General features: G+C 69.3%; 50 protein-coding genes, 4 pseudogenes and 2 CRISPR repeat arrays. Of the genes and pseudogenes, 28 read left to right on the top strand and 26 right to left on the bottom strand.

Going from position 1 to position 56,516, the window contains the following annotated elements:
• The 17 genes from IEY86_RS38265 to IEY86_RS31195 form a co-directional block, all read right to left on the bottom strand.
• Positions 1-210: DUF6545 domain-containing protein (locus IEY86_RS38265; RefSeq protein WP_373287115.1), on the bottom strand; the 210-nt coding region annotated here is incomplete at its 3' end.
• Positions 211-844: 634 nt separating this feature from the next.
• Positions 845-1,141, bottom strand: coding sequence for a DUF8839 family protein (locus IEY86_RS31270; RefSeq protein WP_189135292.1), 297 nt, complete (start codon positions 1,139-1,141; stop codon positions 845-847).
• Entirely contained in the window at positions 1,141-1,605 is a 465-nt protein-coding gene (locus IEY86_RS31265) for a hypothetical protein (protein WP_189135283.1), read from the bottom strand. The genes IEY86_RS31270 and IEY86_RS31265 overlap by 1 nt, the downstream gene beginning before the upstream one ends.
• Positions 1,605-2,477 carry an Lsr2 family DNA-binding protein gene (locus IEY86_RS31260; protein ID WP_189135282.1) on the bottom strand — a complete coding sequence of 291 codons (873 nt, stop codon included), beginning with the start codon at positions 2,475-2,477 and terminating at the stop codon, positions 1,605-1,607. Before IEY86_RS31260 ends, IEY86_RS31265 begins: the two co-directional genes overlap by 1 nt.
• A 10-nt stretch (positions 2,478-2,487) precedes the next feature.
• On the bottom strand, positions 2,488-3,018 hold the full coding sequence (locus IEY86_RS31255) for a WhiB family transcriptional regulator (protein ID WP_189135281.1): 531 nt from the start codon (positions 3,016-3,018) through the stop codon (positions 2,488-2,490).
• 290 nt (positions 3,019-3,308) lie between these two features.
• Positions 3,309-3,986, bottom strand: a complete 678-nt coding sequence (locus IEY86_RS31250) for a GGDEF domain-containing protein (protein ID WP_189135280.1) — start codon at positions 3,984-3,986, stop codon at positions 3,309-3,311.
• 365 nt (positions 3,987-4,351) lie between these two features.
• Positions 4,352-4,669 carry a hypothetical protein gene (locus IEY86_RS31245; RefSeq protein WP_189135279.1) on the bottom strand — a complete coding sequence of 106 codons (318 nt, stop codon included), beginning with the start codon at positions 4,667-4,669 and terminating at the stop codon, positions 4,352-4,354.
• Between the two features lie 125 nt (positions 4,670-4,794).
• Positions 4,795-7,587, bottom strand: a complete 2,793-nt coding sequence (locus tag IEY86_RS31235) for a DUF6197 family protein (protein ID WP_229698917.1) — start codon at positions 7,585-7,587, stop codon at positions 4,795-4,797.
• An 80-nt stretch (positions 7,588-7,667) separates the two neighbouring features.
• Complete coding sequence (locus IEY86_RS31230) at positions 7,668-8,090, bottom strand: conjugal transfer protein TraB (protein WP_189135277.1); 423 nt, start codon at positions 8,088-8,090, stop codon at positions 7,668-7,670.
• Between the two features lie 16 nt (positions 8,091-8,106).
• A complete protein-coding gene (locus tag IEY86_RS31225; protein WP_229698916.1) occupies positions 8,107-10,341 on the bottom strand; it encodes an ATP/GTP-binding protein in 2,235 nt (744 codons plus the stop codon).
• A 124-nt stretch (positions 10,342-10,465) separates the two neighbouring features.
• The gene (locus IEY86_RS31220; RefSeq protein WP_229698920.1) at positions 10,466-10,771 is read right to left on the bottom strand and encodes a hypothetical protein; all 306 of its coding nucleotides are present in this window, start codon (positions 10,769-10,771) and stop codon (positions 10,466-10,468) included.
• Complete coding sequence (locus IEY86_RS31215; protein WP_189135275.1) at positions 10,771-11,244, bottom strand: hypothetical protein; 474 nt, start codon at positions 11,242-11,244, stop codon at positions 10,771-10,773. The genes IEY86_RS31220 and IEY86_RS31215 overlap by 1 nt, the downstream gene beginning before the upstream one ends.
• Before the next feature lie 150 nt (positions 11,245-11,394).
• A complete protein-coding gene (locus IEY86_RS31210) occupies positions 11,395-13,164 on the bottom strand; it encodes a DUF2637 domain-containing protein (protein ID WP_189135274.1) in 1,770 nt (589 codons plus the stop codon).
• 370 nt (positions 13,165-13,534) lie between these two features.
• Positions 13,535-13,666 carry a hypothetical protein gene (locus IEY86_RS37690; protein ID WP_265805924.1) on the bottom strand — a complete coding sequence of 44 codons (132 nt, stop codon included), beginning with the start codon at positions 13,664-13,666 and terminating at the stop codon, positions 13,535-13,537.
• A complete protein-coding gene (locus IEY86_RS31205) occupies positions 13,663-13,827 on the bottom strand; it encodes a hypothetical protein (RefSeq protein WP_189135273.1) in 165 nt (54 codons plus the stop codon). The genes IEY86_RS37690 and IEY86_RS31205 overlap by 4 nt, the downstream gene beginning before the upstream one ends.
• Positions 13,824-14,006 (bottom strand): cupredoxin domain-containing protein, encoded by a 183-nt coding sequence (locus IEY86_RS31200; RefSeq protein WP_189135272.1) that lies wholly within the window; start codon positions 14,004-14,006, stop codon positions 13,824-13,826. Before IEY86_RS31200 ends, IEY86_RS31205 begins: the two co-directional genes overlap by 4 nt.
• A gap of 214 nt (positions 14,007-14,220) precedes the next feature.
• Positions 14,221-14,478: a WhiB family transcriptional regulator gene (locus tag IEY86_RS31195; RefSeq protein WP_189135271.1), complete on the bottom strand. Its 258-nt coding sequence runs from the start codon at positions 14,476-14,478 to the stop codon at positions 14,221-14,223.
• 160 nt (positions 14,479-14,638) lie between these two features.
• Here IEY86_RS31195 and IEY86_RS36980 point away from each other — a divergent pair.
• Positions 14,639-14,866, top strand: a pseudogene (locus IEY86_RS36980) (hypothetical protein); the annotation flags it as partial.
• Between the two features lie 102 nt (positions 14,867-14,968).
• A complete protein-coding gene (locus IEY86_RS31190) occupies positions 14,969-15,628 on the top strand; it encodes an HAD family hydrolase (protein WP_229698919.1) in 660 nt (219 codons plus the stop codon).
• 61 nt (positions 15,629-15,689) lie between these two features.
• Here IEY86_RS31190 and IEY86_RS31185 read toward each other — a convergent pair whose 3' ends face one another.
• Both IEY86_RS31185 and IEY86_RS31180 read right to left on the bottom strand, forming a co-directional pair.
• Complete coding sequence (locus IEY86_RS31185) at positions 15,690-15,863, bottom strand: DUF5999 family protein (RefSeq protein ID WP_189135269.1); 174 nt, start codon at positions 15,861-15,863, stop codon at positions 15,690-15,692.
• 60 nt (positions 15,864-15,923) lie between these two features.
• A complete protein-coding gene (locus IEY86_RS31180) occupies positions 15,924-16,532 on the bottom strand; it encodes a hypothetical protein (protein WP_189135268.1) in 609 nt (202 codons plus the stop codon).
• Between the two features lie 329 nt (positions 16,533-16,861).
• Here IEY86_RS31180 and IEY86_RS31175 point away from each other — a divergent pair, with 329 nt between their 5' ends.
• The 5 genes from IEY86_RS31175 to IEY86_RS31155 all read left to right on the top strand — a co-directional run bounded on the left by IEY86_RS31175 (position 16,862) and on the right by IEY86_RS31155 (position 20,738).
• Positions 16,862-17,623, top strand: a complete 762-nt coding sequence (locus IEY86_RS31175; protein WP_189135267.1) for a GntR family transcriptional regulator — start codon at positions 16,862-16,864, stop codon at positions 17,621-17,623.
• A complete protein-coding gene (locus IEY86_RS31170; RefSeq protein WP_189135266.1) occupies positions 17,620-17,937 on the top strand; it encodes a hypothetical protein in 318 nt (105 codons plus the stop codon). Before IEY86_RS31175 ends, IEY86_RS31170 begins: the two co-directional genes overlap by 4 nt.
• Before the next feature lie 267 nt (positions 17,938-18,204).
• Positions 18,205-18,957: a GntR family transcriptional regulator gene (locus IEY86_RS31165; RefSeq protein WP_189135265.1), complete on the top strand. Its 753-nt coding sequence runs from the start codon at positions 18,205-18,207 to the stop codon at positions 18,955-18,957.
• Between the two features lie 180 nt (positions 18,958-19,137).
• A complete protein-coding gene (locus IEY86_RS31160; protein ID WP_189135264.1) occupies positions 19,138-20,172 on the top strand; it encodes an AAA family ATPase in 1,035 nt (344 codons plus the stop codon).
• Entirely contained in the window at positions 20,169-20,738 is a 570-nt protein-coding gene (locus IEY86_RS31155; protein WP_189135263.1) for a phosphotransferase-like protein, read from the top strand. The genes IEY86_RS31160 and IEY86_RS31155 overlap by 4 nt, the downstream gene beginning before the upstream one ends.
• A gap of 7 nt (positions 20,739-20,745) precedes the next feature.
• Here the strand turns inward: IEY86_RS31155 and IEY86_RS31150 are convergent, their stop codons facing one another.
• Entirely contained in the window at positions 20,746-21,588 is an 843-nt protein-coding gene (locus IEY86_RS31150; RefSeq protein ID WP_189135262.1) for an NAD(P)-dependent oxidoreductase, read from the bottom strand.
• A gap of 4 nt (positions 21,589-21,592) precedes the next feature.
• A complete protein-coding gene (locus IEY86_RS31145) occupies positions 21,593-22,240 on the bottom strand; it encodes an HAD family hydrolase (RefSeq protein WP_189135261.1) in 648 nt (215 codons plus the stop codon).
• A gap of 258 nt (positions 22,241-22,498) precedes the next feature.
• On the opposite strand from IEY86_RS31145, the gene IEY86_RS31140 reads away from it, so the two are divergent.
• Positions 22,499-23,053, top strand: a complete 555-nt coding sequence (locus IEY86_RS31140; protein WP_229698915.1) for a GNAT family N-acetyltransferase — start codon at positions 22,499-22,501, stop codon at positions 23,051-23,053.
• A gap of 181 nt (positions 23,054-23,234) precedes the next feature.
• Positions 23,235-24,386, top strand: coding sequence for a damage-control phosphatase ARMT1 family protein (locus IEY86_RS31135; protein WP_308425188.1), 1,152 nt, complete (start codon positions 23,235-23,237; stop codon positions 24,384-24,386).
• A gap of 253 nt (positions 24,387-24,639) precedes the next feature.
• Here IEY86_RS31135 and IEY86_RS31130 read toward each other — a convergent pair whose 3' ends face one another.
• Positions 24,640-25,272 (bottom strand): hypothetical protein, encoded by a 633-nt coding sequence (locus IEY86_RS31130; RefSeq protein WP_189135259.1) that lies wholly within the window; start codon positions 25,270-25,272, stop codon positions 24,640-24,642.
• Positions 25,273-26,978: 1,706 nt separating this feature from the next.
• Here IEY86_RS31130 and IEY86_RS36975 point away from each other — a divergent pair.
• The 10 genes from IEY86_RS36975 (at position 26,979) to IEY86_RS31080 (ending at position 41,498) form a co-directional block, all read left to right on the top strand.
• Positions 26,979-27,611: a hypothetical protein gene (locus tag IEY86_RS36975; protein ID WP_229698914.1), complete on the top strand. Its 633-nt coding sequence runs from the start codon at positions 26,979-26,981 to the stop codon at positions 27,609-27,611.
• A 340-nt stretch (positions 27,612-27,951) separates the two neighbouring features.
• A CRISPR array of direct repeats spans positions 27,952-28,346; the repeat unit is 28 nt; unit sequence GGAACATCCCCGCACGCGCGGGGCCGAC.
• Between the two features lie 136 nt (positions 28,347-28,482).
• A complete protein-coding gene (gene cas3 / locus IEY86_RS31120; RefSeq protein WP_189135258.1) occupies positions 28,483-31,443 on the top strand; it encodes a CRISPR-associated helicase Cas3' in 2,961 nt (986 codons plus the stop codon).
• 237 nt (positions 31,444-31,680) lie between these two features.
• The gene (casA, locus tag IEY86_RS31115) at positions 31,681-33,414 is read left to right on the top strand and encodes a type I-E CRISPR-associated protein Cse1/CasA (RefSeq protein ID WP_189135257.1); all 1,734 of its coding nucleotides are present in this window, start codon (positions 31,681-31,683) and stop codon (positions 33,412-33,414) included.
• A 67-nt stretch (positions 33,415-33,481) separates the two neighbouring features.
• Positions 33,482-34,093: a type I-E CRISPR-associated protein Cse2/CasB gene (casB, locus tag IEY86_RS31110; RefSeq protein WP_229698913.1), complete on the top strand. Its 612-nt coding sequence runs from the start codon at positions 33,482-33,484 to the stop codon at positions 34,091-34,093.
• A gap of 140 nt (positions 34,094-34,233) precedes the next feature.
• Positions 34,234-35,388: a type I-E CRISPR-associated protein Cas7/Cse4/CasC gene (gene cas7e, locus IEY86_RS31105; RefSeq protein WP_189135256.1), complete on the top strand. Its 1,155-nt coding sequence runs from the start codon at positions 34,234-34,236 to the stop codon at positions 35,386-35,388.
• Entirely contained in the window at positions 35,385-36,254 is an 870-nt protein-coding gene (gene cas5e, locus IEY86_RS31100; protein WP_189135255.1) for a type I-E CRISPR-associated protein Cas5/CasD, read from the top strand. Before cas7e ends, cas5e begins: the two co-directional genes overlap by 4 nt.
• A gap of 5 nt (positions 36,255-36,259) precedes the next feature.
• On the top strand, positions 36,260-37,069 hold the full coding sequence (cas6e, locus tag IEY86_RS31095) for a type I-E CRISPR-associated protein Cas6/Cse3/CasE (RefSeq protein WP_189135254.1): 810 nt from the start codon (positions 36,260-36,262) through the stop codon (positions 37,067-37,069).
• 3 nt (positions 37,070-37,072) lie between these two features.
• The gene (gene cas1e / locus IEY86_RS31090) at positions 37,073-38,164 is read left to right on the top strand and encodes a type I-E CRISPR-associated endonuclease Cas1e (protein ID WP_189135253.1); all 1,092 of its coding nucleotides are present in this window, start codon (positions 37,073-37,075) and stop codon (positions 38,162-38,164) included.
• A complete protein-coding gene (gene cas2e, locus IEY86_RS31085) occupies positions 38,161-38,439 on the top strand; it encodes a type I-E CRISPR-associated endoribonuclease Cas2e (RefSeq protein ID WP_189135252.1) in 279 nt (92 codons plus the stop codon). The genes cas1e and cas2e overlap by 4 nt, the downstream gene beginning before the upstream one ends.
• 166 nt (positions 38,440-38,605) lie before the next feature.
• A CRISPR array of direct repeats spans positions 38,606-40,463; the repeat unit is 28 nt; unit sequence GTCGGCCCCGCGCCTGCGGGGATGTTCC.
• An 87-nt stretch (positions 40,464-40,550) separates the two neighbouring features.
• Positions 40,551-41,498 (top strand): IS481 family transposase, encoded by a 948-nt coding sequence (locus IEY86_RS31080; protein WP_189135251.1) that lies wholly within the window; start codon positions 40,551-40,553, stop codon positions 41,496-41,498.
• Between the two features lie 536 nt (positions 41,499-42,034).
• Here the strand turns inward: IEY86_RS31080 and IEY86_RS31075 are convergent.
• Positions 42,035-42,538: an HNH endonuclease family protein gene (locus IEY86_RS31075; RefSeq protein ID WP_373287114.1), complete on the bottom strand. Its 504-nt coding sequence runs from the start codon at positions 42,536-42,538 to the stop codon at positions 42,035-42,037.
• 104 nt (positions 42,539-42,642) lie between these two features.
• Between IEY86_RS31075 and IEY86_RS31070 the strand changes: the two genes are divergently transcribed.
• From IEY86_RS31070 to IEY86_RS36970, 4 genes and pseudogenes are all read left to right on the top strand, one after another.
• Entirely contained in the window at positions 42,643-43,446 is an 804-nt protein-coding gene (locus tag IEY86_RS31070) for a tetratricopeptide repeat protein (protein ID WP_189135249.1), read from the top strand.
• Positions 43,446-43,640, top strand: a complete 195-nt coding sequence (locus IEY86_RS31065; RefSeq protein ID WP_189135248.1) for a hypothetical protein — start codon at positions 43,446-43,448, stop codon at positions 43,638-43,640. The genes IEY86_RS31070 and IEY86_RS31065 overlap by 1 nt, the downstream gene beginning before the upstream one ends.
• The gene (grpE, locus tag IEY86_RS31060; RefSeq protein ID WP_189135247.1) at positions 43,634-44,023 is read left to right on the top strand and encodes a nucleotide exchange factor GrpE; all 390 of its coding nucleotides are present in this window, start codon (positions 43,634-43,636) and stop codon (positions 44,021-44,023) included. Before IEY86_RS31065 ends, grpE begins: the two co-directional genes overlap by 7 nt.
• A gap of 140 nt (positions 44,024-44,163) precedes the next feature.
• Positions 44,164-44,489: pseudogene (locus tag IEY86_RS36970) on the top strand (DUF6009 family protein); the annotation flags it as partial.
• A 21-nt stretch (positions 44,490-44,510) separates the two neighbouring features.
• Here IEY86_RS36970 and IEY86_RS31055 read toward each other — a convergent pair.
• Positions 44,511-49,879 (bottom strand): annotated as a pseudogene (locus tag IEY86_RS31055) (glycosyltransferase).
• Positions 49,880-50,841: 962 nt separating this feature from the next.
• Between IEY86_RS31055 and IEY86_RS31050 the strand changes: the two are divergent.
• Positions 50,842-51,339, top strand: a complete 498-nt coding sequence (locus tag IEY86_RS31050) for a hypothetical protein (RefSeq protein WP_229698910.1) — start codon at positions 50,842-50,844, stop codon at positions 51,337-51,339.
• A gap of 99 nt (positions 51,340-51,438) precedes the next feature.
• On the opposite strand, the gene IEY86_RS36960 is transcribed toward IEY86_RS31050, so the two are convergent.
• Positions 51,439-52,008, bottom strand: coding sequence for a hypothetical protein (locus IEY86_RS36960; protein ID WP_229698909.1), 570 nt, complete (start codon positions 52,006-52,008; stop codon positions 51,439-51,441).
• Positions 52,009-52,620: 612 nt separating this feature from the next.
• On the opposite strand from IEY86_RS36960, the gene IEY86_RS31040 reads away from it, so the two are divergent.
• The 4 genes and pseudogenes from IEY86_RS31040 to IEY86_RS31025 all read left to right on the top strand — a co-directional run bounded on the left by IEY86_RS31040 (position 52,621) and on the right by IEY86_RS31025 (position 55,283).
• Positions 52,621-53,349, top strand: coding sequence for a tyrosine-protein phosphatase (locus tag IEY86_RS31040; RefSeq protein WP_189135246.1), 729 nt, complete (start codon positions 52,621-52,623; stop codon positions 53,347-53,349).
• A 428-nt stretch (positions 53,350-53,777) separates the two neighbouring features.
• A pseudogene (locus IEY86_RS31035) lies at positions 53,778-53,939 on the top strand (phosphotransferase-like protein); the annotation flags it as partial.
• Between the two features lie 288 nt (positions 53,940-54,227).
• Positions 54,228-54,878: an HAD-IA family hydrolase gene (locus IEY86_RS31030; RefSeq protein WP_308425189.1), complete on the top strand. Its 651-nt coding sequence runs from the start codon at positions 54,228-54,230 to the stop codon at positions 54,876-54,878.
• A 201-nt stretch (positions 54,879-55,079) separates the two neighbouring features.
• Positions 55,080-55,283, top strand: coding sequence for a hypothetical protein (locus tag IEY86_RS31025; protein WP_189135245.1), 204 nt, complete (start codon positions 55,080-55,082; stop codon positions 55,281-55,283).
• A 376-nt stretch (positions 55,284-55,659) separates the two neighbouring features.
• On the opposite strand, the gene IEY86_RS31020 is transcribed toward IEY86_RS31025, so the two are convergent.
• The gene (locus IEY86_RS31020; RefSeq protein ID WP_189135244.1) at positions 55,660-55,884 is read right to left on the bottom strand and encodes a hypothetical protein; all 225 of its coding nucleotides are present in this window, start codon (positions 55,882-55,884) and stop codon (positions 55,660-55,662) included.
• Positions 55,885-56,516: the final 632 nt, after the last annotated feature.

Here is a 56,516-nt window from a genome sequence, read left to right as displayed (position 1 = left end):
TACGTGCTGCTCGGTCTTCGGGCTCATCCATCGCCGCAGTTCGCGCTGGGCGTCGCGGATCTCCACCATGCGCCGGTCCAGGTCGCGCATCGCGAGAGGATCAACCGCGGAGGCTCCGGGATTGCGAAAAGAGAGCTCCGTGACGGCCGAACCCGGACGGCCCGGCAGCGGGCGCAGTGTGCGCAGAACTTGCCACTGGTTGCAACACACCTGCAGGATAGCCAGCCAGTCAGATGAACACAGAGCGCCGAAGAAGGCGAAGGCCGGCTCCGCCTCACCGAAGATCACTCTGGAGGAGCCCGAGCAGATCGCCAGGGACCTCGCGCGGCACCTCACCCAGGAGCAGGTGGCCGAGGTTGCACAGCTCTTGCTGGAGCACGTCTCAACCAGATGAGGCCTTCGGCCAGGGCGCAGCGCATCCAGAAACACAGAAGGCCTCCGCCTCCCGGAATGTGATCCGGAGGACGGAGGCCTTGGTCTGTGCAGAACTGCTGCCGAGGGCAGGTGGTCGGGCAGTTGTACTGCCGGTGGCCGTCGGCACCCTCCTCTGCGCCGGAGTTGGCGACCGCGGTGCGTGCAGGGCCCGCAGACCGGCGACCGATTCAGAACCGGCGAAGACCTGGCTCACGAATCGGCTCAACGGCAGAGGGGAAGTCGGGCGTGTCCGCCGTTCTCGATCGCCACGGCCTCTCGGCGCCGATCGAAGAGTTCCCTTGACCGGAGGACCTGCGCAGGTTCGGACCCCATGCGGTTCGGATCCCGCACCCTGCCTCGCCTCTGAAGGCGTGTTGCCGCAGGGTCACGGGGCTTGCCGGACGGCTTCACCGCGTGGTCGCAGCGGCTGTTATCGGCGTGCCGGTTCGATTCCGACGGTGATGCGGGCCATCGAGGGCTCCTGTTCTCGAAAGGGGATGACGACGGAGCGCCGTGCGCGGGAGGCGGGCACGGCGCTCTGGGTGGGCGGTGTCAGTGGGTGGGAGTCGGTGACCGAGAGGGACTGGTCGGTGCGCAGGTCCATGACGACGCAGGTGTCCTGGTCCTGGGCGCGCTGCTGGGCGGCGTACTCCTCCGCCGGCCACGCGCCGCGAGGGCGACCAGGTGGGAAGCGCTCCAGCACGGTGCGCTGCGCGGTGGTGGACATCAGTTGTCACCGCCGTTCTCGTGGGCGTCGATCAGGTCGCCGATGGTGTCGGGGCTCGCGGCCTCGCCGACCCAGGCGCCGTTCTCGGTGAAGACCGGGACGGTGCCGGTGTCGGCGTCGAAGACCACGAGGTAGGGCCCGTACCGGTCGAGGACCATCTCGCGCAGCGTCCGAAGCGGGGCGGCGGCCAGGACCTCCAGGGCGTCGACGGTGGCCCGGGCGGGCTCGCCGGTGTCGCCGGGCTGGACCAGGGTGCCGGTGACTCGCAGCAGGTCCCCGGGGTGGATCTCGGTGAGCAGCGCGTATGCGATGCGGGGGTCTGCGGTGGTGCAGGAGAGCACCGTGTCGTCCGCGGCGTCGTCGGTGGGGGAGCAGATCAGCTCGAACCGGGCGGTTCCGCAGCGGGCGCCGGGGGTGGGGACGGCGTAGAGGTAGCCGTCGACCGCGAGGTGCTTGGTGTCCATCAGCGGGCCTGCGCGGGGGTGGTGGGGTGGGCGGCATCGTGCGCGTCCAGCACAGCCTGGGCGGGCAGGCCGCGGTCGGCGACCTGGTGGCCGCCTGCGCGGGCCCACGTCCGGATCGCGGCGAGTTCCTGCTTGGTCCGCCGCTTGAGGACCGGGGCGGGGGCGGCCGGGGCGGTGGGCTTACCGTTCTTCACTCGCCGCAGCGCCTCCCGGGCGAGTGCGAGCTCGCTCTCCAGCTGGCCGACCTTGGCTTCGGCGTCGGCGACGGCATGTTCGGTGTCGCGGCGCTGGGCGAGTTCGGCCAGGGCTGTGCGGGCCCGGGCGGTGCGGGCCCGGGCGGTGAGCGCCTGAACGCCCTTTGTTCGGTGTTGCTCGCCCCAGGTGAGCAGGGCTTCGATGCCGGAGTAGGCCGCGGGGCGGTGGGCGGCGGCGCCGGGGTCCGTCGCACTGACGGGCTCGAGTCCGGCCGCCTGCAAGGCGTCCGCGTCGGCGTCGGCGGTGCCGACATGCTCCAGGGCGTCGGTGAGTTCCTCCTCGGAGAGCCCGAGCGTGGTGCGGACGCTGTCGGGGTCGGTTCCCTCGTTGAGCATCGAGACCGCCACCGCGGTGTAGGCGTTGGTCGCGGGGGTGGAGGTAGTCATCGCATCTTCCGTCTGGTCGGGTTCGTCGGTGGGGGAGTTGAGGAGGGGCAGCAGCCGCACGAGGTCGTCCTCGGTGCGGGGCAGCCCCAGGACGCCGAGGAGGTGGGCCAGGTCGTCCTTGCCGTGTGCGTGGCGCGCGGTGACGCGGGCCGCGAGGCCGAACTGGTAGTTGGAGTTCGGTTCGAGGGGAAGGCCTTCGGGTTCGAGGGCCTTCGTCGAGTCGGCGGGCATGGGGCGCCTCCTACACGGTCTTGCCGGTGAGGCCGGCTGTGAGCCGCGCGCGATTGTGTTCCTGTTGCTCATGTGTGAGCGGCAGTCGGATCCGGGGCATCGGCCCGTTCAGCTCGCGGTCCAGGCGCACGAGCCTGGCGTCGCGGACGGTCAGCGGGGTGTGCCGGGCCGCGGTGGCGCGCTCGCGCCGGTTGCGGTCGGTTTCGGCGACGACGGCGACCCAGTTCTTCCCGAGCCGGTCGACCAGCCGCCGGCGCAGCACGGTGCGCTGCCGGGCGGTGGTGCCTGCCCAGATCCCGGTCGGCACCAGGGAGGGATTGGCCAGTGCCCATTTCAGGCAGTGCTTCGCGAGCGGGCAGGCGGCGCACAGGGTGCGGGCCTGCTCGATGCGCTTGTGTGCCTCGGGGCCGTTGTCGCCGTGTTCGTGGGCGAACAGGTCGGGCTTGTCCTGGCAGCTGGTCGGGGGCTGGGAGCGGGGGAAGGGGACGCGCGGGTCGGCCTCCTGGAGCGCGGAGGTGTTGGGGCTACCGGTGCGGCTCATGGCAGAGCCCTCCTTGCGGAGTGATCGAATAGGGGAGTGCCGCGAGGTCAGGCGTGGCCGTCGTCGCGCCTGCGCCTGGGCGCGCCGGAGACGAAGCGGACCTCGCCGGGGTGCTGGGCGATCCAGAGCTCCGCGCACGTTTTGTGAACGGGCTCGCCCTGGTGGGAGCGCAGCGGTGTGGGGGTGCGGCACAGCGCAGGGTTCGTCGCCCCAGTTGCAGAAGTGCGCTCCGTCGCGCCAGTCCAGGAGCTGGACGGGTACGGCGGGCGGCTCGGGCGCGGGAGGCCGGTTCATGCGGCGCGTCCCCAGGCGGCGGTGCCGGGGCGGCCTGCCCGGCGTCCGTTGATGGACGGCACGGTGGTGTGCTCCGCCGTGGCGAGGTGCGCGCGGCCGGTGTGCTTGCCGTCGTAGAGGGCGGCGTCGGCGGCGCGCTGGAGCTGCGCCAGGTCGCGGGTACCGAGCACGTCCGGGGCAGCGGCGCCGACCGATGCGGCGACGGCCACGGCCTGGCCGTTGTCGAGGGCGACCGGTGTGTGCAGCATCCGCACCAGCTGCGCGAGGCGGACCTCGCGGCGGTCCCGGGGCAGGGGCAGCAGGATCGCGAACTCGTCTCCGCCGAGGCGGCCGACGGCCGCCCGGGGCCCGGCCCATGCGGTGAGCCGGGCCGCGGTTGCCACGAGAACGGAGTCGCCGGCCGCGTGGCCCAAGGTGTCGTTCACGGCCTTGAAGTGGTCGGCGTCGACCATCACTAGGGCCGCGCTGTCGCCGTGGCGGGCGAGGATCTGGCGGGCCTTGGCGGTGTAGGCGTCGCGCCGCAGGAGCCCGGTGAGAGGGTCCTTCTTCGCGGCGGCGAGACGCCTGTGCAGCGCCAGGGCGTGGACGGTCCAGCCGGTCAACGGGATCGCTGCCGTGGTCAGTAGGAGAGCGCGCTGCCCGATCGGGGCCTGTACGCGCAGGGTGGACGCCATACTGATCTCTCCGTCTCGTCTCGTACGGGATGGATGGGCCCGGGACAGCCGTCGAAGCCGCCAAGCAGAGCGGCTGTCCCGGGGCGTAGCTGCAGCTCGAAGTGGCCGTCGTCGGCGCGGGTCTGGCTGCACGGGTCGTTCCGGTGGGCGGCCGGCGCGGTGTGAGCGCGCCGGCCGCCCTCGGGCTGTTACCGCCCGGCCGTCGCCCCAGGCGCGCAGGCGGCGGATGCTGGTGCAGTCGGGCCGGTCGCTGTCGTGCGGGAAGCGGCCGTCGGTGGAGCGCAGGTCGGTGAGGATCTGCAGTAAGTCGGACTCGCTGTCCAGCACGCGGTCGACGTAGCCGTGGCCGCAGGTGCAGGGTGCGATCAGGGTGAGGACGTCGCGGTCCTGGTCGCCGTCGGTGCAGTGGTGCAGCCTCCAGCCGCCGTCCGGTAGGCGACGGCGCTCGGCTCCAGAGCGGCCCCGGCCAGGGCGGCCCTGCCGCTCCAGTCGTCTTCGTCCAGGGCCTTGCCGAGGGTGTCGGGGTAGGCGTTCCACACGTGGTCCAGGGCGGCCGTCTTGGCGTCCTCGCGCTGGTCGTCCTCGGACACGGTGCCGATCTCGCGGGCGATGTCGAAGAGGAGGGCCAGCGGAGAGTCCGCACCGGCAACGGCGGCGGTGGGCGGGGTGAGGGTCTCGGTCATGTGCAGTTCAGCTCCTTCGTCTGGATGTTGGTCGCGATCGGGTGGTGTGCCGGCCGGGCGGCCTGTCCCGCGCCCGACCCGTGTGCGGGGGTTCGGGTGCGAGGCAGATGGTCCGGAAGGCGGGGTTACAGGCCGCGGGCGTCGGCGAGGCCGGCGGCCTGGTCGAGCATGCGCATCGGGATGCGGCCGTTGCCCCAGGAGTCGTTGAAGGCGGGCACGGAGTCCACGTGCTCGCCGAACGCGCGCCGGATGGCGTCCAGGAGTACGTCCATGGCTTGGCCTTCCATGCCTTGGTCGCCGCGGGCTTCGGCGTGGATGGCGCCGTACGAGCAGCGGGCGCCTTGTTCGTCGACCAGGACGTCCTTGCACCAGCCGCCGGTGGCCAGCCGGTGGTGCGCGCGCTGCAGCAGCGCGGCGACCGGCGTCGGGTACAGGTCCGGCAGCGGCTGGACGGCAGGGGCGGCCGGGACGGTGACGACGTCGGCCGGGTCGACGGGGGTGGTGGGGATGTGGGCGGTGTTGACCTCGTAGGCGACGGCCGCTTCGTCCAGCCGCACGGTCATCACCGCGTCGATGAGGGCGAGGCGTTCCTCGAGGGTCGGTTCCGCCGACGGCACGGCGGCCGCGCTGGCCGGGGTGGCCGGGGTGGGGTGGTCCATGGCGGGGGAGAGCGGGGTGTGGGACATCGGGGCTCCTGGCAGGCAACGCCGAAGGGGCGCCGCCGGGATCGCGTCCGGCGGCGCCCTTGGGCGTCGTGCAGCGGCCGGCCGTGCTCGGGCAGGCCGGCCCCTGGGGGATGGGGTGTGGGTGTTCAGGCGTTGTTGAGGCTCTTGATGGCCTCCAGCGCCTGGCGGGGCGAGGTGACCGCGTCGCGTCGCGGCGCGGGCTTCCCGCCGCTGCGGCGCTTGCCGCCGCCCTTCGTGGGTGCGTCGTCGTCCTCGTCTTCGCCGGGCTCGGGGCCGAACTCGCCGGGCCTGGGGGGCTCGGTCCAGTCGAACCACAGGTCCCGCGCTTCGAGCTCGCGGGTCTCGTGGTCGGTGAGCTGGGTGATTTCTTCGGGGAACAGGTCGGCGATGCCGGCGTCGAAGTCCATGTAGAGCGTGCGCAGGGTCTCGGGCCGCTTGCCCTCGATGATCCAGCCGACGCCGCCGGTGTTGGCGGCGGCCGGGGGCTCGGGCTCGCCGTTCATGACGCGCTCGATGCGTCCCTTCTCCGCCGGGGCGAAGGAAACGCGGCAGCGGGTCGGGGGTGTCCTCCGGGGGGACTCCCAGCGCCTTGAACATGTCCGAGATCTTCTTCGGTGCGACCCGGAGCACGACCGGGATGGACAGCTCCCGCAGGTTCTCGCAGAGCAGCTGCGTGAAGCCGTCCTGGACGTAGACGCTTTGGCCGGCGACCTTCTCGCCCACCGCGTACTTGCGGCCCTTGACCGAGACGATCTCGGCAAGCTCCATGATCTGCGTGCCGTGCTCGCCGTTGCGGGCTGCGGAGAGGAACTCGTCCAGGTAGAGGCTGAGCGGGGCGTAGGGGCAGCCTTGCGCGCCCGGGCTCCAGTCGTGGCGCTGGCCGTCGGCCCACTCCATCGCTGCGCGGATTTCCATCAGCGCGGCGGCGGCCCGCAGGGCGCGGATCATGTACAGGGCGCCGACGCCCTGCCGGTGAACGTGCGCACCGAGCTCGCTGGTCTTCTGGTCGGCGGCCTCCGAGGCGATCCACACGACCGCGCCGTAGTTCGCGTCGGCGCACACGGACAGGGCCATCAGCTGCGTCTTGCCGCCGCCGGACGGCGCGACGTACAGACCGTGCGCGGCACCCCGGTCGGTGTGGACGCGGTTGCGGGCGGGCTGGCCGTTGGCGAGGAAGCCGACGACCCAGCGCCCTTCGGCGTCCGGGGTCAGCAGCTCGCGGGTGGCCGGATAGACCTTCGCGAGCGGCGAGGTGTCCCACACCGACACGAGGATGTCCGCCCCGTCCATGGTGACGAAGACCCGGCCGTCGTCGAACGAGGCACCGAGCGCCTTGCACAGGGCGGGCAGGTTGATGCGCGGCTCGCCCATGGAGTCGGGCATGTGCGCCGTCCAGTACGTCACCTTGCGGTCGTTGTTGCGGACCTTGCGGACGAGCACCGAGCCGGGGACGGGACCTCCGTCGGCCCCGACGCGGTCGGCCCACCACTCGTGGTCGGTGGGGTCCTTGCGGAGCCGCTCGGACCTGTCGGGGGTTATGTGCACCTCCTTCCAGCCGGGGCCGCCCTCGCGCCCGTACTGCCGGGCCACGTCGTCGATACGCACATCCGCCACGTCGACACCGAACGCGGCCGCGACGGCCTCCTGCGTCAGGCCGGAGATCGGCCGCCCGGCCTCGCAGGCGCGCAGCAGCAGCGACAGGTCGTGTCGCATGCCGGGGTGGGGGGTGGCCGTCACGACGATGGTGCGGCCGGGCATGCCGCGGTTCTCCCACAGTCGGCGGACCTGGCGGGTGAACCGGTCGGCGCCTTCGTCCGGCGCCGGGGACAGCTCCGGCTCGGGGGCGGGCTGGAGCTGCGCAGTCGGGGTGGCGAGGGCGGGCCGGTGGTGGCGGCGGGCGTGCCGGGAGTACGGCAGCACCAGGTGGCCGGCCGCCGCCCATCCGGCGGCGAGCAGCCCGTCCAGCCACCACGGGCCCCAGCCGGGGGTGTGCTTGGCGGCGACGTCGACCGCGGCCGCGAGGACGAGCGGGGACCAGCGCAGGATCTTGCGTCCGGCGCCGGACGCCTCGCTCCTGGCGGCCAGGACCCAGCCGCCGATTCCGGCGGCGCCCGCCAGCTGGACGACCGTGTTCACCGGGCTGTCGGGGTAGAGGTTCGGGGCCGCGGCGAGGACCGGCGCGGCCAGGGTGTAGAGGGTGCGCTCCAGGGCGACGCTGCGCGGCACGGACACCGGTGGTTTCTCCTTCGGAAGTGGCAATGGGCGGCCCCGCCGGTGGCGGGGCCGCCCATCAGGGGGTTCGGTGGGTCGGATCAGTGGGCGAAGAAGCCCGGCTTGGGGGTGCGCTCCTTGCGGCTGGAGCGGATGTCGTCCAGTCCCTCGTACAGCCGCGCGTGCGTGCGCCGCGCGTCGTGGGCGAGGCCGCCGACTTCCTGGGCCGTGGCGTGGAGCTTTTGGACCTCCACGGCGGCGCCGCCCAGGGCGACGGACACCTGGTTCGTCATCTCCACGAACTTGCGGTCGAGCTCCGCGTTGGCGATGTCCGTGGCCAGGCCCTCGGCGCGCTGGGCGTTCAAGCGCATGCCACGCAGCAGCGCTTCGAGCTCGTTCCCGGCCGTGTCCATGGCCTGGCCCAGCGTCCTGAGCTTGTGCTGAACGGCCTTGTACCGGTTGTCGCCGTCCGTCGGCGCGGCGGCAGCGCCGCCGCCCGGGCGGGGCGCGAGGTTGCTGCTCATCAGCAGGTCCTTCTTCCTAGTCGTGGTGGGCGGCGGCGGAGGCCTGCGCGAGGCCCGCGTCGTCCATGGCCTTGATGTCCTCGCCGTAGGTTCGGCCGACCGCGACCGCGGCGATCCGGGCGGCTTCGCAGGCGACTTCGCACTCGGTGGCGCACCGCTCCGCCAGCAGCTTCATGCCGGTGGCAGCGTCGGCGAGGCCGCAGACCTGCTCGGTGACCTCGGTGGCGATGTTGTGGTCACCGATCAGATCGGCCGCCATCTCCCGCAGGGCGTCGGCGACGTTGCCGAGCGCTACGGCCAGGTCCTGGGCGCGGTCCTTGTCCAGTGCGGCGGCGATCGCGATGTTCACGATCTCCATCAGGTACTCGCCGAAGGTGATGTCGGTGCGGTGCTTGGCCTCCATGTCGGCCTGGCCCGACGCGGTTTTGTTGACCTGCGAGGTCACGGGGTTCTCCTGGGTATGGGGATCGGGGCGGGTGGTGCCGGGACGCCGGGTGTGCGGCTCGGGTGCGGGAGGCAAGCCCGCCGGGCTGGCGACATGCACCCGGAAGGGGTCGGCCGGGTCGTCGACGACGACCGCGTCCGGGATGTCCTCCCCGTCCGGGGAGTCCGGCTGCGGGGGCCGGTTCGGCCGACCGGGGCTGTCCACCGTGACCCCGAGGCCTTCGGGCCGGACCGTCCTGGGCGGCTCCTCCGGCTCCGGGGCGGCGGTGCCCTTCGCGTCATCGCCGGACTTGTTGAACCAGTCCTTGACCCGCTCTCCGAACGAGCGCCCGCCGACGCTGTCGCCAGCGCCCGGCGGGTCCTTCACGTCGTCCGGCCCGGCGGCACCCGAAGGGTCCTTCTCGTCGGAGCCGTCAGACGGCTTCTCGCTGCTCTTCTTGCCGTCCTCCGGCTCCTTGGTCGCGGATGCACCTTTCGGGCCGCCTGCGGCCGGTCCAGGGCCGTCCTCGGGCATCTTCTCCGTCGTGACGTCGGCGTCCTTGGCCTCGGTGTCCGGCTGCGACGCCTCGCCTTCCTTCTCAGCCTTGTCGGCCTTGTCCTTGGCGTCTGTGCGGCGCTTGTCCCAGCGGCGCTGCGCCTCCTCCGCAACGGCCGCGCCCAAGGTGGTGCGGTCCGTGTCGGCCGCAGCCTCCCGCTTCACCTTCCCCGCAGCTGCCCGTTCGGCTTTCGCCTTCCGGCGCTCCCGCAGGGCCTGCCTGTTGGCGCGGTCCTGGTCGCGGTCCTTGCTGCGGTCGGCGAGGCCTGCGTTCTGGTCGGCGCTGCGCCGTTGCTGGCGTGCCGCCTGGCGGGCGGCGGCCCGTTCCTGGCGGCCGCGGGCTCGCTCCGCCGCCGGACTGGAGGCCGGTGAGGTCGGTGGCTTGCCTGCGTCACCCTTCGAGCCGCCCTTGCCGGAGCCGGATGAGCCGGATCCCTTGCCTGAACTGCCCTTGCCCGAGCCGGAGCCCCTGCCGGACCCGGAGCCGTCGGCGCCGTTCTGGCGGCCTTTGGAGCCACCGGCCGCATTGCCCTTGGCGCCGCTGTTGCGGCCGCCTGCGGAGCGATCAGAGCCCTTTCCAGTGCCCTTGGGGGAGTTGCCGCCGCCAGAGCTGCGGCCGGAGCCGCCGGTGGACCCGTTCGCGCCGGTACCGCGGCCGGAGCCACCGGAGTTGGTGCCGCCGCCGCGCGAGGAACCGCCCCCGGCGCCGGCCTTCGGGCGTCCCTTGCCGGAGCCCGGGCCGGAGCCGGAGGACCGCGTGCGGTCCGCGTCGGCCTTTCCCTGCGCCGCCGCCTTGTCGCCCTTCGCTTTCATCATCGCCCGGCGGAGCTTTCCGTTCTGCTCCATCATCGCGACTTCCTGAGCGGTGCGGGCCCCCATCAGGGCGGCCTTGCGTGCTATTTCCGCCTCCCGGAACGACGCTTCTCCGGCGTGCCGGTCACGCGCCACTTCCAGCCGGAATTCCAGCCAGTCACCGAGGCGGTCAGCGAGAGAGCGCGGCTGGATGTATTCGCGGCCCTCTTCCTCGTCGTATTCACCGTCCGGCTGCGGTGCCGGAATTCCTTCCGAGGCGAGCGCCGCCGCCGGGTCCATGGGACGCGGAACGGGCGGCAATTCCATGGTCGTCTCTTCCGGTGATTCCGGCGGCGCCTCGGGAATGTCCTCCGGCGGCGGGATGGTGTCGGAGTAGGCCGGGATCGGCGGCGGCACGTACGAGGGATCACCGCCCCAGGGACCTCGGACCAGGGTCCCGCTGTCTTCGTCTTCGGACACGGTGCACCTCCTTCCAGGGGACTTGACAGACCGTGAGCCTTGTGTGCGCGCGTGCACGGGCACGTGTGCACGCTTTACGCGCGCGAGGCCCCGCCGGAGTCCGAAGGGGCCTCGCCGGTGGCGCTCAGCTACGCGGGGGCTTGTGGTCCACGACCTGCTGCGCGTACGTGAGCAGGTCGTCCCACAGCCGCCGGTCGCCCGCCGCCCGCTTGTCCATCGCCGCCGTGAACAGGCGGCAGACGAGGGTGAATCCGGCGTAGACATCGCCGCGTCCCGCTTTGATGTCCTTGGCAATCCGGGATCGAGTGAGGCGGAGCCAGAATTCCATCGCGCCCTGCTCGCCGCGAGATTCGCGGGCTTTGCGCTCCTCTTCCACCAGCCAGGTGCGCCGCTTTCCTGCTGCGCGTTCGACACTGCTGAGGGGGCGCATCACGCCGACTCCCTGCCACCCAGGCCGTAAATCGACGTGGGGCCACCATATCCCGGATTACTGCCCAATGCACCCTGCTGCGGGCTTTCCGGGGCAGCTTGGAGTGGCTGCGGGTTCTTCTTCCGCTGCTTTTCCAGCTCCTTTTCCTTGCGGCTTCGTGCAGTATTCACGACCACCTCGTCGTGAGCACGGCGCTTATAGGCGCTCTTTTCCAGCCCCTCGGTCAGGCCGTTGAGGTTCGCAAGCACGTCCTTGAGGGCCTTTTCGACGGGCAGGGCGCGCAGCCGGGCGTGGTACCAGCGGTCGCCCTCCACGTGTGTCTTGCGCAGGTGCACGCGGGTCTCGATCGCGAGCGTCTCCAGGTTCTTGCCGATGTCCAGCAGCACCCGCTGGATGTCGGCGAGGTACCGGGCGGTTGCCTCCGGGTTCTGCGCCACGTCGCGCAGAGGTGCGGGGTTCGGGTTACTGCTCACAGAAGACCTCCGGGTCCGGGTGTTGGGGGTGTGCGAGGACAGCCGTGATGGAAGGCTGCGAGATGGCGTTTCGGCGCCTTCACCGAGCTCCCGAGGCGCTGTCTTCGTCTCGGGGGCCGGTGGAACCGTCGAAACGGCGGTCCGTGCAGGTCAGACCGCCTGCTGCTGGGGTGTGTCGTCCATCTCGTTCAGCAGCTGCACGGCGCGCTGCTTTCGGTCGTGCGCGGTGCCGGCGGACACGCCCAGTTCGTCTTCGATGACCTTGGTCGTGACCGCTTCCGAACCCCGCGCGCGGATCATCGCGGCGACCCGCTGGACGTCCCAGTCGACCTGGGTCATCCGGGCCATGGCCGCAGCTTCAACCGCACGTGCCTCGCATTCAGCGACGCGGGCGCGGTATTCAGCCGCAGCTTCCAGCGAGGCGGCCTCGCGCTCCTGCGAGGCGGCGGCTTCCTCACGGGCGTGCTGCTGCTCCTCAGCCGCTTTCAGCTCCCGGGCGCGGTGTTCAGCCGCACGCGCGGCGCTTTCAGCGACCTCCTCCACCGCTTTCATGCGGGCGGCTTCGTCCTCGGCAGCCTGCCGCTCCTGGCGGGCGGTAGCCGCCTTGAGGTCGGCCTCCTCCTGCGCGGCCCGCAGGGCGGCATCCGCCAGCGCCCGCCGCTCCTCCTCCATGGCCGAGGCGTTCAGCCGCTGCTGCTCCAGACGCCAGGAGACCTGCGCCTTTTCCGCGTCGATCCGGGCCTGCGTACGGCGCTGCTCGGCCTCCACCGCGAGTTGCTGGGCGCGGGCCCGAGTGCGCTCCTGAACGAGCGCGATGTCCGCCCGACGCTCGGCCTCGGCCAGTTGAAACGCGGCCTCGGCCTTTTGAATCCCGGCCCGGGCAGCCCTCTCGGCAGCAGCCTTGGCGATCTCCAGTTCGCCCTCCGCCCGGATCCGCTTCACCTCCGCCTGAATCTGCGCGGTGCGGATCTGAACGTCGGCGTCGACCTTCTGAATCTCGGCCTCGGCCCGCTGAAAGGCCGCCGCCGCCAGCCTCTGCTGCTCCCTGACTTCCTCCAGCAGCGGCTCGGCCAGAGCCTCCTCGACCGAAAGCCCGACCTTGGCCAGCTGAAAGGGAGCGAGTTCCTCCTGAGCGGCCTTGCGGTGCCAGCGGCGGGACTCGTACTTCGCGGCGAGCCGCTGCTTGTAGACCATCCAGCGCTTGTGGTGGGCGAGCGCGTCCTCGTAGGAGGTCATCTCCTCCAGGCGCATCAGCCGCCAGATCCGGAAGGTGGCGAACGGGTTGAGCAGCCACCGCGACAGCCGGATCCTGCCCATGCGCTGCTCGCCGTGGGCCTCGCCGATGTGCGCGGCGTACAGGTGCGCGGCGATCTCGGAGAAGACGACCCACAAGGCCGCGAGGGCGGCGTGCCCGAGCTGGGCGGGCACGGTGTTGGCGGCCTCCCAGTTCAGGTAGATCGTGATGACAGTGCCGCCGCGCGGCACCCACTTGACCCACCACAGCCGGCGGCGGGTGCGGATGAGCAGCAGGTTGACGATGCCGAAGGCGAGGATGCTGGAGTCGACGCCGACCGGCAGCATCCACGGGTCCGACCAGCCCCAGCCCCCCACCGCGGCCGGCAGCGCGGCCTTGTCGTACAGGGCGCCGAAGGAGCTGTAGAGGCCGATGGTGGCCACGCCGGTGCCCAGCAGCACTCCGAAGACCGCGAGCCACAGCTCCCACCGGGCGTACTCACGCGGGGCACGCTCCGTGTCCTGGCGGTCTTCGGCCGCCAGGCCGGGCTCCTCCCGGCCGTCAATGCCCCTGGGCCGCGGTACGTCCGCCGACTCGGCACGCGGCGCACGCAGCGGCCCGGAGCCGGTAGGACGTTCAGCCACCGGCGGGGCGGCAGGACGGGCCAGTCCCGCAGGACTCGTCATGGTCGTACTCCCTTCAGCTATCAGCACAGTCCGGGCTCTTCCCGGGACCTGGGGGGTGCAGAAAACCGGCCTCCCGCCGTACGGGCGACCGGCCGTGGAAGTGGTGCAGGGGCGGGCGGGAAGTCGCGTGCCGATCCCGGTGGGCGGGAGCGGCACGGCAGTTCGGGCTGTCCGGCTCCCCTCGCCCCGCCCGTACCGGCACGCGGCCGGGACGGGCGGGGGAGGCAACCGACAGGCGATGTGCGGCGTGTGAGCACAGCCGGGCGGTCAGCAGCCCCGGCCGGTGCCGTTGGGCTGCTCACCGCCCGCAGGCGCAGGCGGAGGCGGTGTCGGCTGCGGCTCGTGGCCGTAGCCGCCGTTGACGTTGTGATCAGCCACGAGACTCTCCACCCTGCTGCTGGGATCCGCCCCGCTGCTGGGCGCGGCGCTGAGCCTCCGCGCGGTCGGCAGCCTCCTTGGCCTTGCGGATCCGCTCGATACGCCGGTTTGTGTCATCGCTCATCGGGCACCGTCCGGCCGGGCGAATCCGTGGTCGAGGCGGGCCTGCGCCCGGTCGGCCTGGGCCTGGACCGCGGCGCGGGCCTCGGGGCTGCGCGCCTGCTCGTAGTCCCGGCGGCAGTCCGCCAGCAGCTGAGCCGTGGGCTTGGGCTTGGGACTGCTCACTGGGCACCGCCCGTCCGGCGCGAAGCGGTGACGGCGCTCCAGATGCGGGCGCTGTCGGCCGCGGTGACCGGGTCGGTGCGGTGGGTGGTGCGGGGGCGGGTGAGCCGGGTGTCGGTCTCACGGGACCGGCGCAGCCCCTCATCGGGCTGCTCCGGCGGCGATGCCATGATGTTCGCCATCAGGTCTACCTCTCGATCAGGTGGGTCCTGTAGGCGGGGCCCGGGGGTGCGTCCCTGGGCCCCGCTGTCGTTCTGGCCTCTCCACGAGCGGCCAGGGGCCGTCACCCGCCCGGGGTCCGGGGCGGGTGACGGCCCCTGGTGGCTGGTGTCGTTCCTGATACCGGGCCGCGCCCCGCACCATCAGCGGTGCGGGCGCGGCAGCGGCGGTGGCCGGTCAGGCCCCTTGGCGAGCACGGCGCCGGGCGCGGCGACGTTTCATGGCGCGGCGCTCGTCCTCGCTGAGCCCGCCCCCCACACCGGCGTTCTCGCCGATCTCGAGCGCCCACTGCAGGCACTGCTTCATCACTGGGCAGCGCAGACGGCAGACGGCCTTGGCCTCCTCGATCTGCAGCAGGGCAGGGCCGGTGTTCCCGACCGGGAAGAACAGCTCGGGGTCCTCGTCCTTGCAGCCGGCGTGATCTCTCCAGTCCATGTCTTCCTCCGTCGTGGTCTCACGTGCAGATGTGGGTGTGTTGGCCGACAGGGCGGGTTCGGGGTGATCGCGAGCGGGCGGCGCGGGGCGATGATCCGACCGTCGGGCAGCAGGTCACCGGTGTCCTCGACTATGCCGATCAGTCTTGTGGGTGTCTTTGATGTCCAACCCGCTGTCACAGGTGGGCTTTTCGGTGCTACATGGACGGGTTCTGTTCGCCTGTCCATGTCGATCTGGGGTGTGGTGTGTCGTTCGCAGTGCAGAGACTGCGGTTGTCCGAGGGCGATTCGGTCTTGACACCGTGGTGAGGGACGACGGCTTGCCCGTCGATGCCGTGGAGGACTTCCTCGTGTACCTGGCGGCGAGGGGCACATCGCCGAACACGGTGCGGGGCTACGCCTACGACTTGCGCGACTTCTTCGGCTGGCTGGAGCAGATGGGCTTGCCCTACGCGGTGCGGGGCCTGCACGCCCCCTCTACGCTGCTGATCATGACGCAGAGCCCTGTTGAACTGGTGATCTTCGACTGTGACGGCGTGCTGGTGGACAGCGAGAAGATATGCGTCAAAGTAGACGCGATGATCATGGCCGACCTGGGGTGCACGTTCACCGAAGCTGAGATCATCGAGCGGTTTGTGGGCTCGTCGACCGAGATCTACACCGCAGCCGTGGAGGAACGGCTCGGACGGCGCCTGGAAAAGGGCTGGCAGCAGCAATACCAGCATCTGTATGAGGCAGCCTTCGAGGCCGAACTGACCTCTGTCGACGGCATCGCAGAAGTCCTGAATCGCCTCACCACGGTCGTCTGCGTCGCTTCGAACGGTGACCACACCGGCGTCCGACGAAGCCTGGAGCTCGCCGATCTGATGGACCACTTCGAGAACCGCATCTTCAGTGCGGCCGACGTCCGTCGAGGCAAGCCTGCACCCGACCTCTTCCAGCACGCTGCACGCTCCATGGGGGTACAACCCGAGCGGTGCGCGGTGATCGAGGACAGCGCATACGGAGTGCAGGCAGCTCGGGCCGCCGGCATGCGGGCCTTCGGCTACTGCGGCGGCCTCACCCCGTCCTCGCGGCTGGAGGGACCAGGCACCGTCGTGTTCGACGACATGCGGATCCTGCCCGAACTGCTGGCGACCACCACCCCCTAAGCTCGCACAGCCCCTCGCCAAGAGGCGCTGAAACGACATGTCCACCTCGCAAGGCAGCACGTCAAACCAGTCCCTGGAGCTCGGAGATCGACATAACCTCGAAGACCAGGACGACATTGCACACAAATCCCCAGCCCTGCTGCGGGTAGTAGGCCACCGTGCGGCCGGCCTCCCGGTCGCGGTCCTGCGCCGACGGGCACGGCGATTGGCGCTGGCGGGCTCGTCGAGCAGCCACGGCCCCGGCCTCCCCGATCGCTCGGGACGGCCGGGCCGTGATCGTCCGTGCGGGTGCGGGTCAGTGCTCGGGGCGCTTGGGGCGGAGCGTGGTCAGCGGGACTGTGAGGCTGTCCAGCGGGGCGTCACCGGTGGGTCGCTGCGCGCGCCTGGTGTCGGTCTCGCGAACCGCCGACTCCGTCGACGCCCACTTCATCTCCCGCAGCAGCCACAGGGCCCGGCCGTCGCCCGGCTCTTCCTCCGCCGTCGTCTGCTTCTGCGCGGCGATCTGGCTGACGGCCGGCGCGGGCGCAACCTTGGGCTTGCGCAGCACGGTGGTCGGGCGACGGGACGACGTCTCCTTGTCGGCGTCGGCCAGGGCCTGGCGCCACTCGGGGATCGTCATGTCGAACTCCACGCGGCGGTTGCTGCCGCGGCAGCGGTTCGCGTCGACTTCATCGGCTTTGCCGGTGTGGTGCGGGACCAGCTTCTGGACCCGGCTCTGCATGCCGGTGATGGGGCACCAGGTCCCGCAGTCCTCGCAGACGAGGACCGCCTTCACCGGTTCCCGCAGGTCGATGTGCGAGGGCAGGAGCTGGGAGAGCTTGATGGCGGGGCGGTTGCTGACCCGCTTCGTACGGGTCCGAGTCGGCCGCTTCTTGGCCGTGGGCATCGCGGACGTGATGGTCATGGTGGATCTCCTCGCGAGCGAAAGGGGAGGGGATGCGTCGCGGTGCTCTCTCCGCCCACCAGGTCACACAGCGAATCCGGCGTCCTGATGGACGGACAGCGCATCAGCGCTGCGACGTGCACGCAGATCAGTCGAGAGACCCGGGGGATTTGGTGGTGCCATCGACCCCGGCCGCCCGTGAGGGGCGGACGACTCCTGCAGTCTTGCGGTGGTGTCGTTGAAGCGGAGCCAGCCAACTACCCTAGGTAAGGGCTAGCCCCTATTAGGATGACCCCCTACCTCTGACGTGTCAATAGGGGATAGCCTTTATCTGTAGGAGGGAGGTTGCGGTGCGCGGTTATCGACAGCTGGCCGACGATCTGCGTCGGCGTATCAACAGCGGGGAGTACCCCTCGGGTACGACCCTGCCTCGGATCATCGACCTCATGGAGATCTACAGCCTCTCCCGGCAGACGGTCCGGGACGCGATCGGGGAACTCGCCGACGAAGGCCTGGTAGTCACCATGGGCAAAGGTGGAACGCAAGTACGGAACCGCACCCGCGTCCGCATCCCCTTGAACCGGTACAGCCGGGTCCTCCGACCGGGCGGAAACAAGGGACCCTGGGAGACGGCCTGCGCCGAGCAGGGGCTCGATGGGCAAATGAAGGTCGTGCACGTCTCCCGGGGCCAGGGGCCGGAAGACATTGCAGCACTCCTGGGCGTGCCTGCCGATACGGAACTGCTACACCGTCGCCGGTACGCCATGATCGGGTCCGACGACATCGTCCAGGTCCAACACGTTTGGTATCCGGCCGACCTGGCTGACGAAGCTGGCATCTCCGGCGAGGGCAAGGTCGTGGGCGGCGTCTTCGGTGCGCTCACCGCAGCTGGCCATCCTCCCGTGACAGCAAGCGAGCAGGTCGATTCCCGCATGCCCACCCTGAGCGAGGCAGCCCAGCTCAAGATCAGCGGCAAGGTCCCCGTCATAGCTGTCGAGCGCGTCACCAAGGGCCCGGAAGGCCGCGTCCTGGAAGTTCTCCGCACCACGGCACCGGCAGACCGCATCCAGCTCACATACGACGATCTTCCACTTGAGCAAGGGCAATCATGAGCGACCAGGACGGCACGCCTGAAGCGCTGACCACCGCAGAAGCCGCACTCCGAGAGCTCCACCGCCAGGACGTGACCACCGCTATCTGCAAGCGGTCGGGCCTGCATTACGCCATCGGCGAGCAGCGGACCGGGCCACACCTGGTGGCGGATGAAGGCCACGTCGTCGGCGAGATCCACACCACCAGCCCGGGCCCCTTCCAGGACTGTTACGCCAGACCCGGGGGAGCCACCAAGAAGCACGGGCCGTACGTGTCCGCTCGCGCTGCGGCCGCCGCGCTCATTCCTTGTGAAGCGGATGGCCGCGCCCATTGACCCACCTCTTCCTGCTTCCAACGGTTCGCTTTGTGGGGGGCACGTGGTGTCGGGCTTCAAGTGAACTCCCGCGGATGAGGCCTACAGGGGCAGTTGGGTACGGTCTCCGCAGCTCAGGGAACGGCACGGCCCTGAGCACATGGACACGGCGTCGCAGTAGGGGTGGTGCTCCCGCTCGGCGAGCGCAGCTCCCGTGTGGATCAAGGCGCCCCTTCCGATGCCTCGATAGCTAACGGCCGTAGGATCGCTAACGAGGTAGGGAGACGTATGGCGAGTGAGGCGGGCCCGCGGCGGCCGAAGTACCAGCGGATTGCCGACGACTTGAAGGCGGCGATCGAGTCGGGTCGATATGGCCCCGGAGACCGCCTGCCCGGCGAGTCGGCTCTGGCCGAGCAGTACAGCGTTGCCGTGCTGACCGCACGGCAAGCACTGAAGATCCTGCGGACCGAAGGGCTGGTGGAGACGAAGAGAGGGGCTGGCGCCCGCGTCCTTTCGTTCCGCCCGATCCGCCGCCACGGCATTCAGCGGCTGGCGCGCACGCAGTGGGGTGCGGGCAAGTCCATTTGGTCGGCGGACGAAGAACGGCCCGTGACGATCGATGTCAGAGTTGACGCCCTCGCAGCTCCGGAGCACATCGCGCGCATGCTCGATATCGAAGACGGTGGCTCGGTGTGCGCCCGGTCGCGGCGCTTCGTCCTGGACGGGCGGCCCGTCATGCTCGCCACCTCGTACCTGCCGTTCGAGCTGGTCGACGGCACCGCCATCACTCGCGTCGACACCGGGGAGGGGGGCGCCTATGCCCGCCTCGCAGAGATCGGCCACGGGCCGGCCCATTTCCGCGAGGAAGTCCGCTGCCGCCTTCCCACAGCCGAGGAAGCCGAAGGCCTGGAGATGCCCCTGGAGCGCCCAGTGATCAAACTGTGCCGCACGGCCTTCGATGCCGACGGCCGTGCAGTCGAGGTGAACGAGATGACCCTCGACAGCGCCGCGTACGTTCTCGAATATGCGTTCGATGCCTGAGCGTCTCAACTCGCGCACTGTGACTCCTAACTGCCAGCACACCTTGTGGGCCCATCTCACCGGCCGTAGCGTCAGCGCAACATCACGGAGGGTTGTCGAAGCCCGTGCACCTGCTCGTACACGGGCTTTCAACATCCGCGTACACATGGGATTTCGGGGTCTGGTCTTAGGCTCCCGATCATGACGACGGAGGCTCAGCGGGTGGGTAGGAACCACGTGGGCTGGAGACCCGACAAGCTGCGTGAGCAGCGCGAGGCCCATGGCCTGACGCTGGAAAAGGCCGGTGAGCGCCTTCGGGAGGTGGCAGAGCGCGCCAAGCTCAAGGGAGTGCCGGCGGCGAATCCGCAGACGCTGTGGCAGCACGAACAGGGCGAGGTCTACCCGGGTCCGCACTATCGGCGTGCGTACTGCCTGCTGTACCGGGCGACCGAGCCGGAGCTGGGATTCCGCAATCCCCTGCCCGGCGAGGAGACCCAGTTCAAGCTGACGCCTCTTGACGATAGGAGCAATGGCGCGCACGTCCTTGCCGTGGAACGGGCGATCAACCGCATTACTCCCGGCACGGATGCCGCGGACCACATGGGGCTTCAGCAGCGGATCATCGACGCGTGGAAGCGTCGGCACACCGGCGGAGACCCGCATCGACCTACGCTTCTGCTGGTCGGCGGCTTCGCCGGCAGCGGGAAGACCGAGCTCGCGCGCTTCTTCGTGCAGTTGACCGGCTGGCCGCTGCTGGACAAGGACCCGCTGACCCGCCCGCTGGTGGAGCGGCTGCTGAAGGCGCTGGGCGGGGACCCGAACGACCGGCACACCGACCTCTACCGCACGCAGGTGCGACCGGTGGAGTACGACTGCCTGATGCAGTCGGCGATGGCGAACGTGCGCTGTGGGATCAGCACGGTGCTCACCGCGCCGTTCATCGCGGAGCTGACGGACACGGACTGGATGGCGCGGCTGACGCATCGGTGCAGCTCGATGGGGGTTGATGTTGCGCCTATCTGGGTGCAGTGCGACGCGGAGTCGATGCGCGAGTACATCTCGTTCCGGTCGGCGGCCCGCGATGCCTGGAAGTTGGCGCGCTGGGATGAGTACCTGACGACGATCGACCTGCAGCTGCGCCCGGTCGTCCAGCACATGGTCGTCGACAACCGGCTCGGGGCAGCGGTGTCCCTGGCCGACCAGGCCCGGCAGGCGATCGGGGCGGTGCACGTATGAGCCGCCCCCAGGGCCTCATCCTGTACGGGCCGCCAGCCTCGGGGAAGGACTCCGTCACCGCGGCGTTGGCCGCGCTCGATGGGCGGTACCAGCAGTTCGCCCGGTTGAAGGTCGGCTCGGGCAAGAGCGTCGGCTACCGGATGGGCACGACCGAGCAGCTGCAGGAGCTGGAGACTGCTGGCGACGTCATCTACGCGAACAGCCGGTACGGCAACGTCTATGCGATCGACCGGCCGGGCCTGGACCAGGCGTTCGCAGTCGGCGTGCCCGTGGTGCACCTCGGGCAGATCGACGGCATCCGCGCCCTGGTGGAGGGCTATCCGGCCACCTGGATGCGGGTGCTGCTGTGGTGCCCGCAGGTCGTAACTTCGAAGCGGTCCGAGCAGCGCGGGGACATCGACACCGCCGACCGGCTGGCGGCGTGGAAGGCGACCCGCGAGGACATGGACGCGCACCCGGACTATTTCTGGGACCTGAAGGTGGAGACCGTGGCGACCAAGCCGGAGCGGTCGGCGCGACTCATTGACGAGCTGCTGCACGCGTGGACGGGAGCGGCGACGGCATGACGATGGGCTACGGCTGGGCCAGACGGTTGAGGGCGTCGGTGAGTGTGAGATCGCCGTCGTCCTTGGTGTCGTCCCACCGTGCCAGCGTGGCCGCGGCCGCGCGCAGCATCTCCGGAGGCAGGCCGGCGGCCGCGAGCATGTCGGCGGCTTCCTCCAGCTCCGGGCCCCACCGCCACGCCCTGGCCGCCGTCTTGGCGACGTACTCCGGTTCGGCGAGGTACGAGTCTGCGCGTCGAGAGGCGATGCCGATGAGCTCCTGGTCGACGCCGTGCGCGCGGGCCAACCCGATCGACAAAGCCACGAGCACCCGGGAAGTCTTCTGGAAGGTGGCGTACGCAAGCTTTAGAGCAGAAGCCTGCCCGATCGCGCTGCCCAGCACCTTTGTCCGCATCGCGGTGCCAGCGAACAGCGCCTCCACCCACTCGGTACCGGCAGCCGGGCCCGCCAGGTACAACGTGGGAGTCTTGCCGCCGACCGGCGGTGACCCCACGACACCGGCGTCGACAACTGCCCGGGTCTGTGGAAGCAGCGCCGCGATGCGCGCGGCCCGTTCGGCATTGATCGCGTTCGCCTCCACGTACACACCGTCTTCGAAGCCGTGCTCGGCTACCTCGCGTGCCAGATCTTCTGCGGCAGCGGGCGGGCACAAGCTGATCACCGTGTCGGCCCGGTCCAAGAGCTCGTGGAGTGTGGCGACCGGCTCGAGACCGTGCCGCTGCGCACGGACGATGCTCCCCGGGCTCCGGCCTGCCGGGCACCACAGCACCGCGTCGGCGTTGGTCGCGGCGCATGCAGCGACAGCCGCGCCCATGCTGCCGGGGTGGAGAATGCCGACGGTCTGCTGGTCCACGGGTCTACTCCGGGCGGTCGTTGAGCAGGACGGCGAAGGCATCGGTGACGTCGTCGACGGCATGGTGCGGAGCCTGGACGCCGTCGGGCCAAGGGCGTCCGCGCAGCCAGATGGTGCGCAGGCCGACCTGGTGACCGCCGCCGATGTCGCAGGCCGGGTTGTCGCCGGTCATCCAGACGTCGCGGGACAGCACCGTATGGCAGCGGGCAGCCGCGAGCTGGAACAGCTGCGGGTCGGGCTTGCGGACCTCGATGTCGCCGGAGACCGCGACGCCGTCGACCAGGTCGGCGAGGCCAGTCGCGGTGAGCTTGGCGCGCTGGATATCGGAGGCGCCATTGGTGACGATGCCGATCGTCCAGCCGCTCTCGCGGAGCCGGGCCAGGCCATTGAGGACGGCGGGGCGGCAGGAGACGGCAGCTGCCACCTGGTCGACGTACGCCTGCCACAGCTGCGCCGCAGGCTCGGTGAGCGCGAAGGCCTCGCGCAGCCGGACGAAGTCCGCGGCGTTGGCCCGGTCGGCGAGTTCGGTAAGCATCCAGGTTTCGACCTCGGGCCCGAAGCTGTACGCCCGGCACAGGTCGGCGACGGCGCCAGTGAAGGCAGCTTGCCGGTCGACCAGTGTGCCGTCCAAGTCAAAGAGGGCGAGGTTCACGTCGGCGACCCTATCCGTGCTGCTGACGCCGCGGAATTCCACGATGGTTCCACGCCACTGCTACGCCGCTGCTACAGCCAGACCTTCTCCGCTCGTACAGCGGTCGTCATGCTGGATCCGGGGCAGATGATCGCTCGCCGCACTTCCGGTGACCCTTCTGCGGGACTCGCCACTCGCCGACGCCGGTGGCGACCTGCACGAGCAGATCGAGATCTTCGCCCGCACGCCACTGAAGTCCCTGCCTCGTTAGGAGTCCCGTTGCCGTATCCGATCCGCGTCACCGGCGTCAGCGTCGTCCTGCGGGAGTTCTCCATGCAGGACATCGACGACGTCCTGGCGATCGTCGGCGACGACAAGGTCACCACCTGGCTGTCCTTCGACAGCCGTAGCCGCGACCAGGCCATCGACATGATCGATGGAACTCTCGAACGCGCTCAGCAAGAGCCGCGGACTGAGTACTACCTGGCGGTGACCAAGCAGGATGACGACCGCGTCATCGGCTTCGCGCGGATCGGCTTCGCCGGGGTCAAGGCCGGAAAGCTGGGCTACGCCATCGCAGCAGAGGAATGGGGCCGCGGCTACGCCACGGACGCGGCCCGCGCTCTGACCACCTATGCCTTCGCCGAGCTCGGTCTGCACCGAATCAGTGCGGCCATCGGGCCGGAGAACGCGGCCTCGATCGCCATTGTGGAAAAGCTTGGCTTCGTACGGGAAGGCGTTTTGCGGGATCACGTGTTCACCAACAGCTCTTGGCGGGACAGCGTCCTGTACTCCGTCCTCGCACACGAATGGGAGCGACCGTTCTCACCATGAACCATCGTGACGTCTGCCCATCGTGGGTCACTCCTGGGCTCGCGGGGCACGACCCGTATCCACCTGCTGATGTGTACGTACGAAGCGAGGCAGTGCGCAGGACACGAAGGGCTGATCAGCGATGACCGCGCAAGCACCCCGCGGCCGGACCGGCCAGGGCTCAAACCATGCCGGCGCACCGGTGATCCTGAGCAACCTCCCGGGCTCGTTCGCCCACGGTGTCCTGGAAAAGCGCCACCCGGCGCTGATTCAGCAGGTCCGCAGCGCCTACCCGTACAGTCCGCAGCAGCGCCGGGCTCTGGACAACCTGCTGGAAGAGATCACCGACGGCAGCATCACGCCCCTGGACACCAACGCGTTCGACCACGAGGCGTGGGCGGCCTGGGGGAGCGACTACTTCGGCCGCTCCTGGCTCGACGTGCCCTTCCTCTGGGCGGAGAGCTTCTTCTACCGCAAGCTACTCGCCGCCACCAGCTACTTCGAGACCGGTCCATGGCAGGGCATTGACCCCTTCGCCCCGGCCAAACGGGCAGAGCTGCACAGCTCCGTGGTGGACGAGGAACTCCGGGCCCTCGATGCGCTCCCGTCTCGCTCGGCGCCCGAGCAGGCCGAGATGCTCCTGCAGTCGTCGCTGTGGGGGAACCGCGCCGATTTGGGGTTCCGCATCGAGAACGCGGCACCGGGAGCCATCGCGACGAACCTGGTCGTCGACGACAGCACGTCGCTGTGGTCACGCCTCACCGAGGTAACGCCCGGGACCGTCGCGGTGGTGGCAGACAACTCCGGCCGCGAACTCATCCCCGACCTGGTCCTCATCGACCACTTGCTCCAGCGCGGCTACGCGGCGGCCGCCGTGCTGCACGTCAAGCCCTATCCGTACTACGTCTCCGACGCGACGATGTCCGATGTCATCGACAGCCTGCGCCGCCTGGTCCACGCTCCCGGCCAGGCCGGCGAGATCGGCCGGCGCCTGTGGGACGCGATGGGCACCGGTCGCCTGGATGTGCGCTCGCACCCCTTCTTCTGTGCCCCGCTGCCGTACAGCGCGATGCCGGAGGATCTGCGAGACGAGTTCGGGGCCTCCTCAGTGACGATCGTCAAGGGCGATCTCAACTACCGTCGCCTCGTCGGCGACCGGCATTGGGACGCAACCACGCCCTACGAGGACCTGACGGGTTACTTCCCCAGCCCCGTCGCGGCGTTGCGCACCTTAAAGTCCGACGTGATCGTCGGACTGAGCCAGCAACAACTGGTCACCCTCGAAGCATCCAACCAAGAGTGGCGCACCAGCGGCACCCACGCCCTCGTGCAGGCGCCGGAGGTCACGCGGTGAGCGTTTACGGCGTCGGCGTTCCGGCAGGAAAATCCGCACTGCTTCGCCATCGCACTCCAGCCGGGCGGGGGCGAGGTGACGTGACCGCACGGGCCCCGTTTCACGAGCTCCGTGGCGGCGCGTTTCCCGCCTCACGGGAAACCCAGCAAGCGATTGCCCGCCTGGCGGGTATCTGAAGGCAACTGCCCCAACCGCCTTGGCTGCGCTGGCGAAATCCGTTCGGAGCCGGGGGCAAGCGGTGCCAGGCAACGGATTAGTGAGGAGGCCCGGAAGGATGCACCAGGTGAGCCGACTGGTCGGCCTGTACCGCGTCTCCTTCCCTGCGGGGTGGCGCCAGCGCAGTAAGGGCTGCTCTCAGAGTCGGGGCTTCGGAACTCCACCCATCGGGGATCTTCAGCTTCAGGCGCTCACGGCCTTTGGGCCCGGTGCGATTGGGCGCGCAGTCCAGTACTGGGACGAGACCGTACTCGAGGGTGTGAAGCAGCACCGGCTTGCCTTGCGCCACGAGGGTGAGGAGTTCGGTGCGGGCCACGGGGCCGAGTTGCAGCGTCCGGCCGAGGCTGCCGGCCTTTTTCCTCTTGCCGATGACCACGAGTCCATCGAGTGTCTCCGCGAACTCCGGCCAGGCCTTGGCCATGTCGATGTCGGCAGGGAAGACGGTGTTGAAGTAGAGCAGCTCCACACCGCCAGGCAGGGCATCGCGGACGGCTTCGAGGCGGCGCCCCCAGTTGGGGCGCTCAATGACCGAGGGGGGCGCACTGATGTAGACGCGCACCAGCGTGTCGGCCGGCCGCATTTCAGCGATCTTGCGCATCGCCTGGACATATCCGCGTCGCCGGGCAGGCGGGGCGTAGCTGTCATTGGGCAGAGCCTCGGTCGCATTCATGAGGGTCATGATGCCTCGTACAGGTGGCAGAAGCGGCTGGCACCGCTGCCTCTAGGTGTTCAGACGGTACGTCAGGGCTGCTTGCGAAGGGTGCGACCCGTTGCCAGACCGTACACCTGTGTGTGGCGCGAGGGGAGTAATGTAGCCCCCGCAAAGATCGATACAGACAAGCTTGACCCCCGCGAGGTGGCTCTCCGGGGGTGGCGGCCGACGACCTGTAGGAAAGGTCTCGACATGATGCAGGGTACCCGTACCTGCCCAAGGACATACCAGGCGTCCGCCGTAGCAGCGACGCGATCGTCGCTCCGGTCGGGTGCTTTGACGTGCTGCGCCGCAGTGGGCGCCCCTGGTGCTGAGGGGGCGGGAATGACGTAGTTCTTCTCGGGCGGCGCCTGCACAAATACAGGTCTTCTTGCCGCCCGGGCTTGGCCGCTGGTGATGCCAGTCACCAGCGCCGCGCCCGTGCTCTCCTTCGGCCTGCCAGGGCCTTGGAGGTTCTGTTCGACCCGGCGAACCGGCTTCGAACAGTTCGCTTTGGTTCTCCCTGAACCACGGAGCTCCGAGAGGGGGCTCCTTGCCGTCCAGTTTCCGGAAAGAACGGCGGTCCTCATTTTGCATGACGTTGCTGCCGTCCGCCAGCTTTGGCATGGCCGGATGGTTGACCTTTCGCTGTCGGATCAGTCACGTGTACAGGCGCCCAAGCCTCACAGTGAGGCCCGGCACGGCCGATTCACCCAGATCCGTCGCTTTTGGTGCCAGCTGACAATCGAGCCCTTGGCGGCCCTCGTGCCATCGAGCGTTCGACAGCTCGTCGCACAAGGTTTGAGTGTCTGTTCGGGGCCCCGGACAGACATGTCGAGGGCGAATGGCCTGCCGTCGACCGGGGCGGGCCGATGAGTGCCGTGGCGGTGCAGGCCGCGTTGGGGCAGGTGCCATCCCTACGCTCCGAGGCAGGGGCGGTCGGCGTGCTGCCCGGGTTGTGGGTGCCGGAGTCGGCTCAGTGGGTGTCGACGACGTCCGGACGGATCGCGGTGGATGCCTACTCATGGATACAGGCAGTCCACTGGGTGGCCGGGTCGGGTCTGTACGAGCCGCGCCGGCATCGGTCGCACGGGCCGCGTAGCTTCGGGCCGACGACGGTGCGCGTCGCCCAGGAGCTCGCGGAGCTGTCCCCGTGCCGCCCGGGCATCGAGTACCTGAAGCGCCGTACGGGCCTGTCCGAGCGGGCAGTGGAGTACCACCTGGCGATGCTGCGGGAGACAGGACTGCTCGCCTATGTGGTGCGTGGGACCCGGGTACGCGGCGAAGCCGCGCGGGCGTCGGAGTTCGCGCGGATGACCCCGATGGAGTTCGACGTCGCCCTGGGCGTGCGTACGGTGGGTGAGGGAACGACGCGGCGGATGACTGGGATCGCGGAGGCGGGCCGGGAGTTGATGGCGAAGCTGGCGAACAAGGCGGCCCGGAAGGTCCGTAGGCCGCGCTCGAAGACGTCCTCGAAGGCCCCCGCGAAGGGCGCCCGGAAGGGGACTGGCAGGGCTGTTGTGACTAGTGTTTCGGCAACATCGCGTTGCACCCTAATGGAGGGTATTCCAGCAAGCCTTTCCACTGCCGGTACTACTGTGTTGCCCCCTGAGAGCAAGCGCGCGAGCGGGCGAAGCAAGTCCCCCATCCCGAAGAGGGGCAAGCGTGGCCGGAAGCTCACTTCAGTGGGGCGCCGTTTCCAGCTGGCTTCCGAACTGATCCGCCAGGTGCCGTGGATGGGCCGTGCCTCGGTGCCCCGGATCGCCTGGATCCTGCGGGAGGTCTCGGACGCCGGATGGACGGCGGAGGAGGTCATCGCGTTCCTGGACTGCCGCGACGTCCCTGCCCGGGTGGACCGCCCGTCGGGGTTCCTCGCCCAGCGGCTGAACGGCGCGGTGGCACTGTGGCCGGACGCCGACGGCCGCACCCGGGCCGTCCAGGCGTACCGGGACTCTCGCCGCGCGGAGCAGGCCCGCCACCAGGAGTGGGAGGGCGACTGGGAAGCTCCCCGCTGCATGGCCGTCCGTCGCCTGGTGGCCGAGGCGCTCGCCCCCCTGGCACAGCCTCACGACCAGGGACCGGCGCTGCCCGAGCTCGCCAGTATCGAGGACCTGAGCCCGCAGGACCTGGCGGAAATGCGGGCAACGGCGCTCGGCGAGTTCATGGCGGGCGATACCACGCTTGTCACGACCACCCTCGACACCCTCGGACGCGCCGCCGCTGTACACATCTACGGCGCTGACCTGGTTCAGCGCGTTCTCAAGCTGGCGAACAGCAGCTCGATGATGACCGTCGGATACGCGGATAGGAGGCAATGATGACCAAGTCCACGAGCGCCACCACCAACGAGCAGCCTGCACCGACGCAGTCCGGCGTCGCCCCGGCTGGCCATTGCCTTCCAGCGGAAGACCAGACAGCTGGCCCTGCACCCGGACTCGCCCGCCTACGCGACCCAGCCCCGGCTCGCCTGGCATCATCGCCCTCTGCTTCCCGCTGGCGTGGGACCGACAGGGAAGAACGGGAGGACCCGGACGCTCGGACCATCCCCGCAGGCGCGGGGCCGATCCGACGCGGCGCCGCGGTCCGTGGTGCATGGCGGACCATCCTGGCTGGCTCGGGGACGACGTACAAGGACCGGGCCTGAGACGGTCGCTGCTGGGACCATCCCCGCACGCGCGGGGCCGACGGAGTTCGGCAATCTCCTAGTCGGGGACACCGCGGAACATCCCCGCACGCGCGGGGCTGACTGCCTCCAATGGGCCCTCGACACAGGCGAGGAAGGAACATCCCCGCACGCGCGGGGCCGACCTGCTGGTGCGCAGGGTGCTGCCGCGGAATTTCGGAACATCCCCGCACGCGCGGGGCCGACGGGTCGTGACCTTTGTGCTGCCGAACGTCGTTGCGGAACATCCCCGCACGCGCGGGGCCGACCCCGGGTCCAGGATCGGCGCGCCCTCCGGCCCCGGAACATCCCCGCACGCGCGGGGCCGACTACATGTACGTCAGCTCGGGCACGGCGATTCGGGGAACATCCCCGCACGCGCGGGGCCGACACTTGCTGACCTGCCCTTCTATACGCGACCAGCGCCGATCTCATTCAGCAACCATCCCCGCTTGCCGGTGAGGTGGGAGGCATTGTCAGTGGTGAGGTCTAGGGTGCCCAACTAGCGTACAGAGCTAGGGAGAGACATGTTACAAAGCCCCGCGCCCGATAGCGGTTCGGACATCCTGAGGGCCCTCGGCGTTCTGTGGGGGAAGTCCGAGGAGAAGGCCGGCGGGACGAAGAATCTGCTGATGTCGCATCTGCTGGATACTGCCGCAGTGGCCGAGCGGATGTGGGACGGTTTCCTGGCTCCGTCCACGAAGCGCATGTTGGACGACGTGGCCGGCGGGATGGGCAGAGGGCGCAGATTCTTTGCTTGGCTTTGTGGGGTGCATGACTGCGGGAAGGCGACGCCGGCCTTTCAGCGGATGTGGCCGAAGGGTGCTGCGGCGGTTCGTGCGGCGGGGCTGGACTGGCATGAGCCGACGGTTGCGCGGCACCGGTGGCGGCATGACCGGGCGGGCGGGTATCTGCTGCGTGCGCTCCTCCCGGAGGTCGGGTGGCGTGATGAGCATGTGGCCTGGATTTGGCCGCTGGTGGCGGGGCATCACGGCGTGTTTCCGGACGAAGGGGCCCTGAAGCCGAGTGCTAAGGCCAGGGGCCGGTTGGCCGGTGACAGTCGCTGGGCACTGGTGCAGCGGGCCTTGGTGGAGCGCTACACGTCGGAGCTCGGCTTCAGCAGTCTCGCGGCGGCGGCCCCCGTGCTGGTTCCGTCGCGGGCTACCCAATTGCATTTGAGCGGGCTCATCGTGATGGCGGACTGGATTGCCAGCGATGAGGAGCACTTCGATGGTCTCGACGAGTTGTCGAAGGTGTCGCTGGAGGGCGCGCGGAAGCGGGCCGGCCGGGCTTGGGCTGCGCTTGGCCTGCGTGGGGGCTGGGGGCGTCTCGTCGAGCCGGGGCCGGAGGCGTTCAAGGACCGGTTCGGTCAGGATCCGCGTGCTTCACAGACGCTAGTGATGGAGACGGCGCGGCAGATGGCGGGTCCGGGTTTGCTGGTGGTCGAGGCGCCGATGGGGGAGGGGAAGACGAAGGCCGCTTTGTTGGCGGCGGAGATCCTGGCGGCGCGGTTCGGCGCGGACGGTGTGTTCGTGGGGATGCCGACGCAGGCCACGAGCGATCCGATGTTCGGGCAGGTCAGGAAGTGGGCGGGCGGCATTGGCGGGGAGTTGGCGTCGCAGGTCGCTCTGCTGCACGGCAAGCGGATGTTCAACAAGGAGTGGCGCGGTCTTGTGGAGGGGGCGCGGGACTCAGAGGCGCGGTTCGGTGGGGTGGATGAGTACGGGGACTGCTGTGACGACGATCCGTACGGCGCTGGGGTGGCTGAGGTACGGGGGAGTTCGGCGCAGTCGGCGTCGCGGGGGCCTGCGGAGTGGTTCCTCGGTGCCAAGCGTGGGCTGCTGTGTCCGTTTGTGGTGGGAACGATCGATCAGTTGCTGTTCGCTGCGACCCGTACCAAGCATGTGATGCTGCGTATGGCGGGGCTGGCGGGCAAGGTTGTGGTCCTCGATGAGGTGCACGCTGCGGACGTCTACATGTCGCAGTTCCTGAAGGAAGGGTTGCGCTGGCTGGGTCAGGCGGGGGTTCCGGTGGTGCTGCTGTCTGCGACACTGCCGCCCCGGCAGCGTCGGGATCTGGTCGACGCGTATCTGTCGGGGGCCGTCGGCTGTGAGGAGTTCATGGCTGAGGATCTCTGCGATCCGCAGGGGTATCCCTCGGTCACTGCGGCGTGGATGGCGCCGGACGGTAGCGGCCCGCGTTTCGTTGTCGAGGACTGCGACAGCTGGCGTAAGGACCTGGATGTCGAAGTCGAGCTCATGCCGGAGCGGATTCCCGCTCGCCATGCTGCCCGCGAGCAGCGGCGGGCACTGCAGGCGGCGGCCAACAGCATGGTCGTTGCATATCTGGGCCGGGAGCTGGCGGACGGGGGGTGTGCGCTGGTCATCCGGAACACTGTCGACCGGGCGCAGTCCCTCTTTACCGAGCTGCGTGGGTGGTTCGGTGAGGAGGTGATGTTGCTGCACGGGCGGATGGCTGTGGGGCCGCGGGCCGAGCGGGCGGAGGAGTGCCTGCGACTGCTCGGTGCACCTGGTGGTGAGGAGGGGGTGGAGCGGCCGTCGCGGCTGGTCGTGGTCGCCACTCAGCTTGCTGAGCAGTCCTTCGATGTGGACGCGGATCTTTTGGTTACTGATCTGGCTCCGATCGACCTGCTGCTTCAGAGGATCGGTCGTCTGCACCGGCACGCGGATGTGCGTCGTCCTGGCCGGTTGGGTGTGCCGCGTGTGGTCATCACGGGTTTTTCCGGAGGGGAGGGAGCGGTGGAGCCGGATGGCGGAGAAGGGGTCACGGCGGGGTTCGGCGGTGCCGTGCCGCGGTTCCTGGGTGCGTCCGAGTTCATCTACGGGCGGTACCTGCTGTTGCGTGCAGCCGCTCTGCTGCCCGAAATCGTAGGTGGTGAGAGTCGTTGGAGGGTTCCAGGGCAGGTGCCCGAGCTCGTCGCGGCCGGTTACGGCGGCAGCGTTGAGGGCGTTCCGGCGGCTTGGCTGGAGGATGTGGGGTCGGCGCGTCGGCGGTGGGAGGGCGAGCAGCGTGACCGGGCCGCCAGGGCTGCTTCCTACGTGCTGACCCGGCGTGGTGACAGGGAGGGCGCGACGTTGTCCGGTCTGCATTTTGCTGCCGTGGCGGGTGCGGGTGGTGATGCTGGCTTGGATGCGGTGGTACGGGACGGTGATCGAAGTGTGGAGGTTGTCGTTGTGGTGCAGGAGGGTGGGGTGTACCGGACGCTGTCGGGACGCGCTTTGACGGTGAATGGCGATGTGGCCGAGGACCTGTTGGAGGAGGTTCTGGGTGGGACGGTGAGGCTTCCTGCGCGTTACACGGCGGAGGCGTCCAGGGAGCTTGTTCCGCTGCCTGGCTGGCTCGGTCATCCACGGCTGCGTTACAGCCGGGCCCTGGTCCTGGACTGGCGGCGGGGTGCTGTCCTTGCGGGACGCTGTCTGCGCTACGACGACGATCTCGGTCTGGTGGAGGACGGCGTGGCCGGCTGAGCGTGGGGGAGTGGTCGCGGGGCGGTGCGAGATTCCGCGACCGCCCCGCGTCCCCGCGCGTGCGGGGCCGATCCGCCACGCAAGACGTAGAAGCGGAAGATCCCCGGTGCCCACCCGCACTGCGGGTGGGCGTCGTCCGGGGCCGTTGTCAATTCTCGCATTTGTCCTCCTCGGCGTGGCCGGTCGTGCAAAGCTGCTGCCGCTTCGGGAGACGGAGAAGCTTGAGGGGAAGCCGAGTTGTGCAATTTATTGGATGAAGCGTGGCTGTCGGCGAGCGTGGTGGACGGCGTCTTGGGGACGGGCCCCAGCGGGTTCGGTGCGGTGGCGGAAGTGGGTGTACGGCAGCTCCTTCTGGACGCCGACAAGTTCCAGGATCTCGTGGTTGACCTCCCCACTCAGAAGCCGGCGATCTTCCGCCAGCTGCTGCTGCCCATCGTCGTGGACGCTCTGGGACGGCCTGCGAACGCCGAGGAGTGGGCGGCGATGTTCAGGGCCGGAGCCTTCTCCGTCGGCCAGTGCCAAGCCCTGTCGGACTACATGGACGAGCATCGTCATCTCTTTGACCTGTTCGACTCCGTGAACCCCTTCGCGCAGGTTTCGGGTCTGCACACCGCGAAGAAGGAGACCAAGGGATCAGCCCTGCTGGTGGCCACCGCCGCCACGGGCAACAATGTGCCGCTGTTCTCCTCCCGTACCGAGGGCGATCCGCTGGAACTGACCCCGGCGCAGGCCGCGCGATGGCTGCTGCACACCCACTGCTGGGACACGGCTGCCATCAAGACCGGGGCAGTGGGGGACCCGCTGGTCAAGGCCGGCAAGACGACGGGGAACCCGGTTGGTCCCTTGGGCCAGTTGGGCGTCGTCATGCCCGTGGGGCGCACTGTCTTCGAGACCCTGCTGCTGAACATCCCCTTCGGGCAGGCATTGCTCTCGGACGATCTGCCGCAGTGGCGGCGGCGTGCGACGCAGGGAAAGGTCGAGGACACGCTCTCGTGTGCCACGCCCGTCTGGCAGACTCGCGCCTCCCGGGGACTGCTGGACCTGTGGACCTGGCAGTCGCGGCGCGTCCGGCTCGTCCCTGAGCAGACCTCGGCTGGGGTGCGGGTGACACGGGTCATCGTCGCTGCCGGTGACCGGCTGCACTCCACGCCCGATGACGAACCGCACACCGCGTGGATCATTGACAGTCCTGCCTCGCGCGCCAAGAAGACCGGCAAGAAGTCCGGGAAGAGCGCAGCAGCGCCTCCGGCCCGGCCTCGTCGGCACCAGCCCGGGCGGGCCGCCTGGCGCGGTCTCGAGGCGCTGCTGTCCCTGGAGCGGGTCGCCGACCAGCGGGAGGCGACTTCCACCCGCTCCGGTTTCCACACCAGCGTCCTGCTCAGTCGGCTCAGTGCGGTGAGGGATCAGATGCCGCAGGGGTATCCGCTGCAGGTGGAGCTGACCGGTATCGCCTACGGCAACCAGTCCGCTGTGATCGAGGACGTCTTCTTCGACGAGCTTCCGCTGCCGCTGACTGCGCTGGACCCGGACGGCATCGTCTACGGCTCCCTCGTGGAGGCGGTGGATCAGGCGGAGAAGCTCGCCGGCGCGGTGAACAACCTCTCGGCGGATCTGCGGCGGGCGGCCGGTAGCGAACCGATCCCCTGGGACAAGGGGCAGCGTCCGGGCGACACCCTCTTGCATGCTCTTGATCCGTTGATGCGGCGTCTGCTGGCGGGGCTGCGGAAAGTGGGCGAGGACTTCGACGAGTCCGAGCGGGGTCTTGCGGCGTGGGAGGACAAGGCTGGCCAGGAGACGTGGCAGGTGGCTGAGCAGGTCTTCTCCACCGCAGCGCCGGGCCTGTTCACGGGCCGGAAAATGACCAAGGACGGCAAGGAGCACGTCTACCGGCTCAGCACGGCCGAGCGCGGCTTCCGCGACCGCATGGATGCGATCCTCACCCGCCGCGCGGCCCGGCGTAAAACGGCCTGACCGCTCGCCGCAGCGGCTGCCAACGACTCCAAAGACCGATGGCCTTCCACCGGAAGGGTGAAACGCTGTGCCCACCATCCCTCAGCCCGACAACACCGCTGCCCCCGTGCGCCGTTACTGGGGTCAACGCGTCAAGGACGACGGCACCTGGCGTATCGACAGCAGGAACGGAAGGCAGATGGAGGCCCCCGGGGAAGACCTGGCCGCTTTGCGCTCGGGCCTGGGGCAGAGCGCCGGGACCGTGCCCGCGCTGTGGCCGTTCTACACCAGCGTGACCGACGGGCGGGTCACGCCGGAGCTCGAGGCCGAACACGCGGCCCTGTCGCTGTACGGTCTGCACCAGCAGAGCGAGCGCCGGCCCATGCACAAGCGCGGTGTGCGGGTGGGGGCGGCCCTGCGCGCCCTGCACCGCAGCGAACGCTTCAGCGAAGAGGCCGTGGACCGCCGGGTCGCGGCCGCCGTGAACACCACCTCTGTGCCGTCACTGGTGTACCGGTTGCGTGGCCTAATCGCCCAGCTGCGCTCCATCGGGCAGCCGTTGGACTACGACCAGCTGCTGAGGGACATCAAGGACTGGCACCACCCCGAGTCGCGCAGACGTGTCCGTCGCGCCTGGGGCCTGTCGTACCACTCCTGGGCTTCGTCGGCGGACAACAAACCTGCCCCGAAAGCCGACTAGAGGTGCCGGAGACCCCCATGAGGTCTCCCCCGTGGACGCACCCACACGCTGACGGCGACACGCAGACGGTCGCCTCGCACCCGTGGTCCCGCTGAGGACCGCCCAACCACCGCACCCGCCGCCCGAACCCGGAGGATCCCATGGCGATCACCGTGCCCCGCACCTACGTCGATGTTCACATCCTGCAGACCGTGCCCCCGGCCAACGTCAACCGCGACGACCAGGGCAATCCCAAGGAGGCATACTTCGGCGGCGTACGCCGTTCCCGGGTCTCCTCCCAGGCATGGAAGCGCGCCACTCGCATCCACTTCACCGAGCGGGTGCCCGAGCAGGATCTGGCGACGCGCACCCGGCGCATGAACGCCGCGCTCACCGACCGGATCGCCGAGCGCACCGGCCTGGACTCCGAGCCGTCGGCCCGCCTGGCGAGCGCCCTGCTGGCACCGCTGGGGATCAGCGCCGGAAAGAAGGAAGGTGACACCGCGTACCTGTTCTTCTACGGCCGCCGTCAGCTCGACCAGGTAGCCGCTCTCGTCCACGGCAAAGCAGCGCAGCTCGCCGCTCTGGATGACGCAGAGCTGGCCGCCGAGGTCAAGAAGCTGGCCGTGCAGGAGAAGTTCAGCACTGGCCACCCCATGGACGTCGCCCTGTTCGGGCGCATGGTGGCCGACATTCCCGCCCTGAACGTCGACGCCGCCACGCAGGTCGCCCACGCCCTGTCCACCCACGCTGTCGAGCTCGAGTTCGACTACTTCACGGCCGTCGACGACGAGGCCAAGAAGGGACAGGAGACCGGCGCCGGAATGATCGGCACCATCGGCTTCAACTCCGCCACCCTCTACCGCTACGCAACGGTCGGCGTGCACCAACTCCTGCACAACCTCACGGACGAGGAGGCGGCCGTCACCGCCGTCGAGGAGTTCGTGACCTCCTTCGCCCGCTCCATGCCCACCGGCTACGGCAACTCCTTCGCGCACCGCACCCTGCCCAGCCTGGTCGCCGTCGTGGTGCGCGCCGACCAGCCGGTCAACCTCGCCTCAGCCTTCGAGGAGCCGGTTACCGGCACCGCGGGCATCGCCGCGCAGTCCGCCCGCCGCCTGGCACGTGAGCACGCCAAAGCCACCGGTGCCTGGGGCGACACCCCGACCTTCACCTCCCTGTGCCACACCTTCGCCGATGACGGACAGACCGCGGAGCTGCTGGAGGCCACCTTCGGACCGGCGGTCGCCTTCCCGGAGCTCCTGACCAGTCTGCGCGGCCACCTCACCGATGCCGCCAAGCAGGCTGCCCGATGACCCGCCCCGCACCGGCCCCATCGCCCCATGGACGCGACGACGGCCAGGCGGTACTGCTGCTCCGCCTGGCCGGGCCACTGCAGTCATGGGGCTCACGCAGCGCCTTCAACCGTCGCGAAACCCGCCCGGAGCCCACCAAATCCGGAGTGATCGGCCTGCTCGCCGCCGCCGCCGGACTCGCCCGCGAGGATCCACTCGACGAATTGCTGCCGCTGCGCCTGGGCATCCGCGTCGATCAGCCGGGGACTCTTCTGCGGGACTACCACACCGTCAGCGACTACCGGGGCCGTCCACTGCCCCAAACCGGTGTGTCCGGCAAGGGCATCCAGAAGCCGACCTCCCCCGCGAAGCACACCCACGTGACGACCCGCTACTACCTCCAGGACGCGGTGTTCGTCGCCGCCCTCGCGGGCCCTCGCGCACTGCTGACCACCCTGGGGCAGGCAGTCCGGGCCCCCGCGTTCCCGCTCGCGCTGGGCCGACGATCCTGCCCGCCCACCCAGCCGCTCTTCCTGGGCGTGCACGAGGGAGGCCTCGAAGAGATGCTGCGCGAGAAGCGCTGGCAGGCATCCCGCCGAACCCACGAGCTCTATGCCGCCCAACGCGGCCGCGAACGAGGCCTCGGCCGCCCCCTGTACCCGGCGCGCATCGACCGCTCCGTCACCCTGGAAGATCCGGAAGGCGACGACGTCCTCCACGACGCCCCCCTCTCCTTCGACCCGCACGCCCGCAGCTTCACCAGCCGACGAGTGCGGCACGGCTGGCTGAGCATCCCCACGGACTTCCCTCCTCCCGACGACCCCACCGTCGACGACCACGACCACGACGACGCCGGACACGATCCCTTCGCCCTGCTGGGCTGGTGACCTCCATGACCTACCTGTCCCGCATCCGCATCAACCCCCTGCGCGCCGAGAGCCGCCGACTGCTCGCCAGCCCACGCGCCATGCACGGCGCCGCCATGGGAGGCATCCCCGGGGCCCCGGGCGGCGGACGCGTCCTGTGGCGGCTGGACGCGGACAACCCGCACCGTCCGCACCTGTTCGTCCTCACCCGTTCCAAGCCCGACTGGACCCATGTCGTCGAACAGGCCGGCTGGCCCGATGCCGAAGGAGAGCACGCCGCCGTCCGTGACTACGCCCCTCTCCTCGCGCAAATCGCAGCCGGACGAGAGTTCGCGTTCCGCCTGACCGCCAGCCCCGTCCAGAACACGCAGTCCCCGGCCGACCCCACCCCTGCACAGGCCGCTCACCTCGCCGCCAACACCGATGCCAAACGGGTACGCGGCTTCAGGATGGGCCATCGCACCGCAGCCGCTCAGCTCGACTGGTTCCTGGTCCGTACCGAACGATGGGGGTTCACCGTCCCCGCATCCCGCACCGACCACCCTGCCCCCGGGCTCGACCAGTCGGCCGCGCAGGATCCCCCGACGGCGGATGCGGCGCGTTGGGAACGCAACCCCGCGCGGGAGGTGCGTATCACCGACCGCCGTCGGCATTCCTTTGCCAAGAGCGGCGAGGCGCGGCGCCACGTGACCTTCCACAGCGCCACCTTCGAAGGCCGTCTCCGCGTTACGGACCCAGCCGTCTTCACCTCCCGCCTCCTGGAAGGGATCGGTCCCTCGAAGGCATACGGCTGCGGTCTGCTCACCCTCGCTCCGCTCCCGGGACGAAAGGGCTGAGGCGTGGCAGACATCTGGTGGAAGGCCGATCCGCACGACCTGCACCGCATCGTTGATCGCGTCTCCAGCGTCTACGTCGAGCGCAGCCACCTCGACCGTGACGAGAACGCCGTCGTCATCATCAACAAGCGGGAGACGGTCCGCGTACCGGCCGCCATGATCGCCGTCCTGTTGCTGGGTCCCGGCACCCGCGTCACCCACGGCGCGATACGGCTGTTGGCAGACTCCGGCACCGCTGTGTGCTGGGTCGGGGAGCAAGGCGTCCGCATGTACGCGGCCGGCCTCGGGCCCAGCCGGGGCGCGGGTCTGCTGCACCGGCAGGCGTGGCTGGTCACCCGACCCAAGGAACGCCTCGGTGTCGCCCGCGCTATGTACGGCCTCCGGTTTCCCGGTGAAGACGTCTCCAAGGCGACGATGCAACAACTCCGCGGCCGCGAGGGTGCCCGCTTCCGCAAGCTCTACCAAGAGCACTCCCGGCGCACCGACGTCCGCTGGGACGGCCGTGTCTACAAGGCAGGTGACGCGTTCGCTGCGGGCGACGACCTCAACCGCCTGCTGTCCGCGGCCAACGCCGCCCTCTATGGCATCTGCCATGCCGTAGTCGTCGGACTTGGCGCCAGTGCCGGACTCGGCTTCGTCCACACCGGCTCCGCCGTCTCCTTCGTTCTCGACATCGCCGACCTGTACAAGGCCGAATACACCATCCCACTCGCCTTCGACCTCACGGCGAAGGGCCTCACCGAGGAACGTGACGCCCGCATCGGCCTCCGCGACAGGATTGCCGAAACCAAGCTCCTCGGCCGCATCGTCCAGGAGGTCAAAACGCTCCTCACGCCGACAGGAACCGACTTCGATACCCCCGAGACCAGCGAACTGTGGGACGAGCGCCTCGGCGCGGTTCCCGGAGGCGTCAACTGGGCCACCCACGCACCGGCTGATCCGGCAACTGCCTCTGCCTCCGCAGCGCCCGACAACGACGCGGAGGCCGACCGCGGCACTCCTGCCCCCTTCGCTCCGGCCGATATGGGGCAAGAGCACATCACGATCATCGGACCTGAGTTCGATGACCCCGCATCCTCGGAACCCTCCGGATGACCGTCATTGTCCTGATTGCCGCCCCCGAGGGCCTGCGCGGCCACCTCACCCGGTGGATGGTGGAAGTCAACGCCGGGGTCTTCGTCGGCAACCCCGGCCGCCGTATCCGCGACCGCCTCTGGGAACTCATCGCCACCCGCATCGGCGACGGCCAGGCGGTCCTTGTAGAGCCTGCATCCAACGAACAGGGCTGGGCAGTCCGCACCGCAGGCCACGACCGCTGGCGGCCCGTGGACTACGACGGCCTCATTCTCTCCGCACGGAGCAGGCGTTGATCGTTTCCGCCGGGATCATCGTATGGATGCGCAGGAAACTGGAATAAGTAAGACCCCTACAGCTTCTTGGCCACGGACGCACTGGGGCCCCACCGCAGCCCGTGGTCTCGACATCCAACTGAATGAAATCACCATCGACTGCAGGCAAAGGCGCAGGTCATCTAGTGTCGGCCCCGCGCCTGCGGGGATGTTCCTTCCTGCCCGTACGACCGCCTGACGGCCCGGGTGTCGGCCCCGCGCCTGCGGGGATGTTCCTCGGGGTCATGGTCCCCGACGTGGCCGTGTGCGGTCGGCCCCGCGCCTGCGGGGATGTTCCGCAGACATGACCGGCAGCCGCAGCAAGCAGGACGTCGGCCCCGCGCCTGCGGGGATGTTCCCTTGTTGTAGTTCAGTCCGTGCTCTTCGTTGAAGTCGGCCCCGCGCCTGCGGGGATGTTCCGCCCGAGGACTGGACGGACGCCCTGGCGTCCCGGTCGGCCCCGCGCCTGCGGGGATGTTCCCACCACCGCCCCCGACGGAACCCACCTGTACCTGTCGGCCCCGCGCCTGCGGGGATGTTCCTCCCATGCCGTGCAGCTTGATGTGGCGGCTGAGGTCGGCCCCGCGCCTGCGGGGATGTTCCGGCGATGGAGGGCACGAAGCGGTGGCGCCACCCGTCGGCCCCGCGCCTGCGGGGATGTTCCACGTCCTGCGGGACGCGGAGGGCGAAGTGATCGGTCGGCCCCGCGCCTGCGGGGATGTTCCGGCGGGGTGGCATCAGCCGCGGAAGAAGGGCGAGTCGGCCCCGCGCCTGCGGGGATGTTCCGATCTCGCAGTTGGAAGAGTTCAGTGCGCTCATGTCGGCCCCGCGCCTGCGGGGATGTTCCGTTCGTTGCGGTGGTGCTTGACCGCCTCTTCGAGTCGGCCCCGCGCCTGCGGGGATGTTCCGGTCCCCGAGCCGGACATCAGCTCCTCCGGGCTGTCGGCCCCGCGCCTGCGGGGATGTTCCGCCGGAGCCGACGACGGCCGGAGCCGAGAAGAAGTCGGCCCCGCGCCTGCGGGGATGTTCCGAACGCGTGAGCGCCCTCAGACGCCCCCGCCCCGTCGGCCCCGCGCCTGCGGGGATGTTCCGCCTTCGGCGATGGCGAATGCCGAGGGCTGGCGGTCGGCCCCGCGCCTGCGGGGATGTTCCGCCCGAGCGCACCACGTCCAGCACCATCAACGAGTCGGCCCCGCGCCTGCGGGGATGTTCCCCAGTGGCGGAGAGAGATCCGCACGACGGAGCGGTCGGCCCCGCGCCTGCGGGGATGTTCCCGGATTTGGCGCTCCACGAATGCGCGCGGCAGAGTCGGCCCCGCGCCTGCGGGGATGTTCCCGGTGACCATAAGGCCGGGCTTTTTGACGGGCGGTCGGCCCCGCGCCTGCGGGGATGTTCCGCCGCGCGGCTGGGTGACGCGCAGGATGCTGCGGTCGGCCCCGCGCCTGCGGGGATGTTCCCGAGCAGGATCAGGACGGAGACGCGCGCGCCCGGTCGGCCCCGCGCCTGCGGGGATGTTCCCCTCTGTCTCAAGTCCTCGACGCGCAATCTCGCGTCGGCCCCGCGCCTGCGGGGATGTTCCTGATCTTGGGGGAAGATCATCTCCCCGGGTGATGTCGGCCCCGCGCCTGCGGGGATGTTCCCCCCGTGTTCGGACGCACCAAGCCCGCCCCAGCGTCGGCCCCGCGCCTGCGGGGATGTTCCCTTCTGGGAGCCGCGGCACCGCGTCCCCAGTCGGTCGGCCCCGCGCCTGCGGGGATGTTCCAGCGCCGGAGACGAACGGGCGCCGCGCGGCCCGGTCGGCCCCGCGCCTGCGGGGATGTTCCCCCGTAAAACGCGTACCGCACCGGGCCGAACTGGTCGGCCCCGCGCCTGCGGGGATGTTCCGGCGTGGAGGCTGCCTACGCCGCGCGCACGGGCGTCGGCCCCGCGCCTGCGGGGATGTTCCACGGGGCGGGGCGCGCCGGGACTGACCTCACAAGTCGGCCCCGCGCCTGCGGGGATGTTCCGCGCTGGACGGCCAGCGCGGGCGATTGTCGGTCTAAAACTGACGTTCATCGTTGACACCTGGGTCTCCGATCACTACGGAGATCCACATGTCGAAGTCCAACCCTCCGCTCGACCGCGAGGCCAAGCGACGCCTGGCGGTCATACGTCACGTCGAAGAGGTCACCGGAAACGTCGCAATGTCCTGCCGGTACTTCGGGATCAGCCGGCAGTACTACACCTGGTACCGCCGCTATCAGGCCGAGGGCGTCGAGGGGCTGCGCACCCGCTCCAAGGCACCCAAGCACAGCCCCAACGCGACACACGTCGAGGTGGTCGGGAAGATCATCTACCTGCGTCAGAACTACCACTTCGGCCCAGAGAAGATCGCCATGTACCTCAAGCGGTACCACGACGTCACCATCAGCAAGTCCGGCGTCTGGCGGATCCTCAACCGTCTGGACATGGGCCGCCTGCCGGCCTCCCAGCGGTACAAGCGCCACGACCGCCGGTGGAAGCGGTACGAGAAGCAACTGCCCGGCCACCGCGTGCAGATCGACGTGAAATTCATCGAGCCGCTCGCCTCCACGCCCCGAGGGCGCCCCGGCGGGCGCAACAAGTACTTCCAGTTCACCGCGATCGACGACTGCACACGGCTGCGGGTGCTGCGGATCTATCCGACGCTGAACCAGGCCACCGCGATCCAGTTCCTCGACTACGTCATCCAACGCCTGCCGTTCCAGGTCGAGGTCATCCAGACCGATAACGGTGCCGAGTTCCAGTCCGCCTTCCACTGGCACGTGCTCGACAAAGGCATCGCCCACACCTACATCAAGCCGCGAACACCGCGACTGAACGGCAAGGTCGAACGCTCCCACCGCATCGACGCCGAGGAGTTCTACCGGCTCCTCGACGGCGTCATCATCGACGACGCCGAGGTCTTCAACAACAAGCTGCGCGAATGGGAGGACTACTACAACTACCATCGCCCCCACGGCGGCCTCGGCGGCCAAACCCCCTACGAACGCCTCAAGCAGAAGACCACGACCCAGGCGTAATCGGTGATCATCAGTTGCACACAGCCTCAAGTGCTCGCTCCGCTCGCGCCAGCCGGGCGGAGCCCAGGGGGGAAGAGTACATAGACCGGCGGAAGGGCCACCCGACGATTCCCGGCACCTCAAGGACTGATCAGTCTTCTCACGTCGTTCGAAAAGGGGCAGCGCACAGCGCGCCGCCCGCGCCCGCAGGGGGCGAAATACATGCCGGGGCTACAAGGGGGCAGCTACACGGTTTGCCCACCAGGCACAGGCAAGGACACATGCCTCCGGTCGGCCACGGCTGCTGCTCGTGCAGTAGGCCGGCCCCGACCGAGCAGCACCCCGTCCACGGTCTGCCACCCCTTACAACGCTGCACGCTGCTGCCTGCAGCCGCGGCGGCGCAGCCCACATGCAAGGTTCCACGGCTGGTCGCACGCCGAACGCGGGGGGCGTCGCCCTGGCCGCCTTTTGTGGGCGGCCGGGCTGGCTTGGCGCCCTTTCCTGCTGCTGTGGACGGTTCCTCGGTCGGCCCTGCGGGCGGCTGTGCGGTTCGGGGTCAGGTTCGCTCGGCTTGTACCGGGGCGTTGGGGCACTGGCTCGCCCAGTGGGTCAGGGTGGCGTGTTCGGTCGGGTCGGCCGTGAGTGACCAGCGGGTCTTGATGGCGACCCAGTGGGTGATGTAGTCGCAGGCGTCGCCTGCGGAGGGGGGCATCCAGGTGGCCGGGTCCTGGTCGGCCTTGGACCGGTTGGACTTCGCGGTGACCGCGATCAGCGCGCGGTCGTCGTCCAGGTCGTTGGCGTAGGCCTGGCGGCGCGCGGCCGTCCACTCCGAGGCGCCCGAGTCCCAGGCCTCCGCCAGCGGGACACGGTGGTCCACATCCAGCCCCTTCGCGTCGGTGATGTAGGTGTCGTCGTAGACCGAGTACCAGGTGCCGCCGGTCAGCGCGCAGCCCGCCCCCTGCACCGGCGCGCCGACCGCCTCGGCGATCATGACCTCCGCACGGGTGCTGCACCCGTCCTTGATCAGCGAGGCCCGAAAGGAACTGCTCGACCGGGCCAGACGAAGCGCCTACGACCGTCGGCTCGCCCGGGCCCGGCAACAAGTTCCGCAACCGCCGCCCGACCCGCAACCAGCATCCGCCGCCGCCCGGGACTGGGTCGCCCATGCCCTTGCACTGCTGGATCAGGGCGACGAGGAGGGCGCGCTCCGAACTGCGGCAGGCCGTGCACCACGAGGACCGCAACGGGGGCGCGTGGCGGCTGCTCGGCGCCATCCATGCCAAGCAGGGGCAGTACGCGGACGCCCTGCAGGAGTACGAGCGAGCACGCGCCCTTGATCCGAAGGACCCGCTCACTCATTCGGCCATCGCCGAAGTGCACGCGCTACGCGGGGATCACGTCGGTGCCGCCAACTGGCACACCAGGGTCGCGCAACTGGCGCTCCAGGACCTCGATCTGAAGATCACCGCAGCGGACAGCCTGTATCGGACCCGGCGTTATGACCAGGCCTTGCAGGAGTACGAGCAGGCGTTGCAGATGCACGCCGGGCACGCAGGCGTGCGCGACCAGATCGGCCGAATCTGGTCGCTGCGTGCCGAAGGCGCCATGACCTGGCATCCCTTCCGCAGGCGGTACGTCATCGCCTCGGCGCTGAGTGTCGACCAGGTCACGCACTGCGTGGACCAGGCAATGGCCGTCGGCATCGCGGACGTCCGGCTCGTCAACCAGCTGATGGCGTACCGCATGGCTGCAGTCCGGGCGGTCACCAAGACCTGGCGCTGGCGCAAAGGCATGATCCCAGTAGTGATCCTCTTCTTCATCCTCGTGCTGACGCTGCCGTCCCTGCTGAAGATCCTGGCCATGGCGGCCGCGGTCGCGCTGGTGGTGGCGATGGGTCTCAGACCCCGGTGGCAGCACACCTTCCACGAACTACCGGTCCGCGCCAGGCCGCCGATGAGGAGACCTTGATGAATACTGCGTCCGCAGGCCCCCACCCCGCAGAGCCCGACCCTCGGCTGGATCCCCAGCGCAGGCTTGAAGCCGAGCCGGCCCCCGAAGCCGCCGCGCCGCACTCCGACCCGTTCGCTGTGGTCGCCGACGCGGTCGATGGCATGCGGGAGGAGCTGGCCTCGCTAACGACCAGTTCCGCCGCCGGTTGCTGAACGACCGAGAGGCCCGCCGCGGTCTGGACGAGCTGCGCGCCGAGCTCGTCCACGCCCGTAACAGCGCCGAGGGGCGCACCGTACAACCCCTGCTCTACGACCTTGTGCTCCTGATGGACCGTGTGGAGCGGCACCTCGAACGTGACGGCGGCTTCGCCGGCTCGGTGGCCGCAGAGCTGCTTACGATTTTGGAGAAGTACGGCATGACCCGGATACCGGTGGCTCCCGGCTCCTTCAACCCTGCCGTCCAAGAGGCGGTGGGGGCCGTTGCCGCGCTGTCTCCCGAGCAAAACGGGGGAGTCGCCGAGGTGGTACGGCACGGATACCGCATGCAGGAGCGGATAGTCCGGCCCCAGCAGGTCCGTGTCTTCACCGCCCAGTGAGTGAAGGCAAGGGCCAGAGCCCGGAACCGTGCCACTGATGATCACCGATTACGCCCGGGTCGTGGGCTTCCGCTTGAGGCGTTCGCAAGGGGTCCGGCCGCCATGGGGGCGATGTAGTTGCAGTAGTCGTCCCACACGCGCAGTTGCCCACCCGCCGCGGTAGAATCGCCTACCACCGCGACAAACGCATGGTCGGCCACGCCCCCAGCTCGCCCGCAGGCCAAACCTCCCGCCCACCCGGCACCTTCCGCCGCCGCGTCTCCTGGCTGCTGCCCCACAACCGCGCCACCCACCCCGAGTGCCTGTACGCAACCGGCGCCCCTACCGAGGCCGTCGACCGCGCACTCTGGCCGCGGGCAGCAAGGGCCGCAAGACCGAACGCTCCGAAGGCGGCCCGCCCTCCTCGGCCATGCAGGAGATGGGGATAAACCCTGCCCCTGTGACGGCGCTGCCCCAAGTTTCGTAGCGGCCGGATGTGTTTTTCAGGTCACACACCTCTACGCGGGCCCCGTGGGGCCGCGGGCGGGGCGGGCGCAGCGACGCCTGGTCGGGATGCCCGTACCTGCTGAGAGGCAGCGGGGGTTGGGGTGGAGGTCGTACCGCTGGGCGGCAGGCTCACCGAGAGCCGGGCGGCGTGGGTCTCGGCGTTTTCGGCGACGGCGCGCAGGGCTGCGATGTCGTCGGCGTCGAACCGGCCTCCCGCAACACTGGCTTCGGCGACGGCCTTGGCTCGTTCGGCGACCTCGCGGTACGGGCCAGCTGCGGATCCAGGCCCGGCTGGAAGGTCTGCGGGGGGCAATTGCTGCCAGGCATCACGGAAGGCGGCGACCCGGGGGTGCTCCGAGTTGGCCAGATGCTCGCCCATGGGGGTGCGTATCCATTCCTGGAAGGACAGGGCGACGTTGCGGGAGGCCGCGGTCGCGTCGTCCCGCGAGCCGTAGGGCAATGGTTCGCCCGAACAGACGGTCTCCGGCAGTGCGGCGGGCGCCGCTGCCTGGGGCTGCTCGGCGGCTGCGGCTGCCTGTGCCTCGACCGGGTCGGTCTTCTGCTGCCCTGGGGTTGGCTCCTTCCGCAGCTTGCCTTCTGGCTGGGCAGCGGGGCCCGGCTGCGGTGCCTGGCTTTGTGAATTGAGGCGGTCGGTGATCTTGGATCTGGGGGTGCGCCAGGCCACGGGGGTCTCGGGGCTGTGGATGATCCAGTCGGTGTCGCGGAAATGGGAGGAGAGGGGGCGGCCGAGCACGGTGGCATCGAATGGTCCGCTGGACTCGAAGACGCCCAGGGACAGCGGCCTGCCCAGTGTCCTTTCCCACCTGTTCGCCCATTCGGCCAGCGCGGGAAGAGTGCCCCGCACGGTCTGCTTGTCAAGGTAACCGTGGCCGCCCATGAATTCGCTCGCGTACCGGTTGAAGTGGTGGGCTCGCCAGTGCGCGCGGGCGGCCCGGACCATGGCGGTGCTGTTGATGTCGAGGTCGAAGTCGCTGGGCTCCGGATCCAGGCCGAGTCGCCACATGGCATCGTACGGGCGGCGCAGGGGACGGTCCTGGCTGTCGCCGAACCACTCCTGGAGGAGCTCCGCTGCCGCCGGATTGCCGACCAGGTCCTCCTCGCGCGGCAGCGTCTTGTGTATCCCGGAGAAGAAGCTGGCGCCGGTCCCCTTCAGGCGGATGTCGACCTGGGACGGTTCGATGCCGTCGTGCTGCAGCGCGTCGAGCATCTCCGTGCAGAACCGCTGGTAGTGCGCCGGAGTCATGCCCATGGGCGCCTCGCCGGTGAGCATCCACTTGACCTGGACCGGGTTGATCCCGAGGAAGTCCAGGTCACGTTTGGTGATGGCGTAGTCGGAGTCGTGGCGCGGCCACCAGCGTGGGAACTCCTCCTCGCCGTCGAGGACCCGGATGATCCGGTTGTCGAGCGGGTCCGCGGGGTCGAGTTGGGTCGTGACCGTGAGGGGCGGTCCGTCGGCTTCCCGGAGGGCTGTCGGCCTCTCCGCCGAGTCGTTGGCCGGGGTTTGCGCGGGGTGGTCCAGGTCGGGGGCGCCGAGGGTGACGCTGCTCGCTGCGGTCTGCTCCGCGGTGGCTGCCGCGGCATTGCCGGTGAAGACACCATCCAGTGTGACCAGGCTGTCGCCCGGCACCGTGACCCACTCCCTCTGTGCGAAGAAGCCGATGCCCGTCGTAGGGATGGACAGGACGTCCCGCGCGGGCTTTCGGGCGGCCAGGATTACGGCGCGTCCGCCGCGCTTGTGAAGCCAGTCGGCGACGATCTGGCGGTCCGCCGACCAGCTTGCCAGCGGCCGCTGGCGCGCCTCGAAGGTGTCGCCGATGTTCAGGCTGGCCCAGTCTGGCTGCGCCGCTCCCTCCTGCCAGGTCAGCGCCCGATAAGCGATCACTTCGGTGATGCCGCGGCGGGCGAGGACCGCCTGGGTCATCTCGTACTGGGTGCGTACGAAGTCCCGCAGTGCGTCGCGGCTGTAGTCGAGTTCCCGGTCCACGCCGTCGCGCGAGTCCGGATCCATCTGCCACTGCAGCACCCTGGTGAGGCCGAACTCCTCCTTGGTGGCCTCCTGCAGCGCCAGGGCGCGCACGTTGTTGTTCGAGCCGTACGCCCAGGAACCCATCAGCTCACTGACCGCGATCCAGCGGATCAGGTTTTCGGCGCGTGGGTCGTCCATGCGCACCACCTTGCTCGGGGCGTGCCGGGGGTTGGCGGGGTCGAGCTCGTTGACGTGGAGGACGTCGGCCCCGATCGAGGGGTACTGCTCCTGGTGCGGCACGAGGACGTAGCGGGCGTCGCCCAAGCGGTGCCCCATGTCGGTGCCGACGACCAGGCCGAACGCCGCGAGGACGAGCTCGGGCGTCGAAGACTGCATCCGCTCGGCGATGGCCTGGATGGCGATGGTCTTGGCCTGGCTGGTATCGGTGATGCGGCCGTCGTCGGTCAGCAGCGCCTCGGCGATCCGCTGATGGTCAATCCGTTCCTGCGAGCCCGGCGGTGGGGGCAGAGGGGGGTGCCGGTCGGGCGTCGGGTCGGGCAGTGTGACGTCTTTGCCAGGTGGTCTGGGCAGGAGTGGATCGGTTCCGGTCGCGTGCTTCGCCACCTGGCCGAACCGATCCATGACCGCGGTGTGCAGTTCGGGACGACCGAGCTGTCCGAAGAGCGGGCGCAGGCCGTCGAGCTGTCGCCGCATGATCTCGATGTCGCCCGGGGCGATCGGGTTGTTCACCCAGGAGAACACGTGCGGCTCGACCTGCTGGTAGAAGGTACGGACGAAGGGGTTTGCGGTGTCCGGGACGGGACTGTGCGACGCGGCGCCGTCGCCGATCGCTATCAGGCTCTGCTGTCCCCCGAGGACGAGTTGGTCGACAGCGACGCCGTGGGTGGCGGTCAGCGCATAATGCAGGCCGAGGAACACGCCGTCACGGGTTGCGGGCATCCTCTGGTTCGCCAGTTCGGTCAGGTTCTGGTAGCGAGCGGAGATCGGTTCACCAGGCATGTGGTCGGTGTAGACCTCGCGGAGGCCCACCGGGTGCGACAGCGGGACGCGGGCGCCCACCGCCCGGCCGACGTGGGCGTCGAGCACCTTGATCCTTGCATCCTCGGTCCGCGCGTACTTCTCGTAGACGGCCCGGGTGCCGTCGTCGAATGTGGCTAGCTCCCTGTTCGCGATGCCATCGCCATGGCCGAGCACCTCCCTCGTGACCACGCGCGCGCCGGTGACCGGGTGCGCGGGGAGCGGGAGTGCGCTGGTGCGGGGTGTGGAGGCGGCCGCGACGTCGGTGGTGGACGACTCGCCGTTCAGCACCGCGTCGAGTTCGGCCTGGACGCTCGGCCAGCTCGTGGCGAAGCCGGGGTGAAGGTTCAGTTTGTGGACCTCGGAGAGCGGGACCCAGGCCAGCGCCACGGACTCGCCCTCGACCGGCCGGACCGGCGCCTGCCGGTCGACAGAGACGATCACGGTGTCGTAAGACCAGCCGCCGTGGTCGTCCCGGATGACGCGCTCGACATGGACGTGGGCGGGATCGAGGTCATTCCCTTTGACGGCCTGACGGATTGCGTTGGCCGCCGCGGATTCGTGGCTGTCGCGGGCGCCTTCGAGCAGCGCCCAGGTTCCCCCCTCGTCGGTATCCGCGCCCCGATGGTGCATGAGCACGGACACCCTGCCGTCCGTGGCGCGGTGGACGGGCAGCAGCCCGGCGGCGCCGAACCGGCCCCAGTGCGCGTGGGCGCAGTTCGCCCAGCCGTCCCCCGACATCTGCGGTAGCGCGGGCGCCTGGGGACGCGGCGCGCTGCGATCCGGGATCGCTTGGAGAGCGGCGGCCAGGGACTCGGCTGCGCCCACCCACGTCGTGTTGGCCTCGCGCAGGAGGCGTTGCAAAGAGAGCGCGTTCTTCCGCGCCTCGGGAATGTCGAGCAGGATCTCCCGCAGCTTCTCGGTCCAGCGCGGGATGTTCACATGGTCTTCGAAGCCCTGCTCGACCAGGCTGAGCCGGGTTACCTCGGGGGGGGGGGGGGGGGGGAAGCGGCCCGGGTCGCCGAAGAAGGCCCCAACGCCGCTCGTGGTGGGCAGCAGGACGGGCAGTCCGAGGCCTGCAGCCTCCAGCCCGACGAGTCCAAAGCCCTCTGCCTGCGAGGGCATGACCATCACGTCGGCCTGCCGCATGTCGGTCAGGATCTCATTCCGATCGATCGAGAATGGCTTTACCACAACCTCCCGCCCGGCGATGTTGGAGAGCCGTTCCTTCACTTCCTCCACGGTCTCCTGAGCGGCACCGCGCACGGTGAGCTGGACGTCGATACCTTCTCCCAGCAGTCGGCGGACCATGAGCGCGGCGTGCTGGGCCCCTTTTGCGGGGCGTCGGCGCGACCTACAAGGAGCAAGTGGCGCGTCCGCTCCCCGTCCCAGGGCAGGAGCTGCTGCTCCTCGAAGGGAACTCCGGGGATGATCTGGTGGACAGCAGGGAAGTGATCGCCCGGGTTGGTGGCGGCCAGTCGCCGGGCCTCGTTCTCCAGCACCGGTCCAACCCCGGCAACCATGTCGGCAGCGGCGACCATACGGCGTTCGATGCCCTCGAACTCCGCCTCTAGGTCCGGCCGGTTCGCCACCCGGGCGAGGGCGCCGGTCACCATGTGGATCACCTGGACGAACGGCGTGTCCGGGTACAGCTGGTTGCGGACCTGCAGTGCCTGTGGGCCGGAGTAGCGACTGTGCCCGATGATGGCGTCCACGTCGGACGGGAGGTCCTCGCCGTCGTACACCAGCTGTTCCTGTTCGCCACGGTTGGAGTCGTACCGCCGGGGCCCGATGAGGTGGATACGGTCACCGGAGGCGTCCGGCGGCACCTCGTGCCCGACGCGGACGAAGACCTCGTGGCCGACGGCCGCGAGCCCTTCGACGAGGTTCTGGTTTACGGCCGCGATTCCGCCCTTTTGGGGGTCCCATTCGGTGCAGTAGGCGAGGATGCGCAGGCTGAATCGTCCGGCGTCGTGCCGACGGACCAGGTGCGCCCACTCCTTGGCGAACTCCTGCCGGATCGCCTCGCGGTCGGCGGGGTGCGCCTCGGCCAGGCGTTGCCGGTAGTCGTGGAGCTGCTGCTCGCGCTCCTGAACGTAGACGGCCCGCAACTCTTCGTCCGCAGCGGCGGCGTACCGTACGCGCAGCGACTCGCTATTCGTGGGGTCGGGCTGCGCGTCGGCACCAGGTTGCCTGGCAGTGCCCGCCCAGGGCAGTGAGGGCTGGGGGCGTCCCCACAGCTCGATGTCCCTGGCGGTGCCCGCGAGCTCGACCTCCCAGCGGGACCGCTCCTCATCGGAACGGGCCGCCTCCCACTTGCGCGACAGCCACGCGTACTCGCGCATGCGGGCAAGCACGCACTGGTTCCCCTTGGGGTCCCCCTGCGAGGCCAAGTGCTCGCGCACGACGCCCTGCTCCGAGCCGTCCCGTACGGTGGTGAGCTCCTGAAGCGTGTCCGTGATTTCGTGGAGCCAAGTGCGCGCGAGCATGTCCGTCCGCGTCCAGCCGTACGAGGTGCGGGTCCTCGGCAGTGCCGGAGCGGACCTCTGTCTCGCCCATGTAGCCGGGTGCAGGGGCCTCCTCGATGGGACGGAAGTGCTGTGGCCCGAGCGCCCGAGTCTCCACCCGCAGCACCCTGCCCCCTGCTACCCAATCGAGGGCGGACACGTTCTCGCCGAAGTCCGACGGGCGCAGGTCTTCCTCGGTGCCGGCCCGGGCGGTCGACAGGGACACCGGCCGGGGGTCGTTGACGACGTACGCGGTGCCAGTGATCTCGGGAGAGGTGACGGTCGTCCTTGGCCAGCGGCCGGGCCGACGGCCGCTCCCGAGGCCGGTGTCACGGCCGCCGCCGGCACGGGATGGCAGGGTGCCCAGTGTGACGCAGCGGCTGCCGCGGTGCGGGGTGACCCTCCACCCACCAAAGGTGGGACGTGCCGCGGATACAACGGGGTAGGCAAGCAGACCGAACAGGAACTCCCTCACGGCGCCGCATCCGACGCGGGGGACGAGGTTGAGGTGGGCCTCGTCTCTGGGGCGCGTAACTGCGAAGGCACGAGCGTCCTCCCTGTCGGCTGCGGGTGGTCAGGCCATCGTGCCCCGATGGGGGAGACGCCATGGGGGATCACGGGGATCCGACTGTTGCGGCATCATATTAGAAAGATCATCTGAATAGGTAGGGTGATTGGCTGACGGTGTATGGCAGTTGGTAGTTCTGCCGTTTTCGTGTCGTTGAAGGGTTTGAAGAGTGGCACGGGGCATCGGGGCCGCAGGTGGGCGCCGATGGAGGCCCGGGCAGGGCGGAGCGATCTTGCAGGATGACGTGGACCGGGCAAAGTACGGACGGCTGCGGGACGCCGTGATCGGGGTGCTCGACACGATGCCGGAGGTGGAGAACTCGTCTGCACAGGTCGATGTCGCGCTCCGGAATCTGCGTGCCGCGTTGATGGGTGACACGCTGCGGCAGCCTGACATGCGCGGAGTGCTTGATCCGTTCGAGTACTCGCTCGCGGCGAGGCTATATGTGGACCGGAGGGGAGAGCCGATTCCTCTTCCGCAGCGGGCGGCGGACCTGCGGCGGCGGCTTGACAGAGACCGGGGCCTGGATGAGCGCCGGCTCGGCGAGCCTTCCCGCAACGTGGTGATCACCGAGCTACGCGCGATGATCGTCGCAGGCCTGCTGGAGGAGCTGGCCGCCCGGCTTTCACCGGGGGTCGCGTTCGGTCCTGGCCGGAGCGGTGAGGAGTTGGCGCGCGTGGCCGCGGACCTGGCCAAGGAGTTGCTGGACCAGACGTTCGTCGGTGAGTAGCGGCGAATCCCGGTCTTGCTGGACTCTTCTCTGTCCCGCACCCCGTCCTATCCCCGCTCCAGGCGTGCTTGACCAGGCCGGTTCCGCTCGGGGAGGGGCTCACATGTTGCGGAGGAAGTCCTCGGCCTGGCGGCGCAGGGTCGCAGGGGCGGCGGACCAGGCCGGGGTGCGCATCACCTCGCGTAGCTTGACCTCCTTGACATCCCGGGGGGCGTCCTTGCGCAAGCCGATGTGTGGCCACATCTGCTCCAGGTCGTCGTAGGGAAGGTCCCAGGAGACGCCGATGGTGGGCTCGGGGGTTCCGGGCGGCGGCGGGGGCATGACGTAGACCTCGTCGGCGCTGGCAGCTGGGGTGATCTCGATGAGCTTGAGGCCGAGCCGTTCGACGGCGTCGCGCAGCAGCACCCGGTGGCCTTCGACGGTGTCGGTTGAGGGCGGTTCCCCGTCGAAGAACAGGGTGAGCAGCCAGCCGGACTCGCCGGTGCGCGCGAGGTCCAGGACAAGGCGGGTGTCCGTGTCGTCGGAGAAGGAGCGGTGCGCAATGCTCTTGGCCGCCCCGGGACCCTCGGTGCGGGGGGTCTCTTCGAGCCGGAGCGTGCCGAGCAGGCGCTGCAACTGTTCGGGTGTCAGCTGTCCCCGAGCGAACACCTGGAGTGCGGGCCAGAGCATGGCGAAGGGTCCCTTCTTCAGCCTTGTGGGCAGGTGTGGCTGGTGTCCGCTTGGGGGCGCAGGCCAAGAACGTCCCGACGACCTGAATCATCTCTTGGAAGATGGGCCTCGGCTGAGCTCTGGTTGCGCTGCCTCATTTGATCACATGCCCTGCTCCAGGAAATGGCTTTCGGAGTCTGGGCTTCGAGCGTACAGCCAGCAGCGGGCGAGGCTCCGTCTCAGCTCGTCCACTCGTAGTCCTCTGAAGCTCGGGCCCTGTCATCGCTTCGGTCGGAATCAGGTAGCAACTCATCCAGCTCAAGCTCGTCCCTGTCGGCACCTCCTCCCAGGAGACAACACGACATGCCATCACTCCACACGACAGCCGCACTATGCCTGACCAGCCGAAATGTGGGCGATCGCACTCGGAAAGACAACGGCTCCTCAGTGCAGACCACCGTCGGCTGAGGCGGCCGTCAGTGCCCGTCGAGTCGATGCTGCGCCCCGCACGAGATCCGGCGCCGGCTCGCAGACCTCGATCTCAGTGCATGGCACCAGATGGGCGGACGACGGCCAGTTGTGCTGTCACTCTGAGTTGTTGTCGACGTTGGTGCGGGTTGTAGGGTGACTCGCGTGAGGAGACATATCGCATTCGAGTGTCTGCACAACTTCCGGGATCTGGGCGGCTATCGGGCCGCCGATGGCCGCACGGTGCGTTGGGGTCGGCTGTTTCGCTCCGACTCGCTGGGCAAGCTGCAGGGCCAGGACTGGGATCGCTTCCTTGCCCTGGGCATCCGCACCGTGATCGACCTTCGTCATCCCTGGGAGATCGAGCGCAGCGGACGTGTCCCGCGCCACCAGGGGCTGGGCTACCACAATCTGAGCATTGAGCACCGGCCGTACGACCAGGCGGGGCTGGACCCGGACGTCGAGCCCGCGCGCTTCCTGGCCGACAGGTACACCGAGGTCATCCACGACGGCGTCAAGGAGCTCCGTCGCGCCCTGGAGATTGTCGCCGACGAAGCCGCCCCGCTGGTGTTCCACTGCCACTCCGGCAAGGACCGCACCGGCCTACTGGCCATGCTGGTCCTCGCCCTGGTCGGGGTGCACGAGGACGACATCGTCGCCGATTTCGCCCTGACCGAGCTAGCCACTGAACGCCTGGTCACCGAGTGGCACGCCGCCTACCCCGACCTGACCCTCAGGTGGCCTGCCTACGGCCGCGCCCCCGCTGAGATCATGCGCGTTTTCTTGGCCGAACTGATCGCGCGATACGGATCGGTGCGCGGCTACGCCGCCGAACAACTCGCTGTTGACGACGACCTCGTGATGGCACTTCGCAGACAGCTACTCCATCGCTGAGGCCCCCAGGGAGTCAGTCTTCGGTCACTGTCTCCAGTCCCTTGGCTTTTTGGCAGGTCAGTGCCGTCTACCCCTCTGCTCAGGGACTCTAGGGACTCAACTTGGCAGTTATGGCGTAGTACGCGGAGCCGGGGGTGACGATGGATCTTGGTCTGGTCGATGTCGAGGGGGCTGACGGTGAGGGCGGCGGGCTGCGGAAGTCCGTGCTGGAGACGGTGTCCCGGGTTCGCTTCGAATCCGTGCACCCGGTGCGGCATTTCGCGTCCTACCCCGGGCAGCGGCACTTCCCCGGCTTCTACNGCCACTTCCACCTTGGGCTCACCGCCCGCGAGCCTAAGGCGTCCAGGACTGCCGTCTTGCCGGGCGCCGAGATCCACTGGAGATTCCCTCAACACGGAGCCGGAACGGCACCATGTGACCATGCCGATATGACATCTGGTCGGATCATCTTCCTCAATGGCACCTCCAGTTCAGGGAAGTCGAGCATCGCCCCGGAGCTACTAGACATCCTGGACGACGGCGTCTTCTTCCACCTGGCAGTCGACAGCTTCAACGCGATGCGCAGCAAGCGGGAGCTAGGGACGGAGGACGCCGGACAGTCGGCGACAGCAGATGTCGATCCGGGCATTGTCGCGGAGTACAGCGTCCGCCGTAGCCTCGTCCGTGAGGCTTTGGCTTCGCTAGTGCCCAAGCCGAGACAGCGGCTGGCGCGGACATCGCCACGGAGGGAGCCGTGCAAGTGGCCGATCGGCGCCTGGTTCGCCACCCGGCTCGCAGAAGCCCGTTCGATCGTCCTGTTCGAGTTCGCCATCGGGAGCTGCAGTCGGGAACTGGGGTGCCTGTGCAGCCGGGATCAACTGCCGAAGGATCACCGAGGAATGATGGACATGACCCTTGCTCCCTACGACGCCGTGCTCTGCGACATCGACGGCGTCCTCCGGCATTGGCCCGCTGCCGACGCGTTGGAGCAAGCGCACGGACTGCCCGTCGGTGCCCTTGCGGCCGCGGCCTTCGCACCGGTCCGTCTGCACCCTGCGATTACCGGGGAGGCCAGCGACGAGCAATGGCGGTCGGCGATCGCGACCGACCTCGCCAGCCGCTACGGATCGACGGACCGAGCTCGGGCTGCGGTCACGGCCTGGTCGCAGCTTCTTCCAGTGATCGATGGTGAGGTTGTCGCTCTTCTCGGACAGGTACGCAAAGTCGCGTCTGTCGCGCTCGTCTCCAATGCGACCACCCGGCTGGAGGAGGATCTGGCCAGACAAGGACTCATCAATGTTGCTGACACCGTTGTGAACACCGCCCGCATCGGCGTCGCGAAGCCCGATCCACGGGTCTACCGCATTGCCGCCCAACGCCTCGGAGCCACGATCGAGCGTTGCTTGTTCATCGATGACAGCGCAGCCAACGTCGTGGCAGCCCGCGAAGCAGGGATGGCCGCCCTTCACTACCGCCAGATCCAAGATCTGCAGCTGGCACTGGCACCACTACTCAACGCGGGAAGAGTGTCCGCAAGATCGCGTAAGTGAGTGATGCAGCAGGCCAGCCGGAGCCCGGCTTCGGGGCCCTGGCCGACCGGGACGGACGAACAATGGCAGACAAGGAGCCCCGGCCGCTGAGCGGTCGAGGAGAACCTGGTGGACGAGGTTGTCGAGCGGCTGATGGACCGTGCCGACGCCTCAGGAGCGGCCCTGTTGGCGGGGACGGGCTGCTGACCCAGGTGACAGGCCATGCTCGAGCGGGCCCCCTCGCATCACGAAGTGCTGCTGCGGCGCGACCTCCTGCTGGCCGGGCATTTTATGGACAGCGCCCACGGCTCCGCCGAGCGCATTTGGAAGCGCCCGCTCTCAGGGCATCCGGCCCGGTCCGTCCACGACGGCCGCACGATCGGCTACGCCCTTCCCGACGAGGCGGCCCGAACCCGACACCAGTGACAGCAGTCCGATTGCTCCTCGCCCGCGCGGGGATGGACCCCGGCACGGAGGTGGCTGCGGGATGCTCGTTTGGCTGCTCTCCGCGCGTGCGGGGATGCCTCGTCGGTCAGCGCCGTGCAGGTCCCCGGTTAGAAGCCAGCACCTTCAACCTGTCAGAGCATGAACCGCAGCCCTGAACTGGCTGTCGCGTAAGCGAGACAGCTCATGCCGACGGGTGGCTATCCTGGTGCCGGGCTCGTCATGCCCCGCCGCTGGCGCAAGGGCGAAGACCTTCCGAAGGGGGCGCGAGTCCAGCCATACGGCGAGAGTTGGAACGGGTGGTGGGCGAGCTGCGGCTCGGCGGGTATACCAGCCCACCCAGGCGGCAGAGTGCGCTCTACAACGTGTCTCCCACCTCGAGGGCTGTGTCGGCGTCGGCTAGGGTGTCGGTGAACAGCTCCAGGCGTACCAGGCCGGTGCCGTCGTCGACCAGTGACGCGACGGTGCAGGGGTGGACCTCGGCGAGCGGGTCGGCCACGTGGTGTGCGGTGGCCTGGTCGCATGCCCGGATGTTCACCAGCGTCACGCCCGACTGCCCCAACGGCCCCGTCCGGTCACTCATCCTCGCTCCTTCGCCAGCACGGCCTCCGCTTGTCAGGGACGCGGTTCGCCGTGCCCGCGGATCGGTGCGGACGGGCCTTTCAGAAGCTGTGTCAGAACCGACGATCTGTGACGTTCCGTGACTGGTGGGCCGTAGGGCTGGCCTGGGGAGGCCTTGACTCCGCTCTCCTTGACGGCGATATCTCGTCAGTTCGGAACGGCCTGGCCGACCAGATCCGCTTCTGTCGATATGCGTATGCATGGCGGCAGTTTGGGGTGCAAGCTGCCGGGGTGAATATGGAAGAGGTCCGTGCTCGGTTGGTAGGTCGATTCGGTCCCGAGGCAGAGGGTTGGCTTGCTGAGGTTCCGAACCTCGCTGCGCGTCTGGCTGCGCGGTGGGGTTTCGTGCTTGGTGAGCTGTTCGCGAGTGGAGCCTCCTCTGTCGTCTGGCGCTGTCAATGGGCTGACGGAACGCCGGCGGTTCTCAAGCTCAGTCCGGATCGGGTCTGTCAAACGAGCGGTGTAACTGGGGTAGTTGGGGTTACTGGCGGGCTGCCGACAGGCGGCCGTTGAAGGTGATGTCGAAGGCGTTCAGTGCGGTCTTCCAGCGCATGGTCCAGCGGGCCTGTCCCTTGCCGGTGGGGTCGAGGGACA

The organism is Wenjunlia tyrosinilytica, from assembly GCF_014646055.1.
In the GTDB taxonomy this organism is placed as follows: domain Bacteria; phylum Actinomycetota; class Actinomycetes; order Streptomycetales; family Streptomycetaceae; genus Wenjunlia; species Wenjunlia tyrosinilytica.
This window is presented reverse-complemented; position numbering and strand designations above follow the sequence as displayed.

Bases quoted from the DNA above. Each gene is read 5' to 3' on its own strand.
- IEY86_RS31270 (WP_189135292.1), bottom strand. From the start codon at position 1,141: ATGTCCACCACCGCGCAGCGCACCGTGCTGGAGCGCTTCCCACCTGGT.
- IEY86_RS31265 (WP_189135283.1), bottom strand. From the start codon at position 1,605: ATGGACACCAAGCACCTCGCGGTCGACGGCTACCTCTACGCCGTCCCC.
- IEY86_RS31260 (WP_189135282.1), bottom strand. From the start codon at position 2,477: ATGCCCGCCGACTCGACGAAGGCCCTCGAACCCGAAGGCCTTCCCCTC.
- IEY86_RS31255 (WP_189135281.1), bottom strand. From the start codon at position 3,018: ATGAGCCGCACCGGTAGCCCCAACACCTCCGCGCTCCAGGAGGCCGAC.
- IEY86_RS31250 (WP_189135280.1), bottom strand. From the start codon at position 3,986: ATGGCGTCCACCCTGCGCGTACAGGCCCCGATCGGGCAGCGCGCTCTC.
- IEY86_RS31245 (WP_189135279.1), bottom strand. From the start codon at position 4,669: ATGACCGAGACCCTCACCCCGCCCACCGCCGCCGTTGCCGGTGCGGAC.
- IEY86_RS31230 (WP_189135277.1), bottom strand. From the start codon at position 8,090: ATGAGCAGCAACCTCGCGCCCCGCCCGGGCGGCGGCGCTGCCGCCGCG.
- IEY86_RS31220 (WP_229698920.1), bottom strand. From the start codon at position 10,771: ATGCGCCCCCTCAGCAGTGTCGAACGCGCAGCAGGAAAGCGGCGCACC.
- IEY86_RS31210 (WP_189135274.1), bottom strand. From the start codon at position 13,164: ATGACGAGTCCTGCGGGACTGGCCCGTCCTGCCGCCCCGCCGGTGGCT.
- IEY86_RS37690 (WP_265805924.1), bottom strand. From the start codon at position 13,666: ATGAGCGATGACACAAACCGGCGTATCGAGCGGATCCGCAAGGCCAAG.
- IEY86_RS31200 (WP_189135272.1), bottom strand. From the start codon at position 14,006: ATGGCGAACATCATGGCATCGCCGCCGGAGCAGCCCGATGAGGGGCTG.
- IEY86_RS31195 (WP_189135271.1), bottom strand. From the start codon at position 14,478: ATGGACTGGAGAGATCACGCCGGCTGCAAGGACGAGGACCCCGAGCTG.
- IEY86_RS31190 (WP_229698919.1), top strand. From the start codon at position 14,969: ATGACGCAGAGCCCTGTTGAACTGGTGATCTTCGACTGTGACGGCGTG.
- IEY86_RS31180 (WP_189135268.1), bottom strand. From the start codon at position 16,532: ATGACCATCACGTCCGCGATGCCCACGGCCAAGAAGCGGCCGACTCGG.
- IEY86_RS31170 (WP_189135266.1), top strand. From the start codon at position 17,620: ATGAGCGACCAGGACGGCACGCCTGAAGCGCTGACCACCGCAGAAGCC.
- IEY86_RS31165 (WP_189135265.1), top strand. From the start codon at position 18,205: ATGGCGAGTGAGGCGGGCCCGCGGCGGCCGAAGTACCAGCGGATTGCC.
- IEY86_RS31160 (WP_189135264.1), top strand. From the start codon at position 19,138: ATGACGACGGAGGCTCAGCGGGTGGGTAGGAACCACGTGGGCTGGAGA.
- IEY86_RS31155 (WP_189135263.1), top strand. From the start codon at position 20,169: ATGAGCCGCCCCCAGGGCCTCATCCTGTACGGGCCGCCAGCCTCGGGG.
- IEY86_RS31130 (WP_189135259.1), bottom strand. From the start codon at position 25,272: ATGAATGCGACCGAGGCTCTGCCCAATGACAGCTACGCCCCGCCTGCC.
- cas3 (WP_189135258.1), top strand. From the start codon at position 28,483: ATGTTACAAAGCCCCGCGCCCGATAGCGGTTCGGACATCCTGAGGGCC.
- cas7e (WP_189135256.1), top strand. From the start codon at position 34,234: ATGGCGATCACCGTGCCCCGCACCTACGTCGATGTTCACATCCTGCAG.
- cas5e (WP_189135255.1), top strand. From the start codon at position 35,385: ATGACCCGCCCCGCACCGGCCCCATCGCCCCATGGACGCGACGACGGC.
- cas6e (WP_189135254.1), top strand. From the start codon at position 36,260: ATGACCTACCTGTCCCGCATCCGCATCAACCCCCTGCGCGCCGAGAGC.
- cas2e (WP_189135252.1), top strand. From the start codon at position 38,161: ATGACCGTCATTGTCCTGATTGCCGCCCCCGAGGGCCTGCGCGGCCAC.
- IEY86_RS31080 (WP_189135251.1), top strand. From the start codon at position 40,551: ATGTCGAAGTCCAACCCTCCGCTCGACCGCGAGGCCAAGCGACGCCTG.
- IEY86_RS31070 (WP_189135249.1), top strand. From the start codon at position 42,643: ATGCCCTTGCACTGCTGGATCAGGGCGACGAGGAGGGCGCGCTCCGAA.
- IEY86_RS31065 (WP_189135248.1), top strand. From the start codon at position 43,446: ATGAATACTGCGTCCGCAGGCCCCCACCCCGCAGAGCCCGACCCTCGG.
- IEY86_RS36960 (WP_229698909.1), bottom strand. From the start codon at position 52,008: ATGCTCTGGCCCGCACTCCAGGTGTTCGCTCGGGGACAGCTGACACCC.
- IEY86_RS31030 (WP_308425189.1), top strand. From the start codon at position 54,228: ATGATGGACATGACCCTTGCTCCCTACGACGCCGTGCTCTGCGACATC.
- IEY86_RS31025 (WP_189135245.1), top strand. From the start codon at position 55,080: ATGCTCGAGCGGGCCCCCTCGCATCACGAAGTGCTGCTGCGGCGCGAC.
- IEY86_RS31020 (WP_189135244.1), bottom strand. From the start codon at position 55,884: ATGAGTGACCGGACGGGGCCGTTGGGGCAGTCGGGCGTGACGCTGGTG.